The sequence below is a fragment of the Paraburkholderia sp. HD33-4 genome, assembly GCF_021390635.1.
Lineage (GTDB): Bacteria > Pseudomonadota > Gammaproteobacteria > Burkholderiales > Burkholderiaceae > Paraburkholderia.
Genome location: NZ_JAJEJS010000001.1, coordinates 1,255,896 through 1,313,566 on the forward strand (window position 1 = coordinate 1,255,896; position 57,671 = coordinate 1,313,566).

Genomic DNA, 57,671 nt, shown 5'->3' on the forward strand with positions numbered 1-57,671 from the left:
CACTTACTCCGGTCCCATGAAAAATGATTACTGTATCGATGTGGGGCGGGCAGACGCCTGTTCTGATCAGATGGGGGCGATCAACGGGTTACTCAAAGCTGTTTCATCAGCACGAGCGACTTGCGCTGCCAGTTATAGAGTCGGCGGCGGTCTTCGGGCAGGTCGTCGACCGTCGCCTTGACGAAGCCGCGCTTCAGGAACCAGTGTTCGGTACGCGTGGTGAGCACGAAAATGCGAGTGAGGCCACGTGCCCGCGCGCGCTGCTCGATGCGCTTGAGCAGACGCTCGCCGTCGCCGGTGCCTTGCGCTTCAGGCGCGACCGTCAGGCACGCCATTTCGCCGATGCGTTCCTGCGAATATGGATACAGCGCCGCGCAGCCGAACAGCACGCCGTCGTGCTCGATCACCGAGAAGTGGTCGATGTCGCGTTCGATCTGGTGACGGCCGCGCCGCACCAGTGTGCCGTCCGTTTCGAGCGGTTCGATCAGCGCGAGAATGCCGCCGACGTCGTCCGGCGTCGCTTCGCGCAGGCTCTCGAGGTTCTCGTACGAGATCATCGTGCCGACGCCGTCGTGCAGGAACAATTCGAGCAGCAGGCTGCCGTCGAGCGCGTACGGAATGATGTGCGCGCGCGGCACACCGCCGCGGCAGGAACGGATCGAATGCTTGAGGTAGAACGCGGCGTCGCCGGTGACTTCGCCGCTTTCGTGCAGCTTGTAGGCGTCGTCGAGCGACAGTTCGCGGATCAGCTCGGTGCCGCTTTCGCCGGCTTCCATCAGGCCCGGCGTTTCGGTCAGGAACACGATCTTGTCGGCACGCAGCGCGATCGCCGCGGCCGAGGCCACGTCTTCCATCGACAGATTGAATGCTTCACCGGTGGGCGAGAAGCCGAGCGGCGACAGCAGCACGAGCTTGCGGCTCGCAAGCGAGTGGCGGATCGAATCCGCGTCGATCTTGCGCACGAGGCCCGTATGCTGGAAGTCAACGCCGTCGAGAATGCCGACCGGGCGCGCCGTCACGAAGTTGCCCGACACGACGCTGATGTGCGCGTGCGCCATCGGCGTGTTCGGCAGACCCTGGCTGATTGCGGCCTCGATGTCGAGACGCACTTCGCCGGCCGCTTCCTTCGCGGACTCGAGCGCGCGGGCGTCCGTGATGCGCATGCCGTGCGAAAACTCCGATTCGACACCGTGCAGGCTCATCTGCTCCTCGACCTGCGGGCGCGAGCCATGCACCAGCACGATCTGGATGCCCATTGCCTGCAGCAGCGCGATGTCCGACACCAGCGCATTCAGCAGCCCCTGATGCACCACTTCGCCGCCGAAACCGACGACGAACGTCTTGTTTCGGAACGCGTGGATATACGGGGCGACTGAACGCATCCAGTCGACGAATTGCGCGTGCTGGGCGAGGGTTTCCGGCGAGTCGGCGGGGGCCGGAACGCTCGCGGGCGCGGGGACGAGGTCGGTTTGGGAATTCATGCCGGGGATTATAATGCGCCCCCATGTCGAATGTACCCAAAAGTCCCGCTGGGGCGAACGAGAAACCGGTGTCGGCCGGCGAGCCGGCCAACCCCGGCGAAACGATGCGCCGCCCAGCGCAGGATGCGAGATCCGATCAGGCGCGTGACGCGCGTCGGGGGGAGGGCGCGTCTGCGCGAAAAGTGCCGCCGGAAGGGGGCGATGTAAGTCGAGAAGGTCGCGAAGAGACCGCTCGCGCGCGAGGTGCGGCACGTGACGAACGGCGCGGCGAATCTCACGATGAAGCGGGGGAAGTGTCTGGTGCAAAGCGGGAAGGCGGGGCTCGTAGCGAGCAACGTGGCGCTTCGTTGAGCGAGCAGCTTGGCCAATTCCGCACTGCGATTCATAACGCGGCCCGTGAGCAGCAGGGCAGTGAACCCCAAAGCGAGCAGCGGAATGCGTCGCCGGGCGAGCGCCGCCATACGCCTTCGGCTGCGCCTCGCGGTGAGGATGGACGCCAGGCTCGCGACGAGCGGGGTGATGCGCGGCAAAGCGAGCAGCGTAGTGAATTCCGCGACGCGCGCTCGGGGGCGCCTCGTGTGGAACAGCGTCGCGCGCCTCGCAATCGACAGGAAGATCGCGGGCCACGTAACGAGCAGCGCGCTTCTGGCCGCGGCGAGCAACGTGATGGTTCGCGCGATGCGCAATCGGGTGACGCGCAATCGGGCGACCAACGATCGCGCGACAAGAGATCGGGCGAGCCGCGCAAGGAACCTCGCGCGCCGCGCGAACCGCGGCCTGCGCGGGTCGTCGAGCCGAATCCGATTCCGCCGATCACGTTTCCTGAAGCGCTTCCTGTCTCCGGTCGCCGCGACGAGATCGCGCGGGCGATCGCGGAAAATCAGGTCGTGATCGTGTCGGGCGAAACCGGCTCGGGCAAGACTACGCAGCTGCCAAAAATCTGCCTCACACTCGGCCGAGGTCTTGGCGCCGGCGGCAAGGGTCTGATTGGCCATACGCAGCCGCGCCGGATCGCCGCGTCGGCGACCGGGCGCCGTATCGCCGAGGAACTCGGCACGCCGTTCGGCGAAGTGGTCGGCTACAAGGTGCGCTTCAACGACAACCTCGCGCCGGGCGCATCGGTCAAGCTGATGACCGACGGCATTCTGCTTGCCGAAACGCAGACCGATCCGCTGCTGAAAGCCTACGACACGCTGATCATCGATGAAGCGCACGAGCGCAGCCTGAACATCGATTTTCTGCTCGGCTATCTGAAGGAGATTCTTCCGAAGCGCCCCGACCTGAAGCTGATCGTGACCTCGGCGACGATCGACGCCGACCGTTTCGCGCGGCACTTCGGCAGCGACGACAAGCCCGCCCCGGTGATCGAAGTGAGCGGGCGACTTTATCCGGTCGAGGTGCGTTACCGTCCGGTGGTCGAGGACAGCCCGGCGATCAAAGCGGCGCAAGGGACTTCGGGTGCAACGTCGTCTGGCCGCGAGCGACCGAAGACGCAGCGTGAGACCGATCGCGATCTGATGGAGGCGATCGTCGACGCGGTCGACGAACTGTGCCGCGAAGGCCCCGGCGACGTGTTGGTGTTCCTGCCCGGCGAGCGTGAGATTCGCGACGCTGCCGAGGCGCTGCGCAAACACCACCCGCCGCATACGGAGATTCTGCCGCTGTTCGCGCGGCTCTCGGCCGCCGAGCAGGAGCGTGTGTTCCGCGCGTCGAACGCGCGCCGCATCGTGCTCGCCACCAACGTTGCCGAAACTTCGCTGACGGTACCCGGTATCCGCTATGTGGTCGACACCGGCCTCGCACGCGTGAAGCGTTACTCGTATCGCAACAAAGTGGAGCAGCTGCAGGTCGAGTCGATTTCTCAAGCCGCCGCGAACCAACGCGCGGGGCGTTGCGGCCGGGTTGCCGATGGCATCTGCATTCGCTTGTACGAGGAAGGCGACTTCCAGGGCCGCGTGCGCTTCACCGATCCGGAAATTCTGCGCTCGTCGCTCGCTGCGGTGATTCTGCGCATGAAGTCGTTGCATCTGACGGCGATCGAAACGTTCCCGTTTATCGAACCGCCACCGGGCCGTGCGATTTCCGACGGCTACCAGTTGTTGAACGAACTCGGCGCCGTCGACGACGACAACCACTTGACGCCGCTCGGCCGCGAACTCGCGCGACTGCCGCTGGATCCGCGCGTCGGCCGCATGATCCTCGCCGCGCGTGACCAGCAGGCGCTGAAGGAAGTGCTGATCATCGCGAGCGCACTGTCCGTGCAGGACCCGCGCGATCGCCCGATCGAAGCGCAGGAGCAGGCCGACCAGGCGCATCGCCGTTTCGCCGATGAGCGCTCCGAATTTCTGCAGTGGCTGAAGATCTGGAACTGGTTCGACGAAGCGATCGCGCACAAGAAATCGAACCGGCAGTTGCAGGACGAGTGCCGAAAGAACTTCCTGTCGCAGCTGCGATTGCGCGAATGGCGCGACGTCCATTCGCAACTGCTGACGGTGGTGCGCGAGCACGGCTGGCGGCTGAACGAAGCGGAGGCGACGTTCGAGCAGATCCATCTTGCGCTGCTGACCGGTCTGCTCGGCAACATCGGTCTGAAAGCGGACGATGAGCCGTACTATCTCGGCGCGCGCGGCATCAAGTTCTATTTGTGGCCCGGTTCGGCGCTCGTGAAAAAAGCGGGCAAGTGGGTGATGGCCGCCGAGCTCGTCGAAACGAGCCGGCTGTACGCGCGCTGTATCGCGAAAATCGAGCCGGAGTGGGTCGAGAAGGTAGGCGCGCATCTGCTGAAGAAGTCTCTGTCCGAGCCACATTGGGAAAAGCGCGCGGCGCAGGTATCCGCGTTCGAGCGCGCGATGTTGTACGGCCTGCCGATTTATCACCGGCGGCGCGTCGCGTTCGGTAAGCAGGACCCCGCGCGGGCGCGCGAGCTGTTCATTCGCGGCGCGCTCGTCGAAGGTGAGTTCGACACGAAGCTTGCGTTTTTCGCGCACAACCGCAAGCTGCTCGCCGACATCGAACAGCTCGAGCACAAGTCGCGCCGCCAGGACGTGCTGGTCGACGACGAGTTGATCTACGGGTTCTACGATCAGGCGTTGCCGGATGGCATCCATACCGGCGCCTCGTTCGAGCGCTGGTATCGCGACGAGGTCAAAAACAGCGGCCAGGCGGAGGACAAGCTGCGGCTGTTGTACCTGTCGCGCGACGATTTGATGCGGCACGAAGCGGCCGGTGTCACGACCGATCTGTTCCCGAAGCGGCTGACGATGGCGGGCATCGAGATGGCGCTGACTTATCACTTCGAGCCGGGCACTCCGCGCGACGGCGTGACGCTCGCGGTGCCGCTTTTTGCGCTGAACCAGGTCGACGCGCGCCGCTGTGAGTGGCTCGTGCCCGGCATGCTGAAGGAAAAGGCGCAGCTGCTGCTGAAATCGCTGCCGCAGAAGCTGCGTCGGCATTGCGTGCCGCTTCCCGAGTACGCGGCGGGTTTCGCGGAACGCCACAGCGCGCAGCGCTTCGGTGCAGGGGGCTTGCTCGAGGCGCTGATCGCCGACGTGCGCGAGCAGACTCAGGTTGCGATGAAGCAGTCCGACTTCAAGCTCGAGACGCTGCCCGCGCACCTGTTCATGAACTTCAAGGTCATCGACGAACATGGGCGACAGCTTGCGATGGGGCGCAATCTGTCGCAACTGCGCGCCGAACTCGGCGGTCAGGCGCAGCAGCATTTCCAGAAGCTCGTTTCGGGCGCGGCGGGGGCCGCCTTGGCCGATGCGGGCGGCGGCGGTGTCGCGACACCTGCACGGTCCCCAGATCTGGCCGCGAGCGGCGCGGCGCGCGGCAAGGGCGCGATCGCGCCGCAGCCCGCGACGCCGGATGGCGCACCGGCCACCGCGCTGTATGAAAACCTGACCACGTGGAATTTCGGCAAGCTGCCCGAGTTGCTCGAAATTCGCCGAGGCGGTCAGACGCTGTTTGGCTACCCGGCGCTCGTGGATCGCGGCACCCATTGCGACGTCGAGGTGTTCGATTCGCCGGAAGAAGCTGCGCGGATTCATCGGGCGGGCTTGCGTCGGCTTTTCGCGCTGCAGTTGAAAGAGCCGATCAAGTATCTGGAGAAGAATTTGCCGGGTCTGCGGGAAATGGCCATGCAGTTCATGCCGCGCGGCACGCAGGAAGAACTGCGCGACCAGCTGATCGACACGGCGCTCGACCGGGCGTGTCTGCAGGACTCCCTGCCCGACGACGATGCGAGCTTCCATACCCGACGTGACGAAGGGCGCAGCCGTCTTACGTTGCTCGCGCAGGAAATCTCGCGGCTGGTCGGCCAGATTCTCGGCGAATACGCGAGCCTGACGAAGAAGCTCCTGCAGGCGAAACCGTTCGCGGCCGCGTACGCCGATCTGCAGAACCAGCTCGACGCACTGATCGGCAAGCGTTTTGTCGTCGATACGCCGTACGCCCAACTCGCGCATTTCCCGCGTTATCTGAAGGGGATGGCGCTGCGTATCGACAAGCTGCGCGCGGACGCCTCCCGCGACGCGCGGCAGTTCGCCGAACTCCAGCCGCTGCTGCAGCACTATCAGCGCGCCGTGTCGCAGCGCGGCGGCGTGTTGGATCCGCGGCTTGCGGAATTCCGCTGGCTGCTCGAGGAGTTGCGCATCTCGCTGTTTGCGCAGGAGTTGCGCACCCCGATGCCGGTTTCGGTGAAGCGCCTGCACAAGGTGTGGGAATCGATGCAGCGGTAACGTGAAGGCGCTCGCTCGCGGACGCTGGAGCAGCCGGCGGGCGGGCCGGCGCCCCGATGCGCGCGGTGCACACCGAGCGTCCACTGCGCGCCGTCGCGGTTGGCCTCTGTCCGACACGATCGCCCGAACTGATTTCACCAATGCATCCCCGCACCGATCGATGCGCCGAGCTGTCCGCGCGAGTCGGTGCTGCCTTGGACCTTGTAGATCCATTTGCCCGTGTCCGACAACTGCGACACGCTGATTGCTAGCGCAGACTGACCGCCGTACGTGCCGCCTGCCATGGCGACCATGCCGTGTCCCGGCAGGACCGCTTGCGGCAAGCCCGCCATCGCGAGCGCCGATGCCGTTCCTCCGTAGCTATCCCGGCGGGCGGAGCGGATCTGGTCGTCGGTATAACGATTCGCCGCGCTGATCGCGCCGCTCACGCTTTGCTGCAACTGATTGACGTTGACCGCGTCGGTGCCTCGCACGCCTGCCGCGACGTTGGTGATCTGGCGTTCCAGGCCTGCCGCGCCAACTGATACTGTGCTCGCGCGGTCCGCGACGGAGCCTTGGCCTAACGCCACCGAGTTGTCGGCGCTAGCGCTGGCTGCGGTGCCGACCGCCGTGGCGTTGTTGCCGCTGGCGGTGGCATCCGCTCCGATGCTTGCCGCGCTGGCGCCGCTTGCGTGTGCATTCGCTCCGACGGCAATGGCGTTCGTGCCGGCCGCCTGCGCGTTCGCGCCCTCGGCGACGGCGTTGGCACCGCTCGCCTGCGCGTTCGCGCCGGCCGCAATTGCGTGCGTGCCGGACGCCTGCGCGCTTTCAGTCGCGCTATCGCCTGCCGCACTGAACAATGCGCCGGCCGAGCCGATCGAGGCGTTATTGATCGCGCCCTCGAGCGCCGCGTTCAGTTGACCGAGGTTGACCGCGTCGGACGCCAGCACGCCGTCCGCAACGTGGTGAATGACGGTGCCCTCGGGGGTATCGCCGCCGAGCGTAACGCTGTTCCGGTTGATGCTGCCGTCGGCCTTCGTGTCGTACATGAGCGCGCCATCGAGCTTCGCTGCGGTCGCGCTGCTCTGGTCGCTCACCGCTTTCAGCTGGCCGACGTTGACCGCGTCGGTGTCGGCGGTGCCAGCCGCGACGTAGGTGATCTGGCGCTCGTTGCCCGCAGAACCGACCGACACGGCACCCGCGCGATCGGCGATCGAGCCCTGACCGAGCGCGACGGAGTTTGCGGCGAGCGCGCTCGAGCCGTGGCCGAGCGAAAGTGCGTAGTCGGCGGCTGCGCTGGCACCGGTGCCGAGCGCGAGGGCGCCGTCGCCGTTCGCCGTGGCGTTGGCGCCGAGCGCCGTCGCCCCGGAGCCGTAGGCCGACGCCGACGCGCCCAGCGAGGTTGCGTCGGCCGTGCCGGCGACGGCGCCCGCGCCGATCGCGGTCGAGCTGGTTGCGCTCGCGCTGGCGCGCGTGCCGAATGCGGTTGCGTTGGTACCCGTGGCGCTGGCGCTGCTGCCCGCGGCGAGCGCGTGCGCGCCATTGGCGAGCGCGTCGTTGGTGCCGTCGGCCGGGTCGGCAGCGCTGAAGTAATGCAGCGCGCTGCTTTGAGCGAGTGCATCGACTTTGCCGTCGATCGCGCTCAACTGGCTCACGTTGACCGCGTCTGTGGGCGCGGCGCCCGCGGCGACGTGGGTCAGGCGACGCTCGTTATTCGACGAGCCGAGCGAGACTTCGCCTGCCGCACTGGAGGCCGCGATCGAGGTGGCGCCCGTTCCCCCGGGCGTAAACGCGCCTTGCGATAGATCCATCGTGGTGCTGGCATTGGCCCCCAGCGCGACGCTATTGTCGGCGCTCGCGTTTGCGTTGTTGCCGAGCGCGATTGCGCCGGCTCCCGCGGCCGTTGCGCCGAAGCCGACTGCACTGGCGTAGGCGCCGCTCGCCTGCGCGGCTACGCCGAGTGCGGTGGCGCCGATGCCGCTGACGAGGGCATTGCTGCCAAGCGCGACGCTCGAGTCCGCCAGCGCCGAGGCCCATGCTCCGGCGGCGAGCGAGTTGGTGCCGCCGGCCTGCGCGACATAGCCGAGCGCGGTCGATCCGACGCTGGTTGCCGTGGACTGGGAGCCGAACGCGGAGGCGGCCGGATTCGCCGCAATCGAACCCGCGCCCGCTGCGACCGAGTCGAGGCCGAGCGCCGACGCGTTCAGACCGACTGCGGTCGCGCGTTCCGCTTGTGCATTCGCATAGGGCCCGAAGGCGCTTGCGCCTTCGCCTTGTGCGGAAGAGGAGGGACCTATCGCGACGGCGCTGTTGCCCTGCGCCGTGGCATTCGCCCCTACCGCAATCGCACCGTCGTCTTGCGCGCTCGCCTGCGAGCCGGCCGCCAGCGATGAGATGCCGCTTGCAGTGGCCCGTGCGCCTATCGCGACCGCGACGTCGCCAGGCGCGCTGGCGGTGCCTACCTCGACGGAATCGACGCCGGCGCCGGTCGCTTCCGTGACATATAGGGCCGCTGCGGCTATGGCAATACCCGCCGTACTTCGAACCGCCTGGGCGATGCTTTTCTGGCGCGCGCAAGCACGGCGCGTTTGCAGGCAGGTGGTTTGCGTCGTCGCAAGTTTTACTTGAGACGTGGTGCGGCTAATTATTGAAATATTATTGTTTATCAATTAAAAATCCTCCGTATTATTGTATTTTGCGGCGCGGGGCGCGTAATTCGACATTAACGGGATGTTATTGTCTGGGTGACCTTGAGGTTATTAAAAATACAAAACGCCGACCATTGGTGAGGCTTGCCATATTTGGTCGTGCGTTGGTCGAGCGTTGGTTGTGCGCGCGTCGGCCCGGCGGTGTACGCTTGGCCTTCACGGGAGAAGGTCTGGCGGGGGGCGCGTAAGGAGGATTCTCCGTTGTCTGCGCGCAATTCAGATATCAGCGAATTCCGAATTTCAATTGGGATAAAAAGTATATTAATACGGATGGGATTTTTGTTGATAAGGGAAAAGGAGTATTCCTATTGTTTTCGATAATGATTCGTGCGATTTTTACGTGTGACCGGTGCATGATTGATACTGACAGGGAGGGCACATTGATTTCTCACTCGGAAACGCGCGGCGCGAGCAGGAAACCGGACGTCGAAGACGAACTCTCCCGCACGCGGCCACGCTTCTTCGCACCCGTGATTTTTCGGTCGTCGTCGAATGACTTACGTCAACCGCTCGGACCGGCAAACGTTCTACAATGACAGTTGTTCTCCGAAGCGAGTTTTCATGCGTAAATTTTTTCTTCCCGGCTTGACCGCCACGTTCGCCGCGACCGCGGTGCTGGCTGCCGCCGCAGGCTTTTTTTCTCCGGCGGCGCACGCCAATAACGTGATCGTGCTCAATTCCGGCGAGGCCACGCTGAGTCTGATCGACGAGAACAGCCGCCAGGTCATCGGCACCGTGCCCACGGGCAAGGAACCGCATCACCTGATGGCCACGCCGGACAATTCCTCGCTGATCGTCGCCAATTCGGTGTCGAACAGCCTGATGTTCGTCGATCCGAAAACGGGCCAGTTGCAGCGCTGGGTCGAGAACATCGAAGATCCCTATCAAATCGGTTTTTCGCCGGATCGCAAGTGGCTCGTCACGACGGGCCTGCGGCTCGACCGCCTCGACATCTATCACTTCGACGGCCAGAAGAACCAGATGGCGCTAGCGTCACGGCTGCCGCTCGCGGTAATGCCGAGCCACATGGCGTTCTCGAATGACAGCAAGACGGTGTTCGTCACGCTGCAGATATCGGGCGAACTCGCCGCGATCGACCTGCCCACGCAAACCGTCAAATGGAAGATGAAGGTCGGCAAGGTGCCCGCGGGTCTGTGGATGACGCCGGGTGAAAAGTACCTGCTCGTCGGCATGACCGGCGAGGACTACGTCGCGGTCGTGGACTGGCGCAACCAGAAGGTCGTCAAGACGATTCATACGGGCAAGGGCGCGCACAACTTCCGCTCGCTCGCCGACGGCAAGCATGTCGCGGTGTCGAACCGCGTAGCCAGCACGATCAGCATCATCGACGAAGACACGCTCACCAACGTCGGCGACATCACCGGCCTGATGCCGGGGCCGGACGACATGGAACTTTCCGCCGACAAACGCTATCTGTGGGTTACCTTCCGCTTCGCGAAGCACATCGGCATCATCGATCTCAACACGCGCAAGCTGATCCAGACGATTGCGGTGGGCCGCTCGCCGCACGGCATCTATTTCTTCAACCGCGCGCCGGTCACGGCGCCGAACGGTGCTTGAGGGGCCTCAGGGTGCCCGGGCGTGCTCGAGAGTGCCTGAGGGCAACGGAGCAGGGCTAGGGCGCCGCGAACCATCAGGGATGAAGTAACAGGCCAGCATCATGTTCCATCTGATTTTCTCTTCACTCGACAGCTTCGTTTCAGCCGTGCAGACGTGGCTGTACGTCGACGTGGTGCAGCCGCTGCTGTTCCGGTTCAATCTGATGGATTACGACGAGGACACCTACGACAGCCTGTACTGGGTCATCGTCGGTGTGCTCGAGGTGCTCGCGATGTACGCGATCCTGCGTCCGCTCGAGGCGCTGCGGCCGGTCGAGCAGTGGGAGAACCGCAAGGCCGTGCGCGTCGACGTGCTGTACACGTGGATCGCCAAGCTCGGCATTCTGAACCTGTTCTTTTTCTTCGCGCTGCAACCGTTCTTCGACAACGTGCAAGGCTGGCTGCGGCTGCACGGCATCGCGAACCTGAACTTCGACAACCTGTGGCCGGGCGTGACCACGCAGCCGCTTGTCACGTTCGTCATGTATCTGCTCGTGCTCGATTTCGCCGGCTATTGGTATCACCGCTGGCAGCACCGCATCGGCGTATGGTGGGAACTGCATGCGGTACACCATAGTCAGCGGCAGATGTCGCTGTGGTCCGACGATCGCAACCATCTGCTCGACGATCTGCTGCAGGCGTCGTTCTTCGCAGTGATCGCGCTCGCAATCGGCGTGCCGCCGTCGCAGTTCGTCGTGCTGGTCGCGATCACGAACCTCGCGCAAAGCGTGCAGCACGCGAACATCCGCCTGTATTACGGCTGGCTCGGCGAGCGGCTGCTCGTGAGCCCGACGTTCCACCGCCGTCACCATGCGATTGGCTACGGACATGAAGGGCTCAAGTACGGCTGCAATTTCGGCGTGCTGTTCCCATGGTGGGACATGCTGTTTCGCAGCGTGTCCTGGAGCCGTGACATGGAGCCGACCGGTATCAGCGATCAGCTCGAAGGCCGCCGCTATGGCGATGGCTTCTGGGCGCAGCACTGGTTCGCATTCGTGCGAATCGCGCATCGCCTCGTGCCGAAGCGCCACGCACCCGGCAACGACACCGCTGCCGTTTGATTCCCGCTCAGGGCCTGCCCGGAGTCCGTTCTGAGTCCGTTCCGGATCCATTCGAGCGCGTACTCTGCCGCGTGAGCCACTTCCGCCGGCGACGCGTCCGTTGGTTTATGCTGTGCACGTTCGTGCGCACACTCCAGTACCCCAGCATGCCTGGCCGGCGCGCGGCGCGATTTCCCGTCCATCGTTTCGTTCGCAGGCACTGGCTCGCATGAATGATCTGTTGCGCTCGTTCGGGCGCGCGCTTGCAAGCGCGTTGCATCCGCGCATGCTCTGGCTGACTTTCAAACCGTTTATCGTCGCGACGGTCGGCTGGGGCGTACTCCTGTGGTTCTTCTGGCAGACGCTGACCGGCGCGACCCGCACCTGGCTAGACGACTGGTCTTTCACCGCCACGCTTTATCATCTGTTCGACGTGCTCGGTTTCTCGACGCTGCACGCGGTCATCGCGCCGTTCATCGTGATTGCGATGGCGATCCCGCTGATCGTCGTCACGGTGCTGCTGCTGATCGCCATGCTGTCGATGCCGGCCGTGATCCGCTTTCTCGCGGCGCGCCAGTTCGCCGGGCTGGAGATGCGCCGCGGCGGAACGTGGTACGGTAGCCTCGGTCAGGCGCTCTGGACTACGCTGCTGTGTCTCGTGCTGCTGATCGTTACGTTGCCGCTGTGGCTCGTGCCGCCGTTCTTCGCGCTGATTCCGCCGCTGCTGTGGGGTTGGCTCACGTATCGCGTGATGACCTACGACGCGCTCGCGTTGCATGCGACGCGCGACGAGCGGCGCGAACTCGTGCGGCGCCACCGGTTGCCGTTGCTGCTGATCGGCGTCGTGAGCGGCCTGCTAGGTTCGGTGCCGACGCTGTTGTGGGCGTCATCGGTATGGCTGATCGTGATGTTCCCGGTGATGACGACGGTGACGATCTGGATTTACGCGTTCATCCTCGTGTTCTCGGCGCTATGGTTCGGCAACTACTGCCTGCGCGCGCTGCAGCGCATGCGGGCGGAAGCGCCCGGCGGCGCGCGAGAGGTCGCGCCGGTTCCCTATTGATTAAACGAAAGAGGCGGCAATGGCATTTGGCGTCATCATCATCGGCGATGAAATCCTGTCCGGCAGGCGGGTCGACAAGCATCTGCCGAAAGTCATCGAGCTGCTCGGCGCGCGCGGACTGTCGCTCGGCTGGGCGGAGTATATCGGCGACGATCCGGAGCGCATCACGGCGACGCTGCGTCGCACGTTCGCGTCGGGTGACATCGTTTTCTCTACGGGCGGCATCGGCGCGACACCGGACGACCACACGCGCCAGTGCGCGGCGGCCGCGCTCGGCGTGCCGCTCGAGCTGCATCCGGAGGCCGCGAAGCTGATCCAGGAGCGGATCCGCGACATGTATCCGGCGAACTCGCCGGCGCCGCTCGATCTGAACTCGCCCGAGAATCGCCATCGCCTGAATATGGGCACGTACCCGCAGGGCGCCGGCATCATTCCGAACGGCTACAACAAGATTCCGGGCTTTTCGATCCGTCAGCACCATTTCGTGCCGGGTTTTCCGGTGATGGCCTGGCCGATGATCGAGTGGGTGCTCGACACCCAGTACGCACATCTGCATCACACGACGCCGCACGCCGAAAAGTCGCTGCTGGTGTTCGAGTTGCCGGAGTCTCGCGTGACGCCGCTGATGGAGAAAATCGAGCGCGATTTTCCAGGTGTGCGGGTGTTCAGCTTGCCGAGCGTCGGGGATGCGGAGCGCGGCGGCGTGTATGCGCGGCATCACATCGATCTTGGCGTGAAGGGTGAGCCGGAAGCGGTCGCCGCGGCGTTCGTGAAGCTGCGTGAGGGCGTGCATCTGCTCGGTGGCGATATCGTCGAGCCTGAAGCCGCGGCAGCGGCGGCGGCAGCCTCGGGTAAGCCGCGCAGCTGAGCGGGTGGGGCAGCGGTCCACCGGGCCGCTGTTCTGTACGACCGACACAGATCAGGTGTCGGGCGCCGCGCGCGCGTATGCCGCTGCAACGGACAGCGACATGCGCACACTGCGGGTCCGGCAGATCCGCGCAACTAACCGCCGCTTCTTCTGGATGCATCTCGATGCCACTCATCGTCGGCATTCAAGTCAATTTCCCGTTTTCTCTAAATCAAACTCGTTATGCATAATCGGGGGCGCCGCCAGACCCGGTCTATTCCATTGCCTCAATTAATCCAATAATTGGGTATTTCGCCGCGAATTTTAGTTTGTTTAGTAAATTTAAATAAACTTAAATCGGAATGGATAATTGATTGACGCAATTCTAAACGCTCCTATAGCATGGCCTCCAGTCATTGACCCGATTGTCGAACGATAATTGGGACGACTAAGCGGGTTACTAAACGGATGACTAAACAATACTCAGGAGGCAGCCGTGATAGATATACGCCGTCTTTCGGTCGCTTTGCTTATTAGCGGTGCTTTGACGGGTTGTGGAGGAGATAGTCCGGGCAGTCAGGCCGGCTCTGCCGCGGTGGCATCGGACCAGCTTCGCGGCGCGGCGCAGAGCAGTGCAAACGCTGGCTCCAACGGGGCCGTCGCCGATGCAACAAACGATAACGCGCATGCTGCCGCAGCCAGCAACGCGAGTCTGCGCCTGACTCAATACGTCAATCCATTGATCGGCACCCTGGCGAGCGACTCGCCCAATCCGGTGCCCGCGGGTCAAGCCGGCAGCGTGGTGCCCGCGGCGGGTCTGCCGAACGGCATGGTGCAATGGGCGCCCGATACGAACACCACGCCGGCTCCGTCGAACAGCGCGGAGCCGGGTTCGCCGGCCGGTTACTACTACGACATCGGCTCGATCCAGAGCTTCAGTGTCACGCACATGAGTGGCGCGGGCTGTTCCGGCAATGACGGCGAATTTCCTGTGATGCCGACGCTCGATGCAACAAAGCCGCTCGCGCAAACGTTCAACCACGCGAACGAGAAGGCGGTAGCGGGCGCTTATTCGGTGTTGCTGGACAATCAGATCAAGGTCGAGCTGACGGCGACGCTGCGCACCGGCTTCGGCCGCTTCACGTATCCGAATCAGCAGTCGTCGACGCTGGTGCTCGATACGACCTACACGAACACGCAAACGGGTGTGGCCGGCTCGGTCACGCAGGTGGATGCGAGGACGATTTCAGGCAGTACCACCGGCGGACATTTCTGCGGCAATTCGACGAATGTGCCGGTGTATTTTTATGCGCAATTCAGTCAGCCATTTGCCGCGACATCTTCTTTTACCCAAGGCCGCGCCGTGATGAATTTCGGTAAGGCGAACAAGGTGCTGATGAAAATCGGTATTTCATACGTCAGCGTCGCCAATGCCAAGGGTAATCTCGACAAGGAAAATCCGTCCTGGGATTTCGACGGCGTAAAGGCGCTGGCCGATGCGGTATGGAATCAGCGTCTCAATACGATTCAGGTGAGTAGTCAGGACACCACTGCGCTGACGAAGTTTTATACCGCGTTCTACCACGCGCTTTGGGCGCCGAGCGTATTCAGCGATTCCAACGGCCAATATATCGGCTTCGACCAGCAGGTCCACACGGTTAGCGCGGGTCACGCGGCGCAGTACACCAGCTTTTCGGGCTGGGACATCTATCGATCGCTGATTCCGCTCAAAGCCACGCTGTTTCCACAGGAAACCAGCGATATGGCGCAGTCGCTCGTCAACGATGCCGATCAGTGCGGCGCGATTCCGCATTGGGTCAACGACAACGTCGAGGATGGCGTGATGCCCGGCGACGCCGGCTCGTTGATCGTGGCGGGCGCCTATGCATTCGGCGCACGGGCTTTCGATACCTCGGGCGCGCTGAAGCACATGATCAAAATGGCCAACGTTCCTGGAACCGCGTGCAACGGCGTGACGACGAACGGCGGACGCGCCAGTTATCTGCAGTTCGGCTACATCACGAACGGCGAATGGGGGCAGGCATCGTCGACGCTCGAATACGCGAGCAGCGATTTCGCCATTTCGCAGTTTGCCGGCCAACTGGGCAATTCAACGGTCCAGAAGATGCTGTTGAGCCGCTCGGCTTACTGGCAGAACCTGCTCAACACGTCGCTGACGCCGCCGCTGATCGCCGCGCGCAACTCCGACGGAAGCTGGATTGCGGAGACACAGAGCAGTACCGACAACTACGTCGAAGGCAATGCCGAGCAGTACACGTGGATGGTGCCGTTCAACCCGGTCGGACTGTTTGCGCAACTGGGCGGCAACACGGCGGCGGTGTCGCGCCTGAACACGTTCTTCACCGTGTTGAATGCGGGGATGAGTCTGCCCAACTTCTATATGGGCAACGAACCGACCTTCGAGGTGCCCTGGCTGTATAACTGGGCGGGTTCGCCGTCGGGCACGCAGAACGTGGTGCAGCAGATCATGGCGAGCGCCTTCGGCACCGGGCCGAATGGTTTGCCCGGCAATGACGACCTCGGCGCGGTGTCGGGATGGTACGTGTGGGGTGCGTTGGGCCTTTATCCGGAGATACCGGGTGTCGGCGGCCTCGCGATCGGCAGTCCGCAGTTTGCGTCGATCACGGTTCATCTGGGCAATGGCAAGACGCTGCGTATCAACGCGCCCGGTGCGCCCAGCGCGAAGTATGTGCAGAGCCTGAGCGTCAATGGCGCGGCCCATCATGCCTCGTGGCTCGACATCGATGCGCTGTCCAATGGCGCCACGCTGAACTTCGTGATGGGTTCGTCTCCGTCGCAGTGGGGGACCAACGCGGCGGACGCGCCGCCTTCGTATGGCGTGCCGCTAGCGCGGAATGTAGCCGACGCATTCAACAACCATGGCATCGGCAGCGACGGCAGCACCGATACCGATGGTCTCGGTGCGGACTTCGACGGCTCGCTCTACAGCTACTCGTCGCAGGCCTTGACGACAGCGGGCGCGGCGCCGGGCAAACCGTTCAGCTTCGGTGGTGCGAGCTTCGTATTGTCCGGCGGTCCGCTCGATAACGCGGTGGCGGTGGGGCAGACCATCGCGCTGCCGCCCGGCACGATGGGCCGCTCACTGGTGCTGCTGGGTTCGGCCAACAACGGCCCGAGTTCGGGCGCCGCGCTCATCACCTATGCGGACGGCACGAGCACGCCTTTCACGCTTACGTTCGACGACTGGACATTGAATGGCGGCGGTGCGGCGCCGGTGGACCCGATCGCGTTGACGACGACCTATCGCAATGCCGGCGACGGCAGCAACGATGGCGTGAAGACCTATCTGTTCGCGCAGACGGTGCCGCTGACACCGGGCAAGCTCGTGGCGAGCGTCACGCTGCCGAAGCAGGTCAGCGCCGGCAAGTTGCACGTGTTCGGGATTTCGGCCGCGCCCTGAACACGATGGGGCGCCGCGCGCGCGGCGCCCGATCACGTAAGCGGTCCGCGCCTGAGGGTTAGCCTGGCGCGAGCCGCGACATCGCAGTGTCACAACCCGCGCCGACGATGCGATCAATGCGTGGTCGGCGCGTCCCGTTTCAATCAGCCTGCTTCAGTACCATTACGCGGGCTTGCCCCGCTGGGGCGGTGCGGCCCGCGCGCGATCACGCGCCGATCCATGGCAAGCCGCGAAAACACCATCCCGACACCGTCTTCCGATGCCCCTGGCCGTCCTTGTCGCCCTCGAAGCCTTCCAGCAGGTCGTACGCCTTCGTGAAGCCGGCCTGGGTCGCGGCGATCGCGGCGAGCTTCGAGCGCGCGGCGCTACGGCACAGGAACAGCACCGGCGTGTCGGGCGAGGCCACCTGCGCGAGTTGCTGCATGAACTCCTGATTGGGCACCGCGCCCGGATAGCGCGTCCATTCGACATGCGCGTATTGCCCATCACCGATCACCGGCCGGCCGACCCAGTCGAGTTCGGCTCGGGTACGCACGTCGACGAGACGCGTGCGCGGATCGAGTTCCAGCAGTTCGAACGCCTCGGCCGGCGATACCGCCCCTGCGTAGGGCAGTTGATTCTCGGTGCGGCGGGCGTCCGCCTTAGCGTAAAGCTGTTCGAGCGTGCTCATGAGCGTCAATCTCCTCCGGACCAAATGATCATTCTAGCGCGCGGCAGACACCGCGCAGACCTGTGTAGACTGGACGGTTGCGGGCAGTCATAGGACACCGCCCCAATCTCGATGCGCAAACATGGTGCATTTTGGCCTGTATGCACCACAATGGAATAGATCGTGATTTCCAAAGCGGTGAATGCACGAAATTGGTGCGTTAGGATCCCGGCTCATTTCCTCGCAACTGTGCTCGCGCTACGGGCGTGGCCCGCAACCGTAAGCACAGTAAGGGAAAGCGCCGGATTGGCACATCCGGATCCAAGAGGTGGCACACTATCTGCTTTATTGGTGCCGATCGATTGGTCCCGGCAGAATTTTCGGCCCTGCGACGCCGTATAGGTGGACGTTCCGGGACGGGTCAGCTAGATTGGGCGGCGGCTGAATCCGCCGAAATTGTTAATCAGGAGATAGGTTATGAGTAAATCCGTGGCCGACGTCATTCAACTCGTCAAAGACGAAGACGTCAAGTTTGTCGACTTCCGTTTCACCGACACGCGCGGCAAGGAGCAACACGTTTCGGTGCCGGTGTCGGCATTCGATGAAGACAAGTTCGAAAGCGGCCATGCGTTTGACGGTTCGTCGATTGCCGGCTGGAAGGGCATCGAAGCATCGGACATGTTGCTGGTCCCGGACGCGAACACGGCCTTCATCGACCCGTTCTTCGAAGAATCGACCCTCGTGCTGACCTGCGACGTCGTCGAACCGGCTGACGGCAAGGGCTACGAGCGCGATCCGCGCTCGCTCGCGAAGCGCGCCGAAGCGTACCTGAAGAGCTCGGGCCTCGGCGACACCGCTTACTTCGGTCCGGAACCGGAATTCTTCATTTTCGACTCGGTCCAGTGGAACACGGACCAGTCGGGCTGCTTCATCAAGATCGGCTCGGAAGAAGCACCGTGGTCGTCGGCGAAGGAATTCGAAGGCGGCAACACCGGCCATCGTCCGGGCACCAAGGGCGGCTACTTCCCCGTCGCGCCGGTCGACACGTTCCAGGACATCCGCTCGGAAATGTGTCTGCTGCTCGAGCAGATCGGCATTCCGGTCGAAGTGCACCACCACGAAGTGGCAGGTCAAGGCCAGAACGAAATCGGCACCAAGTTCTCGACGCTGGTGCAGCGCGCGGACTGGCTGCAGCAGATGAAGTACATCATCCACAACGTCGCGCACACGTACGGCAAGACGGCGACGTTCATGCCGAAGCCGGTCGTCGGCGATAACGGTTCGGGCATGCACGTTCACCAGTCGATCTGGAAGGACGGCCAGAACCTGTTCGCGGGCAATGGCTACGCAGGTCTGTCGGAATTCGCGCTGTTCTACATCGGCGGCATCATCAAGCACGCTCGTGCGCTGAACGCGATCACGAACCCGGGCACGAACTCGTACAAGCGTCTCGTGCCGCACTTCGAAGCGCCGGTCAAGCTCGCTTACTCGGCTCGCAACCGTTCGGCATCGATCCGTATTCCGCACGTGTCGAACCCGAAGGGCCGCCGTATCGAAACGCGCTTCCCGGATCCGCTGGCGAATCCGTACCTGTGCTTCTCCGCGCTGATGATGGCGGGTCTGGACGGCGTGCAGAACAAGATTCACCCGGGCGAAGCCGCCGACAAGAACCTGTACGACCTGCCGCCGGAAGAGGATGCAAAGATCCCGACCGTGTGCGCCGGCCTCGACCAGGCTCTCGACTCGCTCGACGCGGACCGCGAATTCCTGACGCGCGGTGGCGTGTTCACGGATGCGATGCTCGACGCGTACATCGAACTGAAGACGACGGAACTGCAGCGTTATCGTCAGTCGGTGCACCCGATCGAATTCGAAATGTACTACTCGCTGTAAGCGGCCATGGCGCTTCGCCCTTCACCCGGCGAAGCGCTTTGCCCGACGCTCGCGATCGGTCACGAAGGGACGGCGGCGCCGTCCCTTTTTCGTTAGGCCGGCCGCGCGCGGGCAAATATGCAATTCGACGAAGCACCAACAAGCAGCACTCCTGATTTATCACCATCTCCTACCGGCCAGACTGCAAGATGGTTCTCAAGAATCTGATCAAGGCAAGGAAAGGACACGAGCAGACGCTATCGGACGACATGCAGCTCGCGGGTTCCGGCTTGCTGCCGGGCTTCGAGGCGCTGCCGACCGTCGTGCTGGTGCTCGAGAAGCGCACGCTGCGCGTCGCGTTCGCGAATCCGTCGGCGGAGTCGATGCTGGAGTTGTCGCGCAAGCAACTCACGCAGATGGCGTGGCCCGACATCTTCTCGAACGGGGACGAACTGGTCGCGACGATCACCGCGATCGCCGCGCACCGTTTTCACGCGACGCATCTGGACGCCGTGCTCGAGCGACCCGGCCACGAACCGCTGCACGTGCATGCGATCGTCGGCTTTCTGGAAAGCGCGCAGGACTACGTGTTGCTCGAGCTGTTCGAGAACGAGCGGCATCTGCGCACCGACCGCGAAGAGCGCATCAACGACCTGACAGCCGTCAATAAGCATCTGATCCGCAATCTCGCGCACGAAATCAAGAATCCGCTAGGCGGCATTCGCGGCGCCGCGCAGCTGCTCGAGTTCGAACTCGGCGAGCGTGAGCGCGACGAGTTGCGCGAGTACACCCAGGTCATCATCAAGGAATCGGACCGGCTGCAGACGCTGGTCGACCGCTTGCTCGAACCGCACCGGCATCCGCATATCGTCGGTGACGTGAATATTCACGAGGTGTGCGAACGCGTGCGGCAGGTGATTCTCGCGGAGTTTCCGCGCGGTCTGACGATCGAACGCGACTACGACGTCAGCGTGCCGGACCTGCGCGGCGACAAGGAGCAGCTGATCCAGGCGCTGCTGAACATCGTGCGCAATGCGGCCGAAGCGCTGCGCGAACGGATCTCGCAGGGCGATGCGCGCATCGAGTTGCGCACGCGCATCGCGCGCAAGGTCACCATTTCAAAACGCTTGTGCAAGCTGGCATTGGACTTGCATATCATCGACAACGGCCCAGGCATTCCCGAAGAGATTCGCGACCGCATTTTCTATCCGCTCGTGTCGGGGCGCGAGGACGGCAGCGGTCTCGGTCTCACGCTCGCGCAGACCTTCGTGCAGCAGCATGAAGGGCTGATCGAGGTGGACAGCCGGCCGGGCCATACCGAGTTTCAGATTCTGCTGCCGCTCGACCTCTAGATTCCACCAAGCACCTCAAGACTTCTGACCGACCTATATGAAGCCGATCTGGATAGTAGACGACGATCAATCAATTCGCTGGGTGCTCGAAAAAGCGCTGGCGCGCGAGAACTTCGCGACGCGCAGCTTCGCGAACGTGCGCGAAGCGTCGGCCGCGCTCGATCACGACAGCCCCCAGGTGCTGGTCTCCGATATCCGCATGCCCGGAGGCTCCGGGCTGGAGTTGCTGCAAACCGTACGCGACAAGGTGCCGGGCTTGCCGGTCATCATCATGACCGCGTTCTCGGATCTCGATAGCGCGGTCGCCGCATTCCAGGGCGGCGCGTTCGAGTATCTCGCGAAGCCGTTCGACGTCGACAAGGCCGTCGAGCTGATTCGCCGCGCGGTCGACGAAAGCATGCGCGGCGAGCAGACGTGGGACGAGCGCGTCGCCGAAGCGCCCGAGATGCTCGGCCAGGCACCCGCGATGCAGGACATGTTTCGCGCGATCGGCCGGCTGTCGCATTCGGCGGCCACCGTGCTCATTACCGGCGAATCAGGCACCGGGAAGGAACTGGTCGCGCGTGCGTTGCACCGGCATAGCCCACGCGCGAACGGCCCCTTCATCGCGTTGAACACCGCCGCGATCCCGAAAGATCTGCTGGAGTCCGAACTGTTCGGTCACGAGCGCGGCGCGTTCACCGGCGCGCAGGCGATGCGCCAGGGGCGCTTCGAGCAGGCCGAGAACGGCACGCTGTTTCTCGACGAAATCGGCGACATGCCGTTCGATCTGCAGACGCGGCTGTTGCGCGTGCTGTCGGACGGGCAGTTCTATCGCGTGGGTGGCCACAATCCATTGCGCTCGAACGTGCGTGTGATCGCGGCGACGCACCAGAACCTCGAATCGCGTGTGCGGCAGGGCCTGTTTCGCGAGGACCTGTATCACCGCCTGAACGTGATTCGTCTGCGCTTGCCAGCGTTGCGCGAGCGCAGCGAAGACATCCCGCTGCTCACACGTCATTTCCTGCAGAAGAGCGCGCGCGATCTCGGCGTCGAATCGAAGCGCGTGTCCGACGAGGCGCTCGCGTATCTCGCGTCGCTGCCGTTTCCGGGCAACGTGCGGCAGCTCGAGAACCTCGCGAACTGGCTCACCGTGATGGCGCCCGCGCAGACGATCGAGATCAAGGATCTGCCGCCCGATCTCGTTCCCGCGCACGGGGCCGGGAGCGAGCCTGGTACCGCTGCCGCTGCCGGCGCGACGGCGGATGGTGCCATCGCGGCCAATGCCGGATACGCGAGCGGCGCGCCGCTCGTGGGCACGAACGGCAACACGCTCGTGCATCCGGGCGGTGCGGCCGGGGTGTCGGTCGCCGCGGCGCTAAGCGCATGGGAAGGCGGTTTGCGCACCGAGGTCGCGCGCATGCTGCGCGAGAACGCGGCCGACGTGATGGACGAACTAGCGCGCCGCTTCGAAGCGGCCGTGATCCGCGAGGCGCTCGACTTCACGCGCGGCCGCAAGGTCGAGGCGGCCGAGCGGCTCGGCATCGGGCGCAATACGATTACGCGCAAGATTCAGGAGCTGAATCTCGAGCCTTGACGCGCTCGTCCTGAGCGATCGTGCATCGCAGGCGAGGGCGGCTCAGGCCGCCTTCGTCGTTTTTTGCCTCGCGCCTCGTGGCAAACCGGCAAGCACAGCGCACAAGGCATAATCATCGCTGTTCCGATCCAACAGCCGACGATGCCAGCTTCTTCCGCTCCTCCCGCCCCTCCCGCCTCTCCCGCCCCGTTCGAGTGGCCGCTTTCCCCCGATCCCTTCCTGTCGCTCGAAGAGCTGTACGACGCCGACGCGCTCGCATGGGTCGAGGCGCAGAACGCGCGCACGCGCGCGGCGTGGTGCAGCGGCGCGTCGTTCGACACGCTCAGACGCCGGCTCGCCGATGCCTATCTGCCGCGCGAGCGTCCGGTGATTCCGGATCGCTGGAAGGACTGGGCTTACGATCTGTGGCAGGACGAGCGCAATCCGCGCGGTATCTGGCGACGCACCGCGTGGGCCGCATGGCGCAGCGGCGCGCCGGTGTGGCAGAACCTGCTCGACTTCGACGCGCTCGGCGCGGCCGAAGGCAAGCCGTGGGTCTGCGTCGATCTCGACATTCTCTATCCGGACGGCGACCGCGCGCTGATCACGATGTCCCCGGGCGGCTCCGATGCGCTCGTCGTGCGCGAGTTCGATCTCGACACGCAGCGTTTCGTCGATGCTGGCTTCGCGATCGCGAAGGCGGGCAAGCACACGGTGTCGTGGATCGATCGCGATACGCTCTACGTCGGCTGGGACAACGGGCGCAAGACGCTGACGCGCTCCGGCTATCCGCGCGACGTGCGGCGCTGGACCCGCGGCACCGCGCTCGCCGATGCGCCCGTCGTGTTTCGCGGCGAGTTTGGCGACATCGGCGTGGAGGCGCATTACGATCCGGTCGATCGCCGGCATACGGTGACGAGCGGCGTCGACTTTTTCGATTCGCACACCTACTACCTCGACGCCGTGAGCGACGCCTGGCATCGTTACGACGTGCCGTCGCACGTCGCGGTGGGTGCATGGCAGGGCTGGCTGCTGCTCGAGCCACGGCTCGACTGGGAATGCGAGTGGGACGGCAAGCTCGCGCGCTATCCGGGCGGCGCGCTGCTCGCGATTCGCGAGGACGCGTTTCTGCGCGGCGAGCGCGACGTGACCCCGCTCTTCACGCCGACGCCGCTGACCTCGGCCTGCGACTGGTCGCATACGCGCCATCATCTGATCGTGTCGTATCTCGACGATGTGCGCGGCAAGACCCTGATCTGGACGCCGTCGCAGCGCGAAGACGGCACGTGGCACTGGCGCGAGCGCGTGTTCGCGTCGCGCGGCGAGGCGCAGGTCGATGTGTCGCCGGTCGAGTCGACGCTGAACGACGAAGTGTTCGTCGACACCGACGATTATCTGCAACCGCCCGCCTACTGGCTCTCCGATCTCGCGCGCGACGAGCCGGGCGAATGGGAGTTGCTCGACCGTTGGCCGACGCAGTTCGACGCGACGCAGGTTGCCGTGACGCGCGGACATGCGGTATCGGCCGATGGCACGCGTGTGCCGTACACGGTGGTTGGACCGACGCAAGCATCGTCATCGCCGGGCGGTGAAAAGCCGACGCGTCCTTGCCTGCTGAGCGGCTACGGCGGCTTCGCGATTCCGCTGCTGCCGAGCTATCTGACGGGGCAGGGCATCGGCTGGCTCGAACGCGGCGGCGTGTACGTGGTCGCGCATATTCGCGGCGGCGGCGAGTTCGGCACGCGCTGGCACACGGCGGCGCAGGGCGAGGATCGCCAGCGCGCATTCGATGATTTCATCGCGGTCGCCGAAGCGCTGATCGCGACCGGCGTGACCAGCGCCGCGCAGCTCGGCATTCAGGGCGGCAGTAACGGCGGTCTGCTGGTGGCCGCCTGCATGGTGCAGCGGCCGCAGCTATTCGGCGCGGTCGTGTGCGAGGTGCCGTTGCTCGATATGAGCCGCTATCACCTGCTGCATGCGGGCGCTTCGTGGATCGACGAGTACGGCGACCCTGACGAGCCCGACGAAGCGCGCGCGCTGGCCGCGTATTCGCCGTATCACAACCTCGCGGCAGGCGTGATGTATCCGCCGGTGCTGTTCGCGACGTCGACCGCCGACGATCGCGTGCATCCCGGCCACGCGCGCAAGATGGCCGCCCGCATGCAGGCACTGGGCGCGCGGCAGGTGTGGTATCGGGAGAATACGGAGGGCGGACACGGCGGCTCCGATGAGCTGGAGCAGGCCGAGCATGATGCGATGGTGTTCGGCTTCTTGTGGAGTGTGCTGGGCGGCGCTTGAAGCGATACGCAAGCGAGGCAGCTGCCTCGCTTCGTCGCTGCGTTCAGAATCAACCCGGGATCAACCGAGCTGCGCGAACACCGGCGCGTGATCCGACGGCTGCTCCCACTTGCGCGGCACTTTGTCGATGTCGCACGCCGAGCAGATGTCGGCGAGTGCCTTCGAAAGCAGGATGTGATCGATCCGCAGCCCCGCGTTGCGACGGAACGCCATCATCCGGTAGTCCCACCACGAATAGATTTTCTCCTGCTGCTCGAACTGGCGGAACGCGTCGAGCAGACCGAGGCCGATCAATCGCACGAACGCCGCGCGTTCCTCCGGCGATACCAGGTTCTGACCTTCCCATGCCTTCGGATCGTGCACGTCGCGATCTTCGGGCGCGATGTTGTAGTCGCCGAGCAAGGCGAGCTTCGGATGCAGCGTCATCTCGGTTGCGAGCCAGTCGTGTAGCGCGTCGAGCCAGCGCAGCTTGTACGCGAACTTGTCGGTGCCGGGCGCCTGGCCGTTCGGGAAATACGCGGAGACGATGCGCACGCCGTCGATGGTCGCCGCGATCACGCGCTGCTGCGGATCCTCGAATCCGGGGATGTTGCGCACGATGCTGTTTTCATCGACGTTCAAACCTTCGCGTACCAGAATGCCGACACCGTTATAGGTCTTCTGACCCGCGTACCAGCTGCGATAGCCGGCCGCCTCGAGTTCGGCGCGCGGAAATTTTTCGTCGGGGAGCTTCAGTTCCTGCAGGCACAGCACGTCGGTGCGGCTGCTCGCGAGCCAATCGATGACGTGTTGCTGGCGGACTTTGAGGGAGTTGACGTTCCAGGTGGCGATTTTCACGAAGATATCCGATGCGTGCGTGATGAGAGCAAGGCCGATTATAGCGGGGGCCTCGCCGGCCAAAGCCGGCGCCTGCCAGGTCGCCCGCGCCGTTCACATGCCGAGATAGTAGCGCCACAGCACTGTCGACGCGGTCAGGAACGCACTGATCGCAAGGAAGCCACCACAGACGACCAGCTGAGCCATCGCGCGCCTTTCGCTCGTCGATTGGCTGCCGAGTCCATAGGCGACGAGCAATGCCGGCGCGGTGAAGTAGCGGCCCTGCACACCGACGATGAATTGCGCTGGCTGATCCGTCCACGTGATCAGCATTGCGAGGAACGCGAGCCCGAGTGCCGCGGCCGCGCAGAAAATCGGCAACCAGCGCGCGCAGCGCGACACATCGCGCGAGAACGAGATCGCCGCGGCGACGATCAGCGCCACGGCGGCCGACAGATAGATCGAAGCCGGCATCGGCGTATCGAGCCATCCGAGAATGCCGACGAACGAGTGCCAGTAGAAGGCCAGGTACCCGGGGTCCGAGAGCGTACGCGCGAACACCGCAATCAGCTCCATCGGATGATGCGCGTACATCGACAGGATCTGTCCCGTGGTCATCGAGCGCGGGTGGCCCATGTTCACGACGCCGAGCCCGTGGATGATCCAGGCGAGCGCGCCGAGCGTGGCGATAGCGGTCACGACCAGGGCGCGCCGGTCACGGCGCACCCAGAACACGGAAGCGGGGAATAGCGCGATCGGGAAAAGTTGTGGTCGACTCGACATCACGAGGAAAGCCGACAGGATCAGCAGTACGCCCATCCATGTGGGAAAGCTCCGCTCGCGTTCGAGTCCGCGCCGGAACAGACTCACCGACAGGATCAGCCATGCGATCGAGATGCCGTCCTGGGTAGCGCTGGCAATCTGGAACATCGTCATGGGCAGTGCCAGCGTGCAAATCACGAGTGCGTTCGGCCGGAAGATCTGGAACGACAGCGCGAGCAACGCGGCGATGGCCGCGAGCGACGCGGCGCGCGCAAGGCGGTACGAAGTGCCGACGCGCAGATTGAATGTCTGGCCGATTCGCAGACCGATGGCCTGCGGAATATACGCGAGCGGAAAGTAGGGCGATGCGTTCGGCATCGGGTCGAAGCTTCGCGTGCCTGACCAGCGGATGTCGTTCGCGTCGCGGATCGTTTGGGGTGTCAACGTCGTGTGCGGCTTGTTCGCTACGGCGTTCAGATAGGCCGACATGAACGCCTTGAGCCCATCGTCGATGTCGCCGCCGGTGGACTGACCCGACGGTGTGTGCACGTGCGACCCGATCGATAGCAGATAGGCGCGCTTCAGGTGGTCCCCCTCGTCCGGCGATTGCATGGGCGGGATGATGGCCGACAGAATGCCGCCGAGAATAACGATCGCAAAAAACACGACTGCGCTTTGTTTTAGTTGTCGCATTGGTAATTCAGGTCTCGTGGTTGGGGCCGCGATGATTGGGGCGTGGTCCAAGCCTGAGTGTGGCGATGGGGAGCTGCCTCTGGAGATGCGACATTTTACTTGCTGAGTGTCTCGCGCAATGCGTGGAATACGAGGCTGTGTTGGGTGTCTGGCCGATCAGGACGGTCTTTACAGATGGCGCAGATGCGGTGTCGCACATCGCATGCTCGTGCGCGCTTATCGAATCTCGAGTTCCACCGTGGCGCGGATCGGGAAGCGAGCTTGTTCATCACACCATGCCCGGAGCGTGCTGCAATTTTCTCCTGGCGACGACGTCGTTTGAGAAAAGTTTCGCGCAAGGGTTTGACGTTTTGTCAGCGACCTTATATAATCTTTTTTCTCTGACGCGGGGTGGAGCAGTCTGGCAGCTCGTCGGGCTCATAACCCGAAGGTCGTAGGTTCAAATCCTACCCCCGCAACCAAGCATTGTTGAAAGCCCGCATCGCGCAAGCCATGCGGGCTTTTTGACTTTCAGCGCTTCACTTTGCTCGTGGCGCATCGCGGCACGTTGCGGTGTACGCGTGAATACGCGCACACCGCGCGCACAGATTCGTTCGCTATCGATGTCTGAAGCCCATCGTCACCGTTCCCCAATCGCCCACTCCACTGCCGCGTGCGCATGCAACTCCGTGGTATCGAACACAGGCAGTACCGAATCTTCCGGCTTGATCAGCAGCGTGATCTCCGTGCAACCGAGTATCACCGCCTGCGCCCCACGCGCGGCCAGATGCTCGATCACGCGTTGATAGATCTTGCGCGACCCGTCGCTCACGTTGCCGTGGCATAGCTCGTCGTAAATGATGCGGTGCACGTCCGCGCGCTCGTCGTCATCGGGCACGAGCGTGTCGAGTCCATAGCGCTCGCGCAGCCGGCCCGTATAGAACGTCTGCTCCATCGTGTAGCGCGTGCCGAGCAGGCCCACGCGCTCGACGCCCGCCGCGCGCAGCGCCGCGCCGGTCGGATCGGCGATGTGCAGGAACGGCACCGTGATTGCCCGCTCGATCGATTCGCACACGCGATGCATCGTGTTCGTCGCAAGGATCACGAGATCGGCGCCGCCGCGTTCGAGCTGGCGCGCGGCGTCGGCCATCTGTTCGCCGAGCGCGTGCCAGTCGCCCGCGCGCTGGTTCGCCTCGATGGATGCGAAATCGACGGTCAGCAGCAGACTGCGCGCGTTGTGATGACCGCCTAGCCGCGCCTTCGCGTGGCGGTTCAGCAGCCGGTAATACTCGCTGGACGACTCCCAGCTCATCCCGCCGATCACGCCGATCGTTTTCATCTGTACGCTCCGTCAATGCATGGCCGAAACGGCGAGTATAGGCGTGTCGCATTGCTGGCCGCCGGTACGGATTGCGCCGCGCGGGCCGGTACGCATCGGCAACGCCACGCGCAACAGGCGCCCGCATTTTTCTGGCGCCGATAGAATCGTAACCAGTCCGAACGCGATCAACCGGAGCGATACATGGATCTGATCATCCGCAGCGCGACGCTGCCGCGCTGCGCCGCCCAGCTGTCTCAACATCACCCGTCTGCGCATCACCGGTCCCCGATCGATATCGGCATCGACGGGGGGCGCATCGTCGCGGTCGAGCCGAACCTGGCCGCGAGCGCGCACGACGAAATCGACGCGGCAGGTTCGCTCGTCACGCCGGCGTTCGTCGATCCGCATTTCCATATGGACGCGACGCTGTCGTACGGTTTGCCGCGCGTGAACGCGTCGGGCACGCTGCTCGAAGGCATCGCGCTATGGGGCGAGTTGAAGCCCGAACTCACGCAGCAAGCGCTGATCGAACGCGCGATGCAGTATTGCGATTGGGCGGTCGCTCGCGGCCTGCTCGCGATCCGCAGCCACGTCGACGTGTGCGATCCACGTCTGCTCGCGGTCGAGGCATTGCTCGAAGTGAAGCGCCGCGTCGCACCGTATCTGGATCTGCAACTGGTCGCTTTCCCTCAGGACGGTCTGCTGCGCAGTGCCGGTGCGTTCGACAACCTGAAGCGCGCGATCGGCATGGGCGTTGATGTGGTCGGCGGCATTCCGCATTTCGAGCGCACGATGGCCGACGGCGCGCAGTCGGTGCGCATGCTGTGCGAGTACGCGGCCGAGCAGGGCCTGCGCGTCGACATGCATTGCGACGAATCGGACGATCCGCTGTCGCGCCACATCGAAACGCTCGCGGCCGAAACCCACCGGCTCGGCCTGCACGGACGCGTCGCCGGTTCGCACCTGACGTCGATGCATTCGATGGACAACTACTACGTGAGCAAGCTGTTGCCGCTGATGCGCGAATCGGGCGTCGCGGCGATCGCGAACCCGCTGATCAACATCACGCTGCAGGGGCGCAGCGACACGTACCCGAAACGGCGCGGCATGACGCGCGTGCCGGAGATGCTGGCCGCGGGCATCACGGTCGCATTCGGCCACGACTGCGTGATGGACCCGTGGTACAGCCTCGGTTCGGCCGACATGCTCGAAGTCGCGCAGATGGGCCTGCATGTCGCGCAGATGACCAGCGTCGACGGCATGCACGCCTGTTTCGACGCGGTGACCGTGAATGCGGCGCGTATTCTCGGTCTGGACGACTATGGCATCGCGCCCGGCTGCGCGGCCAATCTCGTCCTGCTCGATGCGCGCGACGAGCTCGAGGCGATCCGTCTGCGTGCCGCGCGCCTCGCGGTGGTGAGCCGGGGCAGGGTGGTGAGCCGGGCGCCGGCCGCGAGCGCGACGTTATCGCTCGAAGGGCGGCCTGAGCAGGTCGATTTCAAGCTGCATCGCGCGTAGCGACGTGTGTCTCGCATGAATGCAAAACCGGCGGCCTGCTCGCGCAGACCGCCGGTTTTCCTATCGGCATCGTTCGTTCAGCGCCATCCCATCCATACCGAACGAACGATCATCGCGACGCCTGAATCGCTCGGTGCGTCGCTCAGTGCGCGGCACCCGGCGCCATGCCGTTGTGCCGCAGCAGCGCATCGATATTCGGCTCGCGGCCACGGAACGCTTTGAACGATTCCATCGCCGGACGGCTGCCGCCCACTTCGAGGATCTCGCGGCGATAGCGCATGCCGGTCGACTGATCGAGCACACTGCCCGCGGCTTGCGCGGCTTCCTCGAACGCCGCGTACGCATCGGCCGACAGCACTTCCGCCCACTTGTAGCTGTAGTAGCCGGCCGCGTAACCGCCCGCGAAAATATGGCTGAACGTATTCGGCCAACGCGAGAACGGCGCTTGCGGCACCACATGGAAGCGTTCGTTGATTTCGCGCGCGAGGTCGTTGGCGCTCTTCGCGCCGTTCGCGTCGAAGCCCGTATGCAGTTGCATGTCGAACATCGAGAACACGATCTGCCGCAGCGTGCCGAGGCCGCTCTGGAAGTTCTTCGCGGCCAGCATCTTGTCGAACAGTTCGCGCGGCAGCGGCTTTGCGGTATCGACGTGCGAGGTCATGTCGGACAGCACGTCCCATTCCCAGCAGAAGTTCTCCATGAACTGCGACGGCAGTTCGACCGCATCCCATTCGACGCCGTTGATGCCCGACACGCCGAGCTCATCGACGCGCGTGAGCATGTGATGCAAGCCGTGGCCGAACTCGTGGAACAGCGTGATCACTTCGTCGTGCGTGAAGCAGGCGGGCTTGCCGCCCACCGGTGCCGAGAAATTGCAGGTCAGATACGCAACCGGCGTTTGCACCGCGCCATGCGCGAGCTTGTGACGGCCGCGCGCGTCGTCCATCCAGGCGCCGCCGCGCTTGCCTTCGCGTGCATACAGGTCGAGATAGAACTGCGCGACGAGGCCGCCGTCCTGGTTCTCGACGCGGAAGAAGCGCACGTCCGGATGCCAGACGGCCGCTTCGTCGCGGCGGATGCGCACGCCGAACAGCGTCTCGGTGACCTTGAAGAGGCCCTTGAATACCGCGTCTTCCGGGAAGTACTGCTTCACTTCGTTTTCCGAGAACGAATAGCGCTTCTGACGCAGACGCTCGGCGGCGAACGTCATGTCCCATGGCTGCAGATCGGTCATGCCGAGTTCGCTCGCGGCAAATTCGCGCAGCTCTTGCCAGTCCTGTTCCGCATGCGGACGCGCGCGCGTGGCGAGGTCTTCGAGAAAGGCCATCACCTGCGCCGGCGATTCGGCCATCTTCGGTGCGAGCGACACTTCGGCGAAGTTGCCGTAGCCGAGCATCTGCGCTTCTTCGGCGCGCAGCTTCAGTTCGTCGGCGAGCACCTGAGTGTTGTCCCACTCCGTCTTGCCGTTGCCGTATTGCGCGCCGAGTTCGGACGCGCGCGTCACGTACGCGCGATAGATCGCTTCGCGCATCGAACGGTTTTCCGAATACTGCATGACCGGGAAATACGACGGGAAGTGCAGCGTGAATTTGTAGCCGGTCTTGCCGTCGCGCTCGGCGGCTTCCTTGGCCGCCTCGATCACGTCTTCGGGTAGCCCTGCCAGGTGCGCCTCGTTGCCCGCATCGACGAGGTACGCGTACGCGTTGGTCGCATCGAGCACGTGATCCGAAAACGCTTTGGACAGCGCCGCCTGGCGCTCCTGCAATTCGGCGAAACGCGGCTTCTGGTCTTCGGGCAACTCGGCGCCCGACAGGCGGAAGTCACGCAGCGCGTTGCTGAGGATCTTCTTGCGCTCGCCGTTCAGCGACGCGAATTCGTCGCTCGCGTTCAGTGCCTTGTACTTCTCGTAGAGCGCGAGATTCTGGCCGACGCTCGACCAGAACTCGGTCACGCGCGGCAGGTTGTCGCCGTACGCGGCGCGCAACTCGGGCGTATCGGCGACGGCATTCAGATGGCCGACCACGCTCCACGCGCGCGACAGCGGCTCGGTGGCGCGCTCGACCGGTTCGACGACGTCGGCCCACGACGCCGGCGTGACCGGCAGCGCGGCACGCTCGACGGCGGCCGCCGCGTCGGCGAGCAGCACGTCGAGGGCAGGGGTCACGTGTTCGGGTCGGATGGAGCCAAAGCGCGGCAGATCGGAAAAATCGAGGAGCGGGTTGTCTTGAGGTGTGGCGGTAGTGGACATAAGGCTTCCTGTCTGACGCGGGTGAAGGGGCCGGCGCGGCGGCGCTCGCGCGTGCCGTCTCGTGATGTGTTACTCGACGATCGGCGCACGGCGCTCGGCGGCACCGGGTACGGACATTATTGGGGCGGGGAGCGCCGATTCCAATCCATCGGCTGACAAATTAACAGATGTTGCGGTGCGCTGGGCGCGTTGGGGCGGGACGTGGGCCGCGAATTCCGGCGGCGGGGTGATGAGATGGTGGTTCGGTGGGAGAGGGGAGCGGAGGACGGGCGGAGGGGGGGAGGGCGAGCGGGCGAGCGGGCGATTGCAAGACGGATGAGTCGTCTCACTCCGCCTCACTGCGCCTCACACTCACCGCCCGGCTATCACGCCTTTGCCGCGTTCGCCTCGCGCTCGGCCGCTTCGATCGTGTTGACCAGCAGCATCGTGATCGTCATCGGGCCGACGCCGCCAGGCACCGGCGTGATATGGCCAGCCACTTCCTTGACACCCGCGAAGTCGACGTCGCCGCACAGCTTGCCGGCGTCGTCGCGATTCATGCCGACGTCGATCACCGTCGCGCCCGGCTTCACCATCTCCGCGGTCAGGATGTTGCGCAGGCCGGTCGCGGCGACCACGACGTCGGCGTTGCGCGTATGCGCGGCCAGATCGCGCGTCTTGCTGTGGCAGATCGTGACGGTCGCACCCGCTTCGAGCAGCAGCAGCGCCATCGGCTTGCCGACGATGTTCGAGCGGCCGATCACCACCGCGTTCGCGCCCTTCAGATCGATGCCGTAGGCCTCGAACATCTTCATCACGCCGTACGGCGTGCACGGACGGAACAACGGCTGACCGGTCATCAGCGCGCCTGCATTGGCGACGTGAAAACCGTCGACGTCCTTCTCCGGCGCGATCGCCTCGATCACCTTGTGGCTGTCGATGTGCTTCGGCAGCGGCAGTTGCACGAGAATGCCGTGGACGGCCGGATCGCGGTTCAGCTCGTCGATACGCGCGAGCAGGTCGGCTTCCGGCAGGTCGGCCGGATAGCGGTCGAACGACGAGCCGAGGCCGTTGTCGTGGCAGGCCTTCACCTTGTTGCGCACATACACTTCGCTGGCCGGATTGTCGCCGACCAGAATCACGGCGAGGCCCGGCTGATGGCCGCGAGCGGTCAGGGCGGCGGCGCGCGCGGCGACGTCGGCGCGCAGGGTCTTGGAGAGGGCGAGGCCGTCGATCAGTTTGGCAGTCATGGTCGGTCGAACGTTGGGTCGAGGTTGGGATCGGGAATCAGGTCGGGACAGGCGGTTTGGCAGGCGGGGCGAAGCGCTCGCGCGGAGGGGGCGCGCGACGGCGAGCTTCGGCCGGTTGGCGGAGCCGGTCGCCCTGCGACAGGCGCGCTGCCCATTCGGGCAAGGCGCCGCTGCAAAGTGCGACATTATACCGGCGCGCGGGAGCGCTTCCGCAGTGGATACGAGCCATCGGTCGGGACCTGAGGCTCGCCTCGACGGTTGGCTACGGCTGTGTGGGGCGCCAGCTCCCGTCCGGATCGAACGACCGGATCGCCGCGGCCGCGCGCGTGGTCTGCGCGCCGAGGTTCTTCTCGTACACCTGGCCGTCCTGATTGACGATGAAGCTCATCACGCCGGTCTTGCCGTAGTCGGCCGGCGATGCGATCAGCGCGAAGCCGCCGCTCATGACGCCGGCGTCGACGTAGTTGTGCGCACCGCCCTGCGCATGCGGTCCCTGCGCGGTCAGGATCCGGTAGTGATAGCCGTGATAGGCCTCCTGCGGGCGGGTATTCGGGGGCATCGCCGCGGCCAGCGGTCCGAGCGGGCTCTCGGCTTCGGCGGGCGCGGTTCGCCAGTAGAGGCCGTCGTGCGTGCCCGGCGTGCTGACGAAGCGCTGTGCGTAGTGCTGCGTGAGGTTGCGATAGTCGTTCTGCGCGTCGACGTACGCGAGCGAGGTCAGGATCGCCGCGCGTTCGTTGCGGCCGATGCGCCGCGTCAGCATTTCGCCCTGCGCGGCCGGCGGATCGAAACGCCAGCCGTGCGCGACCTGCACGAGCGGAATCGGCAGCGTCCAGCCGCTGTCGCCGACGGCAAGATGCGCGCTCGCCCGAGCGTCGCCGCTCGCCGGATCCGCGACGATCTGGTGACCCTTCGCCCATGCGCCAAGGAACTGGTCGATGTCTTCCTGGCCGATGTCCTCGGCCGGGATGAAGCGGCGGAAATCGTTGCCGAGCACGTGCTTGATCGCGGGTTCGTCGTTGCTCGCGAGCGCGTCGACGAACGCATTGGCGGCCGCGTCCGCGCTCGGATAGACGGCCTGCGCGTGAACGAGGCCGGCGACGGCGAGCAGGATCGGCGCGGCGAGCAGTGCGCGCGCCGAGGGGCCGCCGGGACGATCCATGTAGCGAAGCCAAACGCGCGAGCGGTCACGGCGACCGGACGCATCAGCCAAGGCCTGAACGCGGGCGCCCGTCGCGCCCTTTGCAAATAAGCGCTTCATCAGAGACTCCTCCTCGACGTTCGACGCGTTCAACGACGACGGCCACCGAAGTGAGGCTGGCCGCCACCACCGCCACCCCCGCCGCCGAACCCGCCACCCCCGCCCTGGAACCCGCCGCCGTGCTGCATGCCGCCACCGTTCGCCCCGAGGTTGCCGCCCCGAGAGGCTTGCATGCCGCCGCCATTCGCGCCCATTTGTCCGCCCTGATGCTGCGCGTACGACTCGCGGCTCGCCTGGCCGCGCTGCATGTCCTCGCGCGAGGCATTGCCGTCGCCGGCGCCGCGCAGCGCGTTGTCGCGATTGACGTTCTGCGCGCGATTCTGCAGATTCTGATTCTCGACGCCGCCCTGCTGGATTCCTTGCACACGCTGGCTCGCGCTGCCGCCGAGGTTCTGCCCGGTGCGGTTCTGCAGTGTCTGCTGGGCCTGGGCGCGCTCCTGGTCGCGCCCGCGGTAGGCATCGCGCTGCGCGTTGAGGTTGGCGTTGTTCAGGTTGGCGTTGTTGACGTTGCGATTCAGGTTCGCGGTGTTGACGTTGGTGTTGCGGTTCCAGTTCGTCGTGCCGCCGTTGGCGTTGATCCTGTTGTTCACGTTGATGTTGTTGTAGCGATTGACGTTGACGTTGACGTCGTGCGTGTTCCAGTTGAAGCCGCCCCACAGCGAATTCGCGATCGCGACGCCGGTGCCGAACGCGAGCCCCGCGGCGAGGCCGCCCGCGAGCGCATAGCCCGGAGGCGGCGGCATATAAACGGGCGGATACGCGGGGTACGGCCATGTGCCGTAGACGACCGTCGGGTTGTAGGTCGGTACGTACACTACTTGCGGATTGGCCGGCACGATCTGGATCGTGCTTTGCTCGACGACGACCTTCTGCTGCTCGGTGGTCTTCAGATTGCCGGCCGACTGCGCCTGCTTGCGCAGACGCTGCACCGAGTCCATCACGTCGTTCGGCTGGGCGAGAAATGCGTTGCCGATTTGCGTGACCCAGTCGGGCTTCGCGGACATCGTCGCGAGCACCTGCGGAAACGCGACGAGCGACTGCACGCTCGGGTCCCACGGCTCGCTGGCCACCGCCTTGACGGCGGCGTCGCCTTGCTGGTTCGGATTCGCCTTCGACCACGCGGCCGCGTCTTGCACCTGCTGCGGAAACGTCGTGGCCATCAGCACCTGTGCGAGCAGCGCGTCGGGGTAGAGCGCGATCGGCGCTGTCAGGGAATCGAGCTGCTGGTTCGAGACTTTCGCGGGGGCTTGCGCATGCGCGATGCTGGATGCGCCCAGCAGGCCGAGACTGGCGACGACGGGCGCGCCCGCCAGCGCGGCGCAGATCGGCCACACTCGCAGCCACACTCGCGGGCGGCGCACTCCGGATCGTTTCACGATGACCTCCTCCCGGTTGGGTGACACTCGGGATGACACTCGGGGTGACTCGCGAGGCGCCGACGCGCGGCACGTGCCGCCACGACGCGTCACGCAGGAATCAGGGAAAGCACAAGCGGTGAGACAGCCAGCGATACGGTTTGCGGCAAGACAAAAGCTGGTGGGGCAGGGGAGAAGCGCGCCGGCGCTGCGGGGGTACTCGCAGCGAATGGGGCGATGGCGGCGGCATCCGGTCGATCACACTGGCCGGCTTCGCCCGACCACAACGGGCGCCATGATGCCGCACGTGAGGCCGCTATCGGTCGCGCATCAGCGACCCCGTTATCGAGCTTTGTATAAGTTAGGAGGCGCGGACGCGCTTGTCAAACCGCGTGGTCACACGCGACGTTTGAAGCGCGCCGGCGAATGGCAATGCGTGGCGAATCGCGCGCGGCGACGATTGAGCGGAAGAGCGGAAGAGCGAAGTGCGGGGTCGATGCGTTGGAGATGCGCGGACAGCACCTCATCGCCGGCTCACGAGCGACCTATGGGCCGGACCGCCTGACAGCGATCCGGCAGTCGCGGAATGGTCACGCTGACGGCCCTTCGAGCGAAGAGCCGCATATGACCGCGCGTGCGGCTATTACTGCGCCGTTTGCGGCTTGTTCGACAGCGCGAGTCGCAGCAGGTCGGCGACCGTGTTGACGTTCAGCTTTTCCATGATGTTCGCGCGATGCGCTTCGACCGTCTTGATGCTGATGCCGAGGTCGTCGGCGATCTGCTTGTTCAGGCGGCCGGCGATGATCCGCTCGAGCACCTGATGCTCACGCGCGGTCAGCTTGCCGAGGCGCTCGGCCGCGGCGCGCTGCTGCTGCACGCTGGTGCTTTCGCTGCGCGCCTTGTCAAGCATGCGCTCGACGAGCTTGCGCAACTCGGCTTCGTCGAACGGCTTTTCGATGAAGTCCATCGCGCCTTTTTTCATCGTCGACACCGCCATCGGCACATCGCCGTGGCCCGTCACGAAGATGATCGGCAGCGACGCGTTGTCGGCGATCAGGCGCTCCTGCAACTCGAGCCCGCTCATGCCGGACATCCGCACATCGAGGATCAGACACGCGATCTGGCCCGGATGCTGGTGCGGCTGCCATGCGTCGATGAACTGCTCGGCGCTCGAGAAGCACTGAACGCGGTAGCCGTTCGCCTCCAGCAGCCAGCGCAGCGAATCTCGCACGGCCTCGTCGTCGTCGACGACAAAGACGGTTTCCTGTGTGGTGACTGGGCTGTTCATAGCTCTCCCGTAACGGTTTGTGGTGTCGGCGCCTCGGACCCGCCGTTGCTCGGGCCGTCAGGCTCCCCAATAGGCAGACTGCAGTGGAACGTGGCGCCCGTGATGTGGCCGTCGGACTCGACGTTGTTGACCACCCACAGACGGCCGCGGTGCGATTCGATAATCGAACGGCAAATGTTCAGCCCCATGCCCATGCCATCGGACTTGGTGCTGTAAAACGGTTCGAACAGACGCTCGGCGGTCGCTTCGTCGACACCCGGCCCCTGATCGACGACGCTGATGCAGACGAATCCGCTCTCGAGTCGTACGACCACGCGGATCACCGGGTCGACCGCGTTCGGGCGCGCTTCGGCCATCGCCTCGGCGCCGTTCTTCAGCAAGTTCACCAGCACCTGCTCGATCAGCACCGGGTCGACGAAAATCACCGGCAACCGCGAGCGCAGATCGGTCACGATGCGAATGCGCCGCTTCCTCGCCTCGATTTCGGCGAGCCCGACCGCGTCCGCGACGATGTCCGCGACCCGCGTGGCCTGACGCTTCGGCTCGCTGCGCTTCACGAACTCGCGGATGCGCTTGATGATCATGCCGGCGCGCACCGCCTGCTGCGCGGTCTTTTCGAGCACCGGTAGCAAGTTGTCAGGCGTCGTCCGACCGGATTTAACCAGTGCGACGGTTCCAGAGCAATAGTTATTGATCGCGGCGAGCGGCTGATTCAGTTCGTGCGCGAGCGACGAGGCCATTTCGCCCATCGTCATCAGGCGGCTCGTGAACTGCAGCTTCTCGTCCTGCTGGCGCGCCAGTTCCTGCGCGCGCTTGCGGGTCGTGATGTCGGTCGCGATCTGCATCTGCGCGAGATGGCCGTCGACCCACTGGATGTACTGGCGGCGCACCTCGAACCACTTCTGGATGCCGGGGATGTAGATTTCCTGCGCGTCGGCGGTGCTTTCGGTCAGCGCGGCGGCGGGCAGGCCAACGAAGGTATCGACCATGTCGATCGAATCGGACGACGCCTGCGAGCTGTCGAAGCCGCCGCCCGCGAGTTCGAGATGGCCGTCCGGGCGGATGCCGAACAGATGCCGGTAGTAGCGGTTCGCGAACAGCAGCTCGGCTTCGTCGGCGGCGAGCACCGAGACCGCCGCGTCGAGGCTTTCGAGCACGGTCGTGAAGCGTTCGTGGGCGGCGGCGAGTTCTTCGCGCGCGCGCTTGGGCTCGGTGATGTCGGTCATCGACGACATCCAGCCGGTCTGGCGGCCCGAGCTGTCGATCAGCGGCGACACGTAGAGCCGCGCGTGGAACGTCGAGCTGTCCTTGCGCCGCACGCGCAGCTCGAAGCCGGACGAAGGCGCCTTGCCGCGCAGCGTCATGTCGAGCTGGCGCTGCATCTCGGGGTACGCGTCGCGCGGCCAGTAGGCGAACGGCGCGCTCTTGCCGACGAGGTCGCTTTCGTCCCAGCCGGTCATGCGGCAGAACGCCGGGTTCACGTGCGTGATGCGGCCGTGCATGTCGAGCACGCGCATGCCGATCAGCACCGAGTTTTCCATCGCGCGGCGGAAAAACGCTTCGGCGTACAGCGCCTGCTGCGCCTCGAAGCGCTGGCGCGTGTGCTTCCACAGACTCCACAGGCTCCACAGCACGAAGCAGGAGAGGCCCGCCACCAGCCATACCAGCGTGTTGTTCGTGAAGTTGGTGATCTGCGGGAACGCATACACGCGCACCGAGATGCCCTGGCCCGGAGGGTCGAGCGGCAGGTCGTAAAACATGTCGCGCGGCAGGCGCGGGCGGGTCGACGTGGTGGTCAACTCGCGGTTGTTCACGTCGATGATCGAGATCTTGTATTTGGCCGACAGCTCGGGCGGGATGTCGCGCTTCAGAATGCCTTCCACCGAGAACACCGCGGCGATCGTGCCGAGGAAATCGCGGTCGCGGAAGATCGGCGTCTGCAGCGTGATGAAGCCGTTGCCGAGGTCGTCGTAGATGAGCGGCGAGTACACCTGGCGGCGCGTGTTGCGCGCCTCGGCGAAACCGGCTTTGACCGCTTCGTCCATCTGCGCGTCGTTCGGCCGCGCGAGCCGCTGGCCGAGCACCGGCGGTGCGGCATTGGGCCAGCGCGGCTGCTGCTGGCCCGTGTACCAGTTCATGTAGAGGATCTCAGGATGCCCCTGCATGATGTCCGTGGTGGTCACCTGGAACGAATGCTCGTCGGCGTGGCCGGCGGCGAGGTCGCGCGCGAGCGCCTGAATCTGCTCCTGCGCGCCCGTCATCGACAGGCGGATCTGCTGCTGCGCCCACGCGACGTTGCGGTACAACGTGTCTTCCTGCTGCTGCTGCTCGCGCCGGTTCAGACTCCACAGAATCAGGCTCATGACGACCAGGAATACCAGGATCGACAGCAGCGGCGTCAGCAAATAGGAGTTGGACCACCAGGGTCCGTGGTGCCAGCGCGTGGACGGCGACGAATCCGCCGGCGAACCCGCGGTGCGCGCCGAGCGAGAGAAAAGCCGTTCGGTCAACATGCGTGGCATTGTAGCTCAGCACGTCCTCGACAAATGACGCAAAAAAGCGCGGAAAGTGTAGTTAATCGGCGCAAACTAGCCGACGGATCGGTCGAACGGCAGTCAAACCAGGTTGCGTTGCAGCAATTTTCCGCATTATGAGAATTGATCTCGTAATTTGAAAATTTGGTTGCGCTGACGTCGGGACCCTTATTACAATCGGCCGGAGCTGCCGCGGCGTTCCTGCGTCCGCGTCGTCTGTTCAAAGTGCGTTCCCCATACCCAGGAGACGAGCATGTCCGCTGTACCCGACGAAGTCATGAAATATGTCGCCGCCGATAAAGACGACGATCCCCAGGAAACCGGCGAATGGCTGGAAGCGCTGGATGGCGTGATTTCTGCTGTAGGCCCTGACCGTGCCCACTACCTGATCGAGAAGCAGATCGAGTTCGCACGCGTGCATGGCGAACATCTGCCGTTCTCCGCCAATACGCCTTACATCAACACGATTCCGGTCGCGCGCCAGGCCAAAAACCCCGGCGACCAGGACGTCGAACACCGCATCCGCTCGTACACCCGCTGGAACGCGATGGCGATGGTGCTGCGCGCCGGCAAGGAAACCAACGTCGGCGGCCACATCGCGTCGTTCGCGTCGGCCGCCACGCTGTACGACGTCGGCTACAACCACTTCTGGCACGCACCGTCGGCCGAGCACGGCGGTGACCTCGTGTTCGTGCAGGGCCACTCGTCGCCGGGCGTCTACTCGCGCGCGTTCCTGCTCGGCCGCCTGACAGACAAGCAGCTCGACAACTTCCGCCAGGAAGTCGGCGGCGAGGGCATCTCGTCGTACCCGCACCCGTGGCTGATGCCGGACTTCTGGCAGTTCCCGACCGTGTCGATGGGCCTCGGCCCGATCATGGCGATCTACCAGGCGCGCTTCATGAAGTACCTGCAGGCGCGTGGCATCGCGAAGACCGACGGCCGCAAGGTCTGGGCCTTCCTCGGCGACGGCGAAACGGACGAGCCGGAATCGCTCGGCGCGATCGGCATGGCCGGCCGCGAGCGTCTGGACAACCTCGTGTTCGTGATCAACTGCAACCTGCAGCGCCTCGACGGTCCGGTGCGCGGCAACGGCAAGATCATCCAGGAACTCGAAAGCGAATTCCGCGGCGCCGGCTGGAACGTGATCAAGGTCATCTGGGGCAGCCGCTGGGATGCCCTCTTCGCGCGCGACAAGTCGGGCGCGCTGATGCGCCGCATGATGGAAGTGGTCGACGGCGAGTACCAGACGTACAAGTCGGAGTCGGGCGCGTTCGTGCGCGAGCACTTCTTCAACACGCCGGAACTGAAGGCGCTGGTCGCCGACTGGTCCGACGACGACATCTGGAATCTGAACCGCGGCGGCCATGATCCGCACAAGATCTACGCGGCGTTCACGGAAGCGACCAATTCGAAGGGCCAGCCGACCGTCATCCTCGCGAAGACGATCAAGGGCTACGGCATGGGCGAAGCCGGCCAGGCGATGAACATCACCCACCAGCAGAAGAAGATGCAGGTGGAGCAGCTGAAGAAATTCCGCGACCAGTTCCGCCTGCCGATCACCGACGAGCAGATCGTCGACGTGCCGTACCTGACGTTCGAGGAAGGCTCGAAGGAACTCGAATACATGCGCCAGAAGCGCATGGACCTCGGCGGCTATCTGCCGGCGCGTCGTCAGAAGGCCCAGTCGCTGCCGGTGCCGGAACTGTCGGCATTCGATCCGCTGCTGAAGGGCACGGGCGAAGGCCGCGAGATCTCCACGACGATGGCGTTCGTGCGGATCCTGAACATCCTGCTGAAGGACAAGGCGCTCGGCAAGCGCGTCGTGCCGATCGTGCCGGACGAGTCGCGTACCTTCGGTATGGAAGGCCTGTTCCGCCAGATCGGCATCTGGAATCAGGACGGCCAGAAGTACGTGCCGGAAGATTCCGACCAGCTGATGTTCTACCGTGAGTCGGAAACCGGTCAGATCCTGCAGGAAGGCATCAACGAAGCCGGCGGCATGGCCGACTGGATCGCAGCCGCGACGTCGTACTCGACGCACGGCGAGATCACGATCCCGTTCTACATCTTCTACTCGATGTTCGGCTTCCAGCGCATCGGCGACCTCGCATGGGCCGCTGGCGACATGCGCTCGCGCGGCTTCCTGCTGGGCGGCACGGCGGGCCGCACGACGCTGAACGGCGAAGGTCTGCAACACGAAGACGGCCACTCGCTGCTGTGGGCCGCTTCGGTGCCGAACTGCATCAGCTACGACCCGACGTTCGGCTACGAACTCGCGGTCATCGTGCAGGACGGTCTGCGCCGCATGGTCGCCGACCAGGAAGATGTGTATTACTACATCACGGTGATGAACGAGAACTACGAGCACCCGGCGATCCCGCAGGGCGAGACCGTGGCTGAGGACATCATCAAGGGCATGTACTCGTTCAGCAAGACCGCTGCTGATAAGAAGGCGCCGCACGTGCAGCTGATGGGCGCGGGCACGATCTTCAACGAAGTGATCGCCGCGGCCGACCTGCTGAAGAGCGACTGGGGCGTCAACGCCGACCTGTGGAGCGTGCCGAGCTTCACCGAGCTCGCGCGCGAAGGTCACGAAGTGCAGCGCTGGAACCTGCTGCACCCGAGCGAAGAGAAGAAGTTGTCGCACGTCGAGAAGCTGCTGAAGGATGCACCGGGTCCGGTCATCGCATCGACCGACTACGTGCGTGCGCTGACCGAGCAGATCCGCGCGTTCGTGCCGCAGAAGTTCGTCGTGCTGGGCACCGACGGCTATGGCCGCTCGGACACGCGCGAGAAGCTGCGTCACTTCTTCGAAGTCGATCGCTACTGGGTCACGGTCGCCGCGCTCAACGCGCTGGCGGACGAAGGCACGATCGAACGCAAGGTGGTCGCCGAGGCGCTCAAGAAGTACAACCTTGATCCCGCCAAACCCAACCCGATGACCGTCTAAGGCATCACCCGTGTGCCACGATGCACGTGCCTGCTCCTCATCGCGAGGGGCAGGCGGCGTGCGCGGCCCAGGAGACACTAACAATGAGTCAAGCGATCGAAGTCAAGGTGCCGGACATCGGCGATTACAAGGACGTCCCTGTGATCGAGGTGCTGGTGAAGGCGGGTGACACCGTCGAAAAAGAGCAATCGCTCGTTACGCTGGAGTCCGACAAGGCGACGATGGACGTGCCGAGCTCGGCTGACGGCGTCGTCAAGGAAGTGAAGGTCAAGGTGGGCGATGCGGTGTCCGAAGGCACGCTGATCATCGTGCTCGAAGGCGCCAACGCTGCCGCTGCGGCGCCGGCTGCTGCTGCACCGGCCGCCGCACCTGCACCGACGGCGGCTCCCGCCCCGGCGCCCGCGCCCGCACCCGCTGCGGCAGGCGGCGGTGTGCAGGAAATCAAGGTGCCGGATATCGGCGACTACAAAGACGTTCCCGTGATCGAGATCGCGGTGAAGGTCGGCGATCGCGTCGAGAAGGAGCAGTCGCTCGTCACGCTCGAATCCGACAAGGCGACGATGGACGTGCCGAGCTCGGCCGCCGGTGTCGTCAAGGAAGTGAAGGTCAAGGTCGGCGATGCCGTGTCGGAAGGCTCGGTGATCGTCGTGATCGAAGCGGAAGGCGGCGCTGCCGCGGCACCCGCGCCGGCACCGGCCGCGAAGGCGCCGGTCGAAAAGCCGTCCGACGCGCCGGCCACGCCGAGCCCCGCACCGGCCGCGCCGTCCGCGCTCGCGCAGGCGCCGCTGATCCCGGCTGGCGAAGGCGGTTCGCGTCATCCGAGCCATGCGTCGCCGTCGGTGCGCAAGTTCGCGCGCGAACTCGGCGTCGACGTCGGCCAGGTGAAGGGCACGGGTCCGAAGGGCCGCATTACGCAGGCCGACGTGACCGCGTTCGTGAAGGGCGTGATGACCGGCCAGCGCGCGGCGCCGGCTGGTGCAGCCGCGCCGGCTGGCGGCGGTGGCGAGCTGAATCTGCTGCCGTGGCCGAAGGTCGACTTCACGAAGTTCGGCCCGATCGAATCGAAGCCGCTGTCGCGCATCAAGAAGATCTCGGGCGCGAACCTGCATCGCAACTGGGTCATGATTCCGCACGTCACGAACAACGACGAAGCGGACATCACCGAGCTCGAAGCGCTGCGCGTGGCGCTGAACAAGGAACACGAAAAAGCGGGCGTCAAGTTCACGATGCTCGCGTTCGTGATCAAGGCCTGCGTGGCGGCGCTGCAGAAGTTCCCGACCTTCAACGCGAGCCTCGACGGCGACAACCTGGTGTTCAAGCAGTACTACCACATCGGTTTTGCCGCGGACACGCCGAACGGCCTCGTCGTTCCGGTGATTCGCGACGCGGACAAGAAGGGCCTCGTCGAGATCGCGAAGGAAATGGCGGATCTGTCGAAGGCCGCGCGCGACGGCAAGCTGAAGCCGGACCAGATGCAGGGCGGTTGCTTCTCGATCTCGTCGCTGGGCGGTATCGGCGGCACGCATTTCACGCCGATCATCAATGCGCCTGAAGTCGCGATTCTCGGCCTGTCGCGCAGCGCGATGAAGCCGGTGTGGGACGGCAAGCAGTTCGTGCCGCGCCTGACCATGCCGCTGTCGCTGTCGTACGACCATCGCGTGATCGATGGAGCGGCAGCCGCGCGCTTCAACGCGTACCTCGGTTCGATTCTTGCCGATTTCCGGCGTGTGATTCTTTGACCGGCTGTTGAGGTCCGCCGGCGCGGGCGCGGATAGTTTCGACTGATCCGCGTCGCGCCGTCCGCGCGTTCGCGTGCCGTGCGCGTCGAGCGCGCCGCTCATCACCGATCAATAAGAGAAGGGGACACCATGAGTCTCGTCGAAGTAAAAGTGCCGGACATCGGTGACTTCAAGGACGTCGACGTCATCGAAGTCAACATCAAGCCGGGTGACGTCATCGAGCAGGAGCAGTCGCTGCTGACGCTCGAGTCCGACAAGGCGTCGATGGAGGTGCCGAGCGATACCGCCGGTACCGTCAAGGAAGTACGCATCAAGCCGGGCGACAAGGTTTCGCAGGGCACGGTCATCGCGCTCGTCGAGGCAGCGGTGAACGGCGCGGCCGCAGCCGCACCGGCGGCCAAGGAACCGGAAAAGGCCGCTCCCGCGCCGGCGCCTGCCGCTGCGGCATCGAAGGCCGCCGCGCCGGCTCCGCAAGCCGGCAGCTATTCGGGCAGCGCGGACATCGAGTGCGACATGCTGGTGCTCGGTTCGGGCCCCGGCGGCTACTCGGCCGCGTTCCGCTCCGCCGACCTCGGCATGAAGACCGTGCTGGTCGAGCGGTATCCGACGCTCGGCGGTGTGTGTCTGAACGTCGGCTGTATCCCGTCGAAGGCGCTGCTGCACACCGCGCTCGTCATCGACGAGGCGGCTGACCTCGCGTCGCACGGCATCACGTTCGGCAAGCCGCAGATCGATCTCGACAAGTTGCGCGATTTCAAGTCGGGCGTGGTCAAGAAGTTGACCGGCGGTCTCGCCGGCATGGCGAAAGCGCGCAAGGTCGAAGTGGTGGTCGGTACCGGCGCGTTCGTCGATCCGAACCACATGGAAGTGCAGACCGAGGGCGGCAAGAAGGTCGTCAGGTTCAAGCAGGCGATCATCGCCGCGGGCTCGGAAGCGGTGAAGCTGCCGTTCATTCCGGAGGATCCGCGGGTCGTCGATTCGACCGGCGCGCTCGAACTGCGACAGATTCCGCAGCGCATGCTCGTGATCGGCGGCGGCATCATCGGCCTCGAAATGGCGACCGTGTACTCGACGCTCGGCGCGCAGATCGACGTCGTCGAAATGCTCGAAGGCCTGATGACGGGCGCGGACCGCGATCTGGTCAAGGTCTGGGAGAAGTACAACAGCAAGCGTTTCGCGAACGTGATGCTGAAGACCAAGACCACCGCGGCCGAAGCGAAGGACGACGGTATCTACGTGTCGTTCGAGGGCGAGAAGGCGCCGGCCGAGCCGCAACGCTATGACCTCGTGCTGGTGGCCGTGGGCCGCTCGCCGAACGGCAAGCGGATCGGCGCGGAGAAGGCAGGGGTCGCGGTGACGGATCGCGGCTTCATCGACGTCGATAACCAGCAGCGCACCAACGTGCCGCACATCTTCGCGATCGGCGATATCGTCGGTCAGCCGATGCTCGCGCACAAGGCCGTGCACGAAGGCCACGTGGCGGCGGAAGCCGCGCATGGCGAGAAGGCGTACTTCGACGCGATGCAGATTCCGTCGGTGGCTTACACCGATCCGGAAGTGGCATGGGCCGGCAAGACGGAAGAGCAGTTGAAGGCCGAAGGCGTCAAGTTCGGCAAGGCGGTGTTCCCGTGGGCCGCGTCGGGCCGCGCAATCGCCAACGGCCGCGACGAAGGCTTCACGAAGCTGCTGTTCGATGAGGAAACGCATCGCGTGATCGGCGGCGGTATCGTCGGTCTGAATGCGGGCGACCTGATCAGCGAAGTCTGTCTCGCGATCGAAATGGGCGCGGACGCGACGGATATCGGCAAGACGATCCATCCGCATCCGACGCTCGGCGAATCGGTCGGTATGGCCGCTGAGTTGTATGAAGGCGTCTGTACGGATCTGCCGCCGGTCAAGAAGAAATAAGGCGATACGCCGTGCCTGCATGGTGACATGCGGGCGCGGCGAAGCGGGTCAAGCCGCGCGGCAAAAGAAAAACGGCGCGCTCCATGTCGGAGCGCGCCGTTTCTGTTTTGGCGACGGCCGCTATGCGGGCAAAAAAATCCCGGCTTGGCGGCCGGGCAAACGATACGCCATTGCAACGTATCGGAGCGTCCGGCCAATCAAACCGTATGAGCGGCAACGGCGCGACGCTGTTGCTAACGATAACGCCGGCGCAGCGCGTAGGCTGGGCCGGCGTGAAAGTCGACGCCAGGCGTGAAGCCTGGCGTGTTCAAGCGTGAAGCTTAGACTGCCTTCTTGGCAGCAGCGCGCGATGCTTGCGCAGCGGCTTGCGAAGCTGCCTTCGAAGCGGCCGTTGCAGCTGCATTGAAGTTGCTTTCGGCGATTTCGACAGCCTGGCGGGTTGCCTTGTGGACCGTTTCGTACGTGGTGTTGGCGGCGGTGATAGCCGACTTCATCACGGCGACAGCGGTTTCCGAACCAGCCGGCGCGTTCTTGGCGACGTTTTCGACGAGCGCCTGAACCTTGCGGTTTTGCTCTTCGAATTGCGCTTCCGCGACGCGGGTGAATTCACCCTGCGTTGCCGAAACGATTTCGTACACGTGGCGGCCATACGACAGCGCCTTTTCAGCCACCGGCTGCGCGAGGCTTGCTTGCAGTGCCAGCAGTTCCTGCGCGTCCTTCACGGACAGCGCGCGTTGGGCATTTTCCTGGCTTTCGGCGAGCGTCGACTTCACAACTTGCAGGTTCAGCTCAACCAGCTTTTCGACGCCTTCAAATGCTTTGGTCGTCAGGCCGAACAGGGTTTCGAAGTTGGCTTTCTGGGCTGCGGCGAATTGCTCAGGGGTCAGCAGAGTCATGGTTTACGCTCCTGGATCGCGGCCGGTCTGTGCGGACCGCATTGGGTGGGTGGCAAGACGCAAGTTGATCGTCTGCCCGGACCGCGATGTATTGTGCATCGCAGCAATGGTTCCCATTTTAGGATGGCTGCAAAGAATGTCAAGCGTTTTTTGTGCGTCGCACAATGTTAAGAAAATGCCGATAAAACAGTAGCTTATGCAGTAGGCATGACATTAAGATGACGCGGAACGATCGAGTGGATGCACCTTGCTGGTGCGAGATAAAGCACCCTTCGGCAACGCGGTCGGGAAATGATTTTTCCCCCTCAAAGCCTGTATACGGGCCGCAGCGGGGCTGCTCGACGGCGATCCCTGCCGTCAAAAACCGATCATCACGATTTCGATGTAAACCACAAGGTGACAAGGAACGTTAAAGAGCGATGGCAGTCGAACGCGCGTTGGCGACTTTCGTCAGGCACTTAATAGTCTGTCGCACGCTCGCAACGCCTTCATGGCGCGGCGCAGTAGTTTCGCCGCTGCTCTGACAGTATTTCCCCGAATCAAGGTTGTCTCAAAATTGCCGTTATCCTGGAAGGATCTGCTCGATTGAGCTGGGCGGCGGCAATGGCGAGGCTTACTGGCGACGATCGTTTTTTTCGATCGAGGCGCGGCACTTATTTGCGTTTTTGCGATCGGAGCTGACAAGCCGGTTTAAGGAGCGCGTATAAGTGCTTCAAATTGCTAATTTTTCGTTGCTTTACTACACTTGCGGAAACCTCTCGCCGCTCCCTATCGAACACACATGAAAACCGACATGTTTTCGTCGCTAAAAGTGCTCCACGGCGCGGCGCGCAGCACCGCTCTGTCGGTGGCCGTCTCGCTGGCCGTCGCGGCGGCGTTCGCTACGCCTGTCAGCACTTTTGCAGCCACGTCTGCTGCAACCGCAAAAACTTCCAAACACGCCAAAGCGGCCAAAAAGCCGGCGCAGCCGGCCGCCACCGAAAAGGTCTCGAGCCGTGCGGCGAAAGCCGGCAAGGGCGAGACCGTGAAAGCCGTCGCTGCTGACGAAGATGCGCCGCACGCCGGCGTCAAACGCAAGCGCGTGACGTTCACGGCGAACGGCCGGCACCATTCGGCGATGCGACGCGTGGCGTACGAGCCGCGCCAGCCGAGCGTCGGCCAGGCCTTTGGTCTGCACGAGACCCCGGACGCGCTGATGCTGCGCTCGAGCGTCGCGTACGTGATCGACCAGAACAGCGGCGAGTCGCTGTTCGACAAGAACTCGCGTGCCGTGGTACCGATCGCGTCGATCAGCAAGCTGATGACCGCGATGGTGGTGCTCGATTCGAAAGAGCCGATGACCGACCAGATCGAAGTCACCGACGAAGACCGCGACTACGAGAAGAACACGGGTTCGCGTCTGTCGGTGGGCTCGGTGCTGTCGCGCGAGGACATGCTGCACATCGCGCTGATGGCGTCGGAAAACCGCGCGGCGGCGGCGTTGTCGCGTTACTACCCGGGCGGCCGTCCGGCCTTCCTCGCGGCGATGAACGCGAAGGCGAAGCAGCTCGGCATGAACGACACGCACTTCGAGAACCCGACCGGTCTGACGAGCATGAACGTGTCGAGCGCGCGCGATCTCGTGAAGATGGTCAACGCGGCGTATCAGTACCCGCTGATCCGCAAGTTCTCGACCGATCACAGCTACGAGGTGTACACCGGCAAGCGCACGCTCGCGTACAACAGCACGAACGCGCTGGTGCGCAACCCGACGTGGGACATCGGTCTGCAGAAGACCGGCTTCATCAACGAAGCAGGCGAGTGTCTCGTGATGCAGGCGACCATCCACGGCCGGCCGATGATTCTGGTGCTGCTCGACTCGTCGGGCAAGTACTCGCGTTTCGCGGACGCGACGCGTCTGCGCACGTGGCTCGACAACGGCGGCGACCAGCCGCGCATCACGAGCGCCGATGCCGGCGGTCCGGGTACCTGAAGGCGGAACGATTCCGCAGCCGATCGTATTCAGGCCGGCTGCAGCCATCGGGCAATAAAAAAGCCTCGCGGATGCGAGGCTTTTTTTATTGGTGCCGGCGCGGGCACGGCGGCGAAGGATGCAACGGCGACCAGACGGCCGCTGCCTCACCTACGAATGCTGGCCGTGGGAACTGTGAGAGCCGTGAGAGCCGTGCGAATGGTCCTGCTGCGGTTGCGGCCGGTAGCCAAGCGACTCCGAAATCATCAACGCGGTCTGGCTCAATTGTCCGAGCCACGAATCCTGCAAACGATCGGCGGGCGCCGACAGCGACAGGCCCGCGACCAGTTTGCCCGTATCGTCGTAGATGCCGGCGGCGATGCAGCGCACGCCCAACTCCAGTTCCTCGTTGTCGCGCGCGCAGGCCTGCTGGCGCACGTGCGACAGCTCGCGCTCGAGTTTCGCCAGATCGGTGATGCTGTTCTGCGTGTGACCCGACAGACCGGTGCGTGTGGCGTAGGCGCGCACGCGGGTGGCTTCGTCGGCGGCGAGAAACAGCTTGCCGACCGAGGTCAGATGAAGCGGCGCGCGCCCGCCGATCGCCCGGACCACCTGCATGCCCGAGCGCTCCGAATACGCGCGTTCGATATAGACGATTTCGTCGCCCTGACGTACCGACAGATTCACGGTTTGGCCGGTCTGGCGGTGCAGTTCGCGCATCGGCGTGAGCGCCGCGTCGCGCACCGACAGGCGCGCCTTGACGAGATTGCCGAGTTCGAGCAGGCGCATGCCGAGGCGGTAGGTGCCTGGGTCCGAACGGTCGACCAGCCGGCACATCACCATATCGTTCAGGATGCGGTGCGCGGTGGACGGGTGCAGCTCCGTGCGCAGGGCCAGTTCTTTCAGGCTGACCGGGTCGGTATGCGACGCCAGTGCGTCGAGCAGGCGCATCATGCGTTCGATCACCTGGATCGAAGTTTTGGGGTCCGGATTGGTATCGCTCATATGAGAATCGGTGGATGCGTCAAACAGCGAAAACTGATTGTATCCCGTATGGTGAAAAAAGCGAACGCGCTTCGAAGCGCGCTTCCAATCCGGCGCGGCGTGCTTCCTATGCCTTCCGGTCGTTGGTATTGCACCGCCAAACAGCGGATAATCAGGGACGTTTCCCCGAAAGGAGGGCTCATGCGAGTCGGATTGTTCGTCACGTGCCTGATCGACCTGATGCGTCCCGAAATCGGTTTTTCGGCCATCAAGCTGATCGAGGGCGCCGGTTTCGAGGTCGTGGTGCCGCCCGCGCAAACCTGTTGCGGGCAACCCGCGTATAACTCCGGAGACCGCCGGCTCGCGCGTGAACTCGCCGAGAAAACGCTGCGCGAATTTGAACAGTTCGACTACGTGGTGGTGCCGTCGGGCTCGTGCGGCGGCATGATCCGCGCGCACTACGGTGACCTGTTCCGCGACGATCCCGAATTGATGAACCGTTTCGGTCGCCTGCGCGGCAAGGTGTTCGAGCTGACGGATTTTCTCGTCAACGTCGCGAGAGTGCAGTTGGAACCGGGTGAATTCACCGGACAGGTGACTTATCACGACTCGTGTTCGGGCTTGCGCGAACTGGGCGTCAAGGCACAGCCGCGCGAACTGCTCGCGCAGGTCGGCGTCGCGGTCACCGAGATGAAAGGCTGCGAGCATTGCTGCGGCTTCGGCGGCACCTTCGCGGTCAAGTACGGCGATATCTCGACCGCGATCGTCGACGAAAAGTGCGCCAACATCGCGGCGAGCGGCGCGGGTACGGTGGTGCTCGGCGACCTCGGCTGCATGTTGAATATCGAGGGGCGGCTGCGCCGCAACGGCGACTCGACGACGCGCGTGCTGCATATCGCGCAGGTGCTGGCCGGCGACGTGTAGTCCCGCGCGGGGAACTCGGGCCATCGTTCGCGTCGCGTTCCTTTTTGTCCGTCACGCATTGCGTCGCGCGAGAATGCAGCGCGCGTTTCAATCCGATCTCATCAGGGCCGCCATGCAAGTCCAATCGATGCTGTTCAAGGCTCGCGCCGGTCAGAAACTCGCCGACCAGCGTCTGCAGCAGAACCTGACCAAGCTGTCCACGAAGTTCGTGTCGGCGCGCGCGAGCGCGATGACCGCGATCGACTTCCCCGCCACGCGTGAGGCGCTCAAGGAGCGCCGCAATCGCGCGCTCGAAAATCTCGACGTATGGCTCGAAACCTTCGAGCGCGAGGCGACCCGGCGCGGCGTGACGGTGCTGTTCGCGGAGACCACGCAGGAGGCTGCGCGACTCGTCGGTGACATCGCGCGCAAGCATGACGTGAAGAAGGTGATCAAGACCAAGTCGATGGTCACCGAGGAAATGCGCCTGAACGAGGTGCTCGGGCAGATGGGCGTGCAGTCGATCGAAACCGATCTCGGCGAATACATCCTGCAGATCAACGACAACGAGCCGCCGAGCCACATCATCGCGCCGGTCGTTCACAAGGATAAGGACGAGATCGCCGATCTGTTCGCGAAAACGCACGGCCGGCCGCGGCTCACCGAGATTCCCGACATGACGCGCGAAGCGCGCGAGATGCTGCGGCCGCATTTTCTGAGTGCCGACATGGGCGTGACGGGCGGCAATTTCATCATCGCGGAAACGGGTTCGGTCGCGGTCGTGACCAACGAGGGCAACGAAGGTATGTGCACGGTGATGCCGCGCGTGCATGTCGCCGTCACGGGCATCGAGAAGGTGCTGCCGACGCTCGAGGATCTCGCGACTGCGATGCGCCTGCTGCCGCGTTCGGCAACGGGCCAGGCCACCTCGAACTATTTTTCGATGCTGACCGGGCCGCGTGGCGCGGGCGATCAGGACGGGCCTGAGCATATGTACGTGGTGCTCGTCGACGGTGGGCGCACAGGGCTGCTCGGCGGCGACTTTCAGGAGATGCTGCGCTGCATCCGCTGCGGCGCGTGCATGAACCATTGCCCGGTGTATCAGAAGGTCGGCGGCCACGCGTATGGCTGGGTCTATCCGGGACCGATGGGGTCGGTGCTGACGCCGAGCTATGTCGGCATCGACAAGGCGCTCGATCTGCCGCAAGCGGCGACGTTGTGCGGCGAGTGCAATAGTGTGTGCCCAGTCGGTATCCCGCTGTCCGATCTGCTTCGTAAGCTGCGCGAAAAGCAGACGGAGCGACACCTGCGGCCTTGGAAGGAGCGCGCCGGGTTGGCGCTGTGGGGCTGGCTCGCGCTGCATCCCGATGCCTATGCGCTCTTTACCAAACTCGCCGTGCGCGTGCTGGAGCGCATGGGTGGCCGCGACCGGTCGATCGCCAAACTGCCGCTCGGCGGCGCGGGTTGGACCGCTACGCGCGACATGCCGGCGCCGGTGGGCCGTACGTTCCGGGAGTTGTATGCCGCGCAGCGCAGCCATCTTGGCTGAGCGGGCGGCATTGGAAAGGATTTGAAGGCTGCGCGCCGCTCGCGCAGCCTTCGGGGTGCGTGAAGAAGCAGGCGGGATAGTTCGGCGCCGCTCCGACCTCAATGTTCAGTCATCTGGCCAGGCTGACGCGCGGATGGATTTCTCGCCCCGTCGTTGCCACGCCAGCCGCCGTTGCCGGCTTGCGGCTGCGCCGGCGGCGGGCCGCCTGCGCCGGGGTGCGGGCCGCCACTGTCGCCGCCAGGGCCGCGCGGACCGCCCGCGGCGCCCTGCGGCGGCGGGCCGCCGTGCGGTTGTCCAGGGCCGCCTGCGTTGTTGCCATGGCCGTTGCCGTGGTCGCCGTTGTCGCCGTGGTGCCAGTCGTTGTCGTTTGGATGGCCGCGATCCGGATAGCCGCGATAGCCGGGGCCCGGCGCGGGGCCGTAGTAGCGGCCCGGACCGTAATCGCTGTAGCCGAGGTAAACATTGGTTTGCGGCACGACCGCGGCGCCCGGCGCGTACGCGGAACCGTCATAACCGTCGTAGCCGCTATAGGCGCCGTAGCCGTTGCCGTACATCGGCGTGCCGTCCGGATAGACCGCGCAGCCGCCGAGCAGAGCGGCGGCCACGAGGCCAGCGAGAGATGTAATGCGTTTCATCTTTTGGGGCCGTTTGCAAGTGCAAAGAAATATAGGTGTAAGAATAAGACCATCATTATCGCCGTCCGTCGCGGCGGCTTTGTATGTGTTTGTAAGCTTTTCTTTTTCGTGCCAGCGATTCTGCTATCGCTCCCGAAGGCGCAGTCAATTCACTGTTCCATTTCGAGCAACGAACTATCTCGCTCGGGCGGGTTTTTCCTGATTGTGAATTCCTATAGCATTTCGGCTGGGCATAGTGCGCCGCGAGCTCATGCGCCCCTAATTGGAAAACACATCATGAAAAAGACAATATCGGTGTACTGGCCTCTGGCCATCGTTGTACCGCTCGCGGTGCTCGCCTATCTGCACGTCAACGGCCAAACCGCGTCGCGCGCTTCGCAGATGCCGCTCGACGCCAATCATCTGACCGCCGAACTCGCACGCGCGGTGTCGTACGGCATGATCGACAGCGCGTCGGCGTTGCCGGCCAAGCCGATGCGCGCCGCCACCGCGGCGCCGGTTACCGAGGCGTCGTAAGCAGGCGCGACGGGCGGCGTCGGTGCGAGCCCCGGTGCGCTCGCGCGGCTGTGGCACGGCCGGCGCGAATCCGTCGAGCTTTGTATAATCGCGGCGCAGTCCGCTGACTGTCTGCCGACCCCACGCGCGGCGCCTCATGCGTCGAAGAATTCCTGATGAAAACTGTTTCCGTCTGTTTCGTTTGCCTCGGCAATATCTGCCGTTCACCGACGGCGGAAGGCGTGATGCGTCATCTGGTCGACGAGGCGCGGCTCGCGGACCGCATTCTGATCGATTCGGCCGGTACCGGCGATTGGCATATCGGCGCGGCGCCCGACGAACGTGCGCAACTCGCGGCACGTCAGCGCGGCTATGCGCTCGATGCGCTGCGCGGCCGCCAGGTCACGGTCGCAGACTTTGAGCGCTTCGATCTACTGATCGCAATGGACGACCGCAACGTCGCCGCGTTGCGCCAACTGTGCCCGCCCGCGCAGCGTGACAAGATCCGTCTGCTCATGGAGTTCGTGCCGGAGTCGGATGGCCGCTGGAGCGGCGCGCGTGAGGTCGTCGATCCGTATTTCGGCGGCGCAGAAGGCTTCGAGTTGGTGCTCGATCAGTGCGAAGCCGCCTGCCGTGGGCTGATTGCCGCGCTGCGTCCGCAGTTGCTCGTGTAGAGATCGGGCGACGAAGGCAGGCGAGCTGCGTGGGCGACGTACCCTGGGCGGAACGAGGCCCATCCCGTAGGCGCCACGACGCAGGCGGGGCGCCGCAGTATGCCGATCAATTAAGCGAATGACACAAAATTTACCGCCCATACTTGACTAAATCGCTCATGTATTTATACTTGACAAAACTTGTCGAGAATTGCGGTTCCCACATCATATGAGACTCACCACGAAAGGCCGTTTCGCCGTCACGGCGATGATCGACCTGGCGCTGCGCCAGGAGCAGGGCCCGGTGACGCTTGCGGGTATCAGCCAGCGCCAACACATCTCCCTGTCGTATCTCGAGCAGCTGTTTGGCAAGCTGCGTCGTCATGAAATCGTCGAGTCCGTGCGCGGACCGGGCGGTGGCTACAATCTCGCGCGCCGTGCCGAAGAGGTGACGGTGGCCGACATCATCATCGCGGTCGACGAACCGCTCGACGCAACCCAGTGCGGCGGCAAGGGCACGTGCGAAGGTACCAAGCAGCACGACGGCCACTGCATGACCCATGAGCTGTGGTCGACGCTGAACCAGAAAATGGTCGAATACCTCGATTCGGTTTCGCTCAAGGATCTGGTCGATCAGCAGCGCTCGCGCGAAGGCGCGCCGGCGGTGCTGCGCGACAGGCGCAACGACGCGCCGGCGGTCGAACCCGTCCGCGTGGCGCCGAAAGGCCCCAATTCCGTATTCAACATGGCCGGTTCGTGAAGCGCGGCACGCAATAGAAACCCTTCGCCGAAGCCCCAGATCGAACCCAGAAGCCAGAGCACATGACGTCCCCGGAGCAATTGATGAACAACGACTCTCTCCATCTGCCCATCTACATGGACTACAGCGCCACGACGCCGATCGATCCGCGTGTGGTGGACAAGATGATTCCGTATCTGCGCGAGCAGTTCGGCAACCCTGCGTCGCGTAGCCACGCCTATGGCTGGACCGCCGAGCGCGCGGTCGAGGAAGCGCGCGAGCAGGTCGCCGCGCTCGTGAACGCCGATCCGCGCGAAATCATCTGGACCTCGGGTGCAACGGAGTCGGACAACCTCGCTCTGAAAGGTGCCGCGCATTTCTACAAGAGCAAGGGCAAGCACATCATCACCGTGAAGACCGAGCACAAGGCGGTGCTGGACACCTGCCGCGAGCTCGAGCGCGAAGGCTTCGAAGTCACTTATCTGGACGTCAGGGACGATGGTCTGATCGACCTCGACGCGTTCAAGGCGGCACTGCGTCCGGACACGATTCTGGTGTCGGTGATGTCGGTCAACAACGAGATCGGCGTCATTCAGGATGTCGAGGCGATCGGCGAGATCACGCGTGAAAAGGGCATCATTTTCCACGTCGACGCGGCGCAGGCCACCGGCAAGATCCAGATCGATCTGCAGAAGCTGAAGGTCGACCTGATGTCGTTCTCGGCGCACAAGACCTATGGCCCGAAGGGCATCGGCGCGCTGTACGTGCGCCGCAAGCCGCGTATCCGTATCGAGGCGCAGATGCACGGCGGCGGTCACGAGCGCGGCATGCGTTCGGGCACGCTGGCCACGCACCAGATCGTCGGCATGGGCGAAGCGTTCCGTATCGCGCGCGAGGAGATGGCGACCGAAAACGAGCGCATCCGCATGCTGCGTGACCGGCTGCTGAAAGGCCTGTCGGAAATCGAGGAAGTGTATGTGAACGGCGACATGGAAAAGCGTGTGCCGCACAACCTGAACATCAGCTTCAATTTCGTGGAAGGCGAATCGCTGATCATGGCGGTGAAGGACGTCGCGGTGTCGTCGGGCTCCGCGTGCACGTCGGCATCGCTGGAGCCGTCATACGTGCTGCGCGCGCTTGGCCGCAACGACGAACTGGCGCACAGCTCGATCCGCTTCACGGTGGGACGCTTCACGACCGAGCAGGAAGTCGATTACGTGATCAACCTGCTGAAGACGAAGATTTCCAAGCTGCGCGATCTGTCGCCGCTGTGGGAAATGCACAAGGACGGGATCGATCTGTCGACCATCCAGTGGGCCGCGCACTGACGCGCCGGCTGGACCAAGCGGACATCGAACGTTCATCGGATTGCAGGTTGAAACGAATCAAGGAGTGTAATCATGGCTTATAGCGACAAGGTCCTCGACCACTACGAAAACCCGCGCAACGTCGGTTCCTTCTCGAAGGACGACGACGCGGTCGGTACCGGCATGGTCGGCGCGCCGGCCTGCGGCGACGTGATGAAGCTGCAGATCCGCGTTGGCGCGGACGGCATCATCGAAGACGCGAAGTTCAAGACGTACGGCTGCGGCTCGGCCATCGCATCGAGCTCGCTCGTCACCGAATGGGTGAAGGGCAAGACGCTCGACCAGGCGATGTCGATCAAGAACACCCAGATCGCCGAAGAACTGGCATTGCCGCCGGTGAAGATCCACTGCTCGATTCTGGCGGAAGACGCGATCAAGGCAGCGGTCGCCGACTACAAGCAGCGCCACGGCGAAGCAGCGGTTGCCGAAGACGGCAACGCCGCCTGAGCAACAGGGTAAGAAGCAAGCAACCGGTGAGCGCGGCGCGAACACGCGCGCCGCGCACGCTGGCAACTGAGAAACGTTATGGCAATTACGTTGACCGAAAAGGCAGCACAGCACGTCCAGAAGTATCTGACCCGCCGCGGTAAAGGCATCGGGTTGCGCGTCGGCGTGCGCACCACTGGTTGCTCGGGCCTCGCCTACAAGCTCGAGTACGTGGACGAAGTCGCACCGGAAGATCAGGTGTTCGAGACGAGCGGCGTGAAGGTCGTCGTCGACCCGAAGAGTCTCGCGTATATCGACGGCACGGAGCTCGACTTCGCGCGCGAAGGGTTGAACGAAGGGTTCAAGTTCAACAACCCGAACGTGAAAGACGAATGCGGTTGCGGCGAGTCGTTCCGCGTCTAGGTTCGATACTTTCCGCGTGCGGCGGATCAAAGGCGGCGCGGGCCGCCTTTTTAGTTTGATCCGCGCTCGACTGAAGCGCTCACTCCTGACACGGCCCAACGTTCCCACACCACGTTTTCATCAACGGACTTTAATTCGATGGCCTCGCTGAACGATAGCCACTTCGATCTGTTTGGTCTGCCGGCGCAATTCGCGCTCGACGCGGGCACGCTCGATCACGCGTACCGCACCGTGCAGGCGCAGGTGCACCCGGATCGCTTCGCGGCGGCCGGCGACGCGCAAAAGCGTATCGCGATGCAATGGGCGACGCGCGCGAACGAGGCGTATCAGACGCTGCGCGATCCGCTCAAGCGCGCAACCTATCTGCTGTCGTTGCGCGGGATCAACGTCGGCGTGGAGAACAACACG

Annotated in this window: 40 protein-coding genes and 1 tRNA gene (1 of these 41 only partly in view); 26 read left to right on the forward strand and 15 right to left on the reverse strand. The window is 64.3% G+C overall.

What is annotated here, in order from left to right:
* Positions 1–92: 92 nt before the first annotated feature.
* On the reverse strand, positions 93–1,481 hold the full coding sequence (gene argA, locus L0U84_RS05610; RefSeq protein WP_233848387.1) for an amino-acid N-acetyltransferase: 1,389 nt from the start codon (positions 1,479–1,481) through the stop codon (positions 93–95).
* A 347-nt stretch (positions 1,482–1,828) separates the two neighbouring features.
* Between argA and hrpA the strand changes: the two genes are divergently transcribed.
* Positions 1,829–6,220, forward strand: coding sequence for an ATP-dependent RNA helicase HrpA (gene hrpA / locus L0U84_RS05615; RefSeq protein WP_233848390.1), 4,392 nt, complete (start codon positions 1,829–1,831; stop codon positions 6,218–6,220).
* A gap of 134 nt (positions 6,221–6,354) precedes the next feature.
* On the opposite strand, the gene L0U84_RS05620 is transcribed toward hrpA, so the two are convergent.
* The gene (locus tag L0U84_RS05620) at positions 6,355–8,865 is read right to left on the reverse strand and encodes a YadA family autotransporter adhesin (protein ID WP_233851951.1); all 2,511 of its coding nucleotides are present in this window, start codon (positions 8,863–8,865) and stop codon (positions 6,355–6,357) included.
* A gap of 603 nt (positions 8,866–9,468) precedes the next feature.
* Between L0U84_RS05620 and L0U84_RS05625 the strand changes: the two genes are divergently transcribed.
* From L0U84_RS05625 to L0U84_RS05645, 5 genes are all read left to right on the forward strand, one after another.
* Entirely contained in the window at positions 9,469–10,488 is a 1,020-nt protein-coding gene (locus L0U84_RS05625; protein ID WP_233848392.1) for a YVTN family beta-propeller repeat protein, read from the forward strand.
* Between the two features lie 100 nt (positions 10,489–10,588).
* The gene (locus L0U84_RS05630; RefSeq protein WP_233848394.1) at positions 10,589–11,587 is read left to right on the forward strand and encodes a sterol desaturase family protein; all 999 of its coding nucleotides are present in this window, start codon (positions 10,589–10,591) and stop codon (positions 11,585–11,587) included.
* A gap of 208 nt (positions 11,588–11,795) precedes the next feature.
* Entirely contained in the window at positions 11,796–12,629 is an 834-nt protein-coding gene (locus L0U84_RS05635; protein ID WP_233848395.1) for an EI24 domain-containing protein, read from the forward strand.
* 19 nt (positions 12,630–12,648) lie between these two features.
* A complete protein-coding gene (locus L0U84_RS05640; protein ID WP_233848396.1) occupies positions 12,649–13,497 on the forward strand; it encodes a competence/damage-inducible protein A in 849 nt (282 codons plus the stop codon).
* 475 nt (positions 13,498–13,972) lie between these two features.
* Positions 13,973–16,918 carry a GH92 family glycosyl hydrolase gene (locus L0U84_RS05645; protein WP_233848398.1) on the forward strand — a complete coding sequence of 982 codons (2,946 nt, stop codon included), beginning with the start codon at positions 13,973–13,975 and terminating at the stop codon, positions 16,916–16,918.
* Between the two features lie 205 nt (positions 16,919–17,123).
* Here the strand turns inward: L0U84_RS05645 and L0U84_RS05650 are convergent, their stop codons facing one another.
* Positions 17,124–17,588, reverse strand: a complete 465-nt coding sequence (locus tag L0U84_RS05650; protein ID WP_187638019.1) for a rhodanese-like domain-containing protein — start codon at positions 17,586–17,588, stop codon at positions 17,124–17,126.
* 456 nt (positions 17,589–18,044) lie between these two features.
* Between L0U84_RS05650 and glnA the strand changes: the two genes are divergently transcribed.
* The 4 genes from glnA (at position 18,045) to L0U84_RS05670 (ending at position 24,644) form a co-directional block, all read left to right on the forward strand.
* A complete protein-coding gene (gene glnA / locus L0U84_RS05655) occupies positions 18,045–19,460 on the forward strand; it encodes a type I glutamate--ammonia ligase (protein ID WP_129959336.1) in 1,416 nt (471 codons plus the stop codon).
* A 188-nt stretch (positions 19,461–19,648) separates the two neighbouring features.
* Positions 19,649–20,791 carry a nitrogen regulation protein NR(II) gene (glnL, locus tag L0U84_RS05660; protein WP_233848399.1) on the forward strand — a complete coding sequence of 381 codons (1,143 nt, stop codon included), beginning with the start codon at positions 19,649–19,651 and terminating at the stop codon, positions 20,789–20,791.
* 37 nt (positions 20,792–20,828) lie between these two features.
* Positions 20,829–22,367, forward strand: a complete 1,539-nt coding sequence (ntrC, locus tag L0U84_RS05665) for a nitrogen regulation protein NR(I) (protein ID WP_233848400.1) — start codon at positions 20,829–20,831, stop codon at positions 22,365–22,367.
* 141 nt (positions 22,368–22,508) lie between these two features.
* Complete coding sequence (locus L0U84_RS05670; protein ID WP_233848401.1) at positions 22,509–24,644, forward strand: prolyl oligopeptidase family serine peptidase; 2,136 nt, start codon at positions 22,509–22,511, stop codon at positions 24,642–24,644.
* A 60-nt stretch (positions 24,645–24,704) separates the two neighbouring features.
* On the opposite strand, the gene xth is transcribed toward L0U84_RS05670, so the two are convergent.
* Together xth and L0U84_RS05680 are read right to left on the reverse strand one after the other, a co-directional pair.
* A complete protein-coding gene (gene xth / locus L0U84_RS05675) occupies positions 24,705–25,481 on the reverse strand; it encodes an exodeoxyribonuclease III (RefSeq protein ID WP_233848402.1) in 777 nt (258 codons plus the stop codon).
* Between the two features lie 93 nt (positions 25,482–25,574).
* On the reverse strand, positions 25,575–26,915 hold the full coding sequence (locus tag L0U84_RS05680) for a DUF2142 domain-containing protein (RefSeq protein ID WP_233848404.1): 1,341 nt from the start codon (positions 26,913–26,915) through the stop codon (positions 25,575–25,577).
* A 384-nt stretch (positions 26,916–27,299) separates the two neighbouring features.
* Between L0U84_RS05680 and L0U84_RS05685 the strand changes: the two genes are divergently transcribed.
* A tRNA-Met gene (locus L0U84_RS05685) sits at positions 27,300–27,376 on the forward strand.
* A 158-nt stretch (positions 27,377–27,534) separates the two neighbouring features.
* Here the strand turns inward: L0U84_RS05685 and L0U84_RS05690 are convergent.
* Positions 27,535–28,233, reverse strand: a complete 699-nt coding sequence (locus tag L0U84_RS05690; RefSeq protein ID WP_233848405.1) for an aspartate/glutamate racemase family protein — start codon at positions 28,231–28,233, stop codon at positions 27,535–27,537.
* A 183-nt stretch (positions 28,234–28,416) separates the two neighbouring features.
* Here L0U84_RS05690 and L0U84_RS05695 point away from each other — a divergent pair, with 183 nt between their 5' ends.
* Complete coding sequence (locus L0U84_RS05695) at positions 28,417–29,733, forward strand: amidohydrolase family protein (RefSeq protein ID WP_233848406.1); 1,317 nt, start codon at positions 28,417–28,419, stop codon at positions 29,731–29,733.
* A 142-nt stretch (positions 29,734–29,875) separates the two neighbouring features.
* Here L0U84_RS05695 and L0U84_RS05700 read toward each other — a convergent pair whose 3' ends face one another.
* The 6 genes from L0U84_RS05700 to fixL all read right to left on the reverse strand — a co-directional run bounded on the left by L0U84_RS05700 (position 29,876) and on the right by fixL (position 39,624).
* Positions 29,876–31,981 (reverse strand): M3 family metallopeptidase, encoded by a 2,106-nt coding sequence (locus tag L0U84_RS05700; RefSeq protein WP_233848408.1) that lies wholly within the window; start codon positions 31,979–31,981, stop codon positions 29,876–29,878.
* Positions 31,982–32,346: 365 nt separating this feature from the next.
* Positions 32,347–33,210: a bifunctional methylenetetrahydrofolate dehydrogenase/methenyltetrahydrofolate cyclohydrolase FolD gene (gene folD / locus L0U84_RS05705; RefSeq protein WP_233848409.1), complete on the reverse strand. Its 864-nt coding sequence runs from the start codon at positions 33,208–33,210 to the stop codon at positions 32,347–32,349.
* Positions 33,211–33,472: 262 nt separating this feature from the next.
* The gene (locus tag L0U84_RS05710) at positions 33,473–34,369 is read right to left on the reverse strand and encodes a DUF2950 domain-containing protein (RefSeq protein ID WP_233851952.1); all 897 of its coding nucleotides are present in this window, start codon (positions 34,367–34,369) and stop codon (positions 33,473–33,475) included.
* 128 nt (positions 34,370–34,497) lie between these two features.
* On the reverse strand, positions 34,498–35,844 hold the full coding sequence (locus tag L0U84_RS05715) for a DUF3300 domain-containing protein (protein ID WP_233848410.1): 1,347 nt from the start codon (positions 35,842–35,844) through the stop codon (positions 34,498–34,500).
* Positions 35,845–36,466: 622 nt separating this feature from the next.
* On the reverse strand, positions 36,467–37,111 hold the full coding sequence (gene fixJ, locus L0U84_RS05720; protein WP_062129599.1) for an oxygen response regulator transcription factor FixJ: 645 nt from the start codon (positions 37,109–37,111) through the stop codon (positions 36,467–36,469).
* The gene (fixL, locus tag L0U84_RS05725) at positions 37,108–39,624 is read right to left on the reverse strand and encodes an oxygen sensor histidine kinase FixL (protein WP_233851953.1); all 2,517 of its coding nucleotides are present in this window, start codon (positions 39,622–39,624) and stop codon (positions 37,108–37,110) included. The genes fixJ and fixL overlap by 4 nt, the downstream gene beginning before the upstream one ends.
* Before the next feature lie 274 nt (positions 39,625–39,898).
* Between fixL and aceE the strand changes: the two genes are divergently transcribed.
* The 4 genes from aceE to L0U84_RS05745 all read left to right on the forward strand — a co-directional run bounded on the left by aceE (position 39,899) and on the right by L0U84_RS05745 (position 46,559).
* Positions 39,899–42,595, forward strand: coding sequence for a pyruvate dehydrogenase (acetyl-transferring), homodimeric type (gene aceE, locus L0U84_RS05730; RefSeq protein ID WP_233848411.1), 2,697 nt, complete (start codon positions 39,899–39,901; stop codon positions 42,593–42,595).
* 83 nt (positions 42,596–42,678) lie between these two features.
* Positions 42,679–44,334, forward strand: coding sequence for a dihydrolipoyllysine-residue acetyltransferase (gene aceF / locus L0U84_RS05735; RefSeq protein WP_233848412.1), 1,656 nt, complete (start codon positions 42,679–42,681; stop codon positions 44,332–44,334).
* Between the two features lie 129 nt (positions 44,335–44,463).
* On the forward strand, positions 44,464–46,242 hold the full coding sequence (gene lpdA, locus L0U84_RS05740; protein ID WP_233848413.1) for a dihydrolipoyl dehydrogenase: 1,779 nt from the start codon (positions 44,464–44,466) through the stop codon (positions 46,240–46,242).
* 83 nt (positions 46,243–46,325) lie between these two features.
* Positions 46,326–46,559 (forward strand): hypothetical protein, encoded by a 234-nt coding sequence (locus L0U84_RS05745; RefSeq protein ID WP_233848414.1) that lies wholly within the window; start codon positions 46,326–46,328, stop codon positions 46,557–46,559.
* 3 nt (positions 46,560–46,562) lie between these two features.
* On the opposite strand, the gene L0U84_RS05750 is transcribed toward L0U84_RS05745, so the two are convergent.
* On the reverse strand, positions 46,563–47,138 hold the full coding sequence (locus tag L0U84_RS05750) for a phasin family protein (protein ID WP_013089827.1): 576 nt from the start codon (positions 47,136–47,138) through the stop codon (positions 46,563–46,565).
* A gap of 781 nt (positions 47,139–47,919) precedes the next feature.
* Between L0U84_RS05750 and pbpG the strand changes: the two genes are divergently transcribed.
* Positions 47,920–49,110 carry a D-alanyl-D-alanine endopeptidase gene (gene pbpG, locus L0U84_RS05755; RefSeq protein WP_233848415.1) on the forward strand — a complete coding sequence of 397 codons (1,191 nt, stop codon included), beginning with the start codon at positions 47,920–47,922 and terminating at the stop codon, positions 49,108–49,110.
* A gap of 150 nt (positions 49,111–49,260) precedes the next feature.
* Here the strand turns inward: pbpG and L0U84_RS05760 are convergent, their stop codons facing one another.
* Entirely contained in the window at positions 49,261–50,094 is an 834-nt protein-coding gene (locus tag L0U84_RS05760; protein WP_233848416.1) for an IclR family transcriptional regulator, read from the reverse strand.
* Positions 50,095–50,274: 180 nt separating this feature from the next.
* On the opposite strand from L0U84_RS05760, the gene L0U84_RS05765 reads away from it, so the two are divergent.
* Together L0U84_RS05765 and L0U84_RS05770 are read left to right on the forward strand one after the other, a co-directional pair.
* Positions 50,275–50,997 carry a (Fe-S)-binding protein gene (locus L0U84_RS05765; RefSeq protein WP_233848417.1) on the forward strand — a complete coding sequence of 241 codons (723 nt, stop codon included), beginning with the start codon at positions 50,275–50,277 and terminating at the stop codon, positions 50,995–50,997.
* A 112-nt stretch (positions 50,998–51,109) separates the two neighbouring features.
* Entirely contained in the window at positions 51,110–52,525 is a 1,416-nt protein-coding gene (locus L0U84_RS05770) for a lactate utilization protein B (protein ID WP_233848418.1), read from the forward strand.
* Between the two features lie 98 nt (positions 52,526–52,623).
* On the opposite strand, the gene L0U84_RS05775 is transcribed toward L0U84_RS05770, so the two are convergent.
* A complete protein-coding gene (locus tag L0U84_RS05775; protein ID WP_233848420.1) occupies positions 52,624–53,160 on the reverse strand; it encodes a hypothetical protein in 537 nt (178 codons plus the stop codon).
* A gap of 276 nt (positions 53,161–53,436) precedes the next feature.
* Here L0U84_RS05775 and L0U84_RS05780 point away from each other — a divergent pair, with 276 nt between their 5' ends.
* The 7 genes from L0U84_RS05780 to hscB form a co-directional block, all read left to right on the forward strand.
* Positions 53,437–53,676: a hypothetical protein gene (locus tag L0U84_RS05780; RefSeq protein ID WP_233848421.1), complete on the forward strand. Its 240-nt coding sequence runs from the start codon at positions 53,437–53,439 to the stop codon at positions 53,674–53,676.
* Positions 53,677–53,831: 155 nt separating this feature from the next.
* A complete protein-coding gene (locus L0U84_RS05785) occupies positions 53,832–54,329 on the forward strand; it encodes a low molecular weight protein-tyrosine-phosphatase (RefSeq protein WP_233848422.1) in 498 nt (165 codons plus the stop codon).
* 208 nt (positions 54,330–54,537) lie between these two features.
* Positions 54,538–55,068 (forward strand): Fe-S cluster assembly transcriptional regulator IscR, encoded by a 531-nt coding sequence (gene iscR / locus L0U84_RS05790; RefSeq protein WP_233848425.1) that lies wholly within the window; start codon positions 54,538–54,540, stop codon positions 55,066–55,068.
* Positions 55,069–55,151: 83 nt separating this feature from the next.
* Positions 55,152–56,375 carry an IscS subfamily cysteine desulfurase gene (locus L0U84_RS05795; RefSeq protein WP_233848426.1) on the forward strand — a complete coding sequence of 408 codons (1,224 nt, stop codon included), beginning with the start codon at positions 55,152–55,154 and terminating at the stop codon, positions 56,373–56,375.
* A 72-nt stretch (positions 56,376–56,447) separates the two neighbouring features.
* Complete coding sequence (gene iscU / locus L0U84_RS05800; RefSeq protein WP_233848428.1) at positions 56,448–56,861, forward strand: Fe-S cluster assembly scaffold IscU; 414 nt, start codon at positions 56,448–56,450, stop codon at positions 56,859–56,861.
* 78 nt (positions 56,862–56,939) lie between these two features.
* Entirely contained in the window at positions 56,940–57,263 is a 324-nt protein-coding gene (iscA, locus tag L0U84_RS05805) for an iron-sulfur cluster assembly protein IscA (RefSeq protein WP_085480611.1), read from the forward strand.
* A gap of 138 nt (positions 57,264–57,401) precedes the next feature.
* Positions 57,402–57,671, forward strand: partial view of a Fe-S protein assembly co-chaperone HscB gene (gene hscB, locus L0U84_RS05810; RefSeq protein ID WP_233848429.1) — the 5' portion only. 258 nt of this gene lie beyond the right edge of the window; 270 of the gene's 528 nt are visible here — the first part of the coding sequence; its start codon is at positions 57,402–57,404; its stop codon lies off the right edge, out of view.

Excerpts from the sequence above, each read along its gene's own strand:
- argA (WP_233848387.1), bottom strand. The coding sequence starts at position 1,481 with ATGAATTCCCAAACCGACCTCGTCCCCGCGCCCGCGAGCGTTCCGGCC.
- L0U84_RS05625 (WP_233848392.1), top strand. The coding sequence starts at position 9,469 with ATGCGTAAATTTTTTCTTCCCGGCTTGACCGCCACGTTCGCCGCGACC.
- L0U84_RS05630 (WP_233848394.1), top strand. The coding sequence starts at position 10,589 with ATGTTCCATCTGATTTTCTCTTCACTCGACAGCTTCGTTTCAGCCGTG.
- L0U84_RS05635 (WP_233848395.1), top strand. The coding sequence starts at position 11,796 with ATGAATGATCTGTTGCGCTCGTTCGGGCGCGCGCTTGCAAGCGCGTTG.
- L0U84_RS05640 (WP_233848396.1), top strand. The coding sequence starts at position 12,649 with ATGGCATTTGGCGTCATCATCATCGGCGATGAAATCCTGTCCGGCAGG.
- L0U84_RS05650 (WP_187638019.1), bottom strand. The coding sequence starts at position 17,588 with ATGAGCACGCTCGAACAGCTTTACGCTAAGGCGGACGCCCGCCGCACC.
- glnA (WP_129959336.1), top strand. The coding sequence starts at position 18,045 with ATGAGTAAATCCGTGGCCGACGTCATTCAACTCGTCAAAGACGAAGAC.
- glnL (WP_233848399.1), top strand. The coding sequence starts at position 19,649 with ATGGTTCTCAAGAATCTGATCAAGGCAAGGAAAGGACACGAGCAGACG.
- ntrC (WP_233848400.1), top strand. The coding sequence starts at position 20,829 with ATGAAGCCGATCTGGATAGTAGACGACGATCAATCAATTCGCTGGGTG.
- L0U84_RS05670 (WP_233848401.1), top strand. The coding sequence starts at position 22,509 with ATGCCAGCTTCTTCCGCTCCTCCCGCCCCTCCCGCCTCTCCCGCCCCG.
- L0U84_RS05680 (WP_233848404.1), bottom strand. The coding sequence starts at position 26,915 with ATGCGACAACTAAAACAAAGCGCAGTCGTGTTTTTTGCGATCGTTATT.
- L0U84_RS05690 (WP_233848405.1), bottom strand. The coding sequence starts at position 28,233 with ATGAAAACGATCGGCGTGATCGGCGGGATGAGCTGGGAGTCGTCCAGC.
- L0U84_RS05695 (WP_233848406.1), top strand. The coding sequence starts at position 28,417 with ATGGATCTGATCATCCGCAGCGCGACGCTGCCGCGCTGCGCCGCCCAG.
- L0U84_RS05700 (WP_233848408.1), bottom strand. The coding sequence starts at position 31,981 with ATGTCCACTACCGCCACACCTCAAGACAACCCGCTCCTCGATTTTTCC.
- folD (WP_233848409.1), bottom strand. The coding sequence starts at position 33,210 with ATGACTGCCAAACTGATCGACGGCCTCGCCCTCTCCAAGACCCTGCGC.
- L0U84_RS05710 (WP_233851952.1), bottom strand. The coding sequence starts at position 34,369 with ATGGATCGTCCCGGCGGCCCCTCGGCGCGCGCACTGCTCGCCGCGCCG.
- fixJ (WP_062129599.1), bottom strand. The coding sequence starts at position 37,111 with ATGAACAGCCCAGTCACCACACAGGAAACCGTCTTTGTCGTCGACGAC.
- fixL (WP_233851953.1), bottom strand. The coding sequence starts at position 39,624 with ATGTTGACCGAACGGCTTTTCTCTCGCTCGGCGCGCACCGCGGGTTCG.
- aceE (WP_233848411.1), top strand. The coding sequence starts at position 39,899 with ATGTCCGCTGTACCCGACGAAGTCATGAAATATGTCGCCGCCGATAAA.
- aceF (WP_233848412.1), top strand. The coding sequence starts at position 42,679 with ATGAGTCAAGCGATCGAAGTCAAGGTGCCGGACATCGGCGATTACAAG.
- lpdA (WP_233848413.1), top strand. The coding sequence starts at position 44,464 with ATGAGTCTCGTCGAAGTAAAAGTGCCGGACATCGGTGACTTCAAGGAC.
- L0U84_RS05745 (WP_233848414.1), top strand. The coding sequence starts at position 46,326 with ATGTCGGAGCGCGCCGTTTCTGTTTTGGCGACGGCCGCTATGCGGGCA.
- L0U84_RS05750 (WP_013089827.1), bottom strand. The coding sequence starts at position 47,138 with ATGACTCTGCTGACCCCTGAGCAATTCGCCGCAGCCCAGAAAGCCAAC.
- pbpG (WP_233848415.1), top strand. The coding sequence starts at position 47,920 with ATGAAAACCGACATGTTTTCGTCGCTAAAAGTGCTCCACGGCGCGGCG.
- L0U84_RS05760 (WP_233848416.1), bottom strand. The coding sequence starts at position 50,094 with ATGAGCGATACCAATCCGGACCCCAAAACTTCGATCCAGGTGATCGAA.
- L0U84_RS05765 (WP_233848417.1), top strand. The coding sequence starts at position 50,275 with ATGCGAGTCGGATTGTTCGTCACGTGCCTGATCGACCTGATGCGTCCC.
- L0U84_RS05770 (WP_233848418.1), top strand. The coding sequence starts at position 51,110 with ATGCAAGTCCAATCGATGCTGTTCAAGGCTCGCGCCGGTCAGAAACTC.
- L0U84_RS05775 (WP_233848420.1), bottom strand. The coding sequence starts at position 53,160 with ATGAAACGCATTACATCTCTCGCTGGCCTCGTGGCCGCCGCTCTGCTC.
- L0U84_RS05780 (WP_233848421.1), top strand. The coding sequence starts at position 53,437 with ATGAAAAAGACAATATCGGTGTACTGGCCTCTGGCCATCGTTGTACCG.
- L0U84_RS05785 (WP_233848422.1), top strand. The coding sequence starts at position 53,832 with ATGAAAACTGTTTCCGTCTGTTTCGTTTGCCTCGGCAATATCTGCCGT.
- iscR (WP_233848425.1), top strand. The coding sequence starts at position 54,538 with ATGAGACTCACCACGAAAGGCCGTTTCGCCGTCACGGCGATGATCGAC.
- L0U84_RS05795 (WP_233848426.1), top strand. The coding sequence starts at position 55,152 with ATGAACAACGACTCTCTCCATCTGCCCATCTACATGGACTACAGCGCC.
- iscU (WP_233848428.1), top strand. The coding sequence starts at position 56,448 with ATGGCTTATAGCGACAAGGTCCTCGACCACTACGAAAACCCGCGCAAC.
- iscA (WP_085480611.1), top strand. The coding sequence starts at position 56,940 with ATGGCAATTACGTTGACCGAAAAGGCAGCACAGCACGTCCAGAAGTAT.